Source organism: Microbacterium rhizophilum (assembly GCF_039605615.1).
Classification (GTDB): domain Bacteria; phylum Actinomycetota; class Actinomycetes; order Actinomycetales; family Microbacteriaceae; genus Microbacterium; species Microbacterium rhizophilus.
In genome coordinates this window covers 505,453-559,880 of the sequence record NZ_JBCNUN010000001.1, presented here as the reverse complement: position 1 = coordinate 559,880, position 54,428 = coordinate 505,453, and the positions used below count along the sequence as shown (strand labels likewise).

At 72.9% G+C, this 54,428-nt stretch carries 58 protein-coding genes (2 of these 58 only partly in view); 22 read left to right on the top strand and 36 right to left on the bottom strand.

Annotated features, from left to right (window positions below):
* Window positions 1–492, top strand: the final stretch of a protein-coding gene (locus AAD528_RS02830; protein ID WP_375339580.1) for a class I SAM-dependent methyltransferase. 636 nt of this gene lie to the left of the window's left edge; 492 of the gene's 1,128 nt are visible here — the last part of the coding sequence; the start codon falls outside the window, past its left edge; its stop codon occupies window positions 490–492.
* 163 nt (window positions 493–655) lie between these two features.
* On the opposite strand, the gene AAD528_RS02825 is transcribed toward AAD528_RS02830, so the two are convergent.
* On the bottom strand, window positions 656–1,450 hold the full coding sequence (locus AAD528_RS02825; RefSeq protein WP_345750509.1) for a hypothetical protein: 795 nt from the start codon (window positions 1,448–1,450) through the stop codon (window positions 656–658).
* A 46-nt stretch (window positions 1,451–1,496) separates the two neighbouring features.
* The gene (gene glgA, locus AAD528_RS02820; protein ID WP_345750508.1) at window positions 1,497–2,699 is read right to left on the bottom strand and encodes a glycogen synthase; all 1,203 of its coding nucleotides are present in this window, start codon (window positions 2,697–2,699) and stop codon (window positions 1,497–1,499) included.
* A 92-nt stretch (window positions 2,700–2,791) separates the two neighbouring features.
* On the opposite strand from glgA, the gene glgC reads away from it, so the two are divergent.
* Both glgC and ftsY read left to right on the top strand, forming a co-directional pair.
* Window positions 2,792–4,042: a glucose-1-phosphate adenylyltransferase gene (glgC, locus tag AAD528_RS02815; RefSeq protein WP_345750507.1), complete on the top strand. Its 1,251-nt coding sequence runs from the start codon at window positions 2,792–2,794 to the stop codon at window positions 4,040–4,042.
* Between the two features lie 22 nt (window positions 4,043–4,064).
* A complete protein-coding gene (gene ftsY, locus AAD528_RS02810; protein WP_345750506.1) occupies window positions 4,065–4,946 on the top strand; it encodes a signal recognition particle-docking protein FtsY in 882 nt (293 codons plus the stop codon).
* 42 nt (window positions 4,947–4,988) lie between these two features.
* Here the strand turns inward: ftsY and AAD528_RS02805 are convergent, their stop codons facing one another.
* Complete coding sequence (locus AAD528_RS02805; RefSeq protein WP_345750505.1) at window positions 4,989–6,929, bottom strand: potassium transporter Kup; 1,941 nt, start codon at window positions 6,927–6,929, stop codon at window positions 4,989–4,991.
* 178 nt (window positions 6,930–7,107) lie between these two features.
* Here AAD528_RS02805 and AAD528_RS02800 point away from each other — a divergent pair, with 178 nt between their 5' ends.
* Window positions 7,108–7,608, top strand: a complete 501-nt coding sequence (locus AAD528_RS02800) for a DUF2004 domain-containing protein (protein ID WP_345750504.1) — start codon at window positions 7,108–7,110, stop codon at window positions 7,606–7,608.
* Window positions 7,609–7,624: 16 nt separating this feature from the next.
* Here AAD528_RS02800 and AAD528_RS02795 read toward each other — a convergent pair whose 3' ends face one another.
* The 14 genes from AAD528_RS02795 to paaA all read right to left on the bottom strand — a co-directional run bounded on the left by AAD528_RS02795 (window position 7,625) and on the right by paaA (window position 20,300).
* Entirely contained in the window at window positions 7,625–8,257 is a 633-nt protein-coding gene (locus tag AAD528_RS02795) for an FMN-dependent NADH-azoreductase (RefSeq protein WP_345750503.1), read from the bottom strand.
* Window positions 8,258–8,304: 47 nt separating this feature from the next.
* Window positions 8,305–9,828 (bottom strand): ATP-binding cassette domain-containing protein, encoded by a 1,524-nt coding sequence (locus AAD528_RS02790; RefSeq protein WP_345750502.1) that lies wholly within the window; start codon window positions 9,826–9,828, stop codon window positions 8,305–8,307.
* Window positions 9,825–10,649, bottom strand: coding sequence for an ABC transporter permease (locus AAD528_RS02785; protein ID WP_345750501.1), 825 nt, complete (start codon window positions 10,647–10,649; stop codon window positions 9,825–9,827). Before AAD528_RS02785 ends, AAD528_RS02790 begins: the two co-directional genes overlap by 4 nt.
* The gene (locus AAD528_RS02780; protein WP_345750500.1) at window positions 10,646–11,689 is read right to left on the bottom strand and encodes an ABC transporter permease; all 1,044 of its coding nucleotides are present in this window, start codon (window positions 11,687–11,689) and stop codon (window positions 10,646–10,648) included. Before AAD528_RS02780 ends, AAD528_RS02785 begins: the two co-directional genes overlap by 4 nt.
* The gene (locus tag AAD528_RS02775) at window positions 11,670–13,307 is read right to left on the bottom strand and encodes an ABC transporter substrate-binding protein (RefSeq protein WP_345750499.1); all 1,638 of its coding nucleotides are present in this window, start codon (window positions 13,305–13,307) and stop codon (window positions 11,670–11,672) included. Before AAD528_RS02775 ends, AAD528_RS02780 begins: the two co-directional genes overlap by 20 nt.
* A gap of 99 nt (window positions 13,308–13,406) precedes the next feature.
* Window positions 13,407–14,708, bottom strand: coding sequence for an erythromycin esterase family protein (locus AAD528_RS02770; RefSeq protein WP_345750498.1), 1,302 nt, complete (start codon window positions 14,706–14,708; stop codon window positions 13,407–13,409).
* Window positions 14,709–14,763: 55 nt separating this feature from the next.
* Window positions 14,764–15,249: a hypothetical protein gene (locus tag AAD528_RS02765; protein ID WP_345750497.1), complete on the bottom strand. Its 486-nt coding sequence runs from the start codon at window positions 15,247–15,249 to the stop codon at window positions 14,764–14,766.
* A 28-nt stretch (window positions 15,250–15,277) separates the two neighbouring features.
* Window positions 15,278–15,643, bottom strand: coding sequence for a PaaI family thioesterase (locus AAD528_RS02760; protein WP_345750748.1), 366 nt, complete (start codon window positions 15,641–15,643; stop codon window positions 15,278–15,280).
* Window positions 15,644–15,684: 41 nt separating this feature from the next.
* A complete protein-coding gene (locus AAD528_RS02755) occupies window positions 15,685–16,461 on the bottom strand; it encodes an enoyl-CoA hydratase/isomerase family protein (RefSeq protein ID WP_345750496.1) in 777 nt (258 codons plus the stop codon).
* An 18-nt stretch (window positions 16,462–16,479) separates the two neighbouring features.
* A complete protein-coding gene (gene paaE / locus AAD528_RS02750; protein ID WP_345750495.1) occupies window positions 16,480–17,643 on the bottom strand; it encodes a 1,2-phenylacetyl-CoA epoxidase subunit PaaE in 1,164 nt (387 codons plus the stop codon).
* Window positions 17,643–18,161: a 1,2-phenylacetyl-CoA epoxidase subunit PaaD gene (paaD, locus tag AAD528_RS02745; protein WP_345750494.1), complete on the bottom strand. Its 519-nt coding sequence runs from the start codon at window positions 18,159–18,161 to the stop codon at window positions 17,643–17,645. The genes paaE and paaD overlap by 1 nt, the downstream gene beginning before the upstream one ends.
* Window positions 18,158–18,988, bottom strand: coding sequence for a 1,2-phenylacetyl-CoA epoxidase subunit PaaC (gene paaC / locus AAD528_RS02740; protein ID WP_345750493.1), 831 nt, complete (start codon window positions 18,986–18,988; stop codon window positions 18,158–18,160). Before paaC ends, paaD begins: the two co-directional genes overlap by 4 nt.
* Window positions 18,985–19,290: a 1,2-phenylacetyl-CoA epoxidase subunit PaaB gene (gene paaB / locus AAD528_RS02735; RefSeq protein ID WP_345750492.1), complete on the bottom strand. Its 306-nt coding sequence runs from the start codon at window positions 19,288–19,290 to the stop codon at window positions 18,985–18,987. The genes paaC and paaB overlap by 4 nt, the downstream gene beginning before the upstream one ends.
* Before the next feature lie 29 nt (window positions 19,291–19,319).
* The gene (paaA, locus tag AAD528_RS02730; RefSeq protein WP_345750491.1) at window positions 19,320–20,300 is read right to left on the bottom strand and encodes a 1,2-phenylacetyl-CoA epoxidase subunit PaaA; all 981 of its coding nucleotides are present in this window, start codon (window positions 20,298–20,300) and stop codon (window positions 19,320–19,322) included.
* A 117-nt stretch (window positions 20,301–20,417) separates the two neighbouring features.
* On the opposite strand from paaA, the gene paaI reads away from it, so the two are divergent.
* The 3 genes from paaI to AAD528_RS02715 are packed head-to-tail and all read left to right on the top strand — an operon-like array spanning window position 20,418 to window position 22,895.
* Complete coding sequence (gene paaI, locus AAD528_RS02725) at window positions 20,418–20,909, top strand: hydroxyphenylacetyl-CoA thioesterase PaaI (RefSeq protein WP_345750490.1); 492 nt, start codon at window positions 20,418–20,420, stop codon at window positions 20,907–20,909.
* Window positions 20,906–22,249 carry a phenylacetate--CoA ligase PaaK gene (gene paaK, locus AAD528_RS02720; protein WP_375339568.1) on the top strand — a complete coding sequence of 448 codons (1,344 nt, stop codon included), beginning with the start codon at window positions 20,906–20,908 and terminating at the stop codon, window positions 22,247–22,249. Before paaI ends, paaK begins: the two co-directional genes overlap by 4 nt.
* Before the next feature lie 25 nt (window positions 22,250–22,274).
* On the top strand, window positions 22,275–22,895 hold the full coding sequence (locus tag AAD528_RS02715) for a TetR/AcrR family transcriptional regulator (protein WP_345750489.1): 621 nt from the start codon (window positions 22,275–22,277) through the stop codon (window positions 22,893–22,895).
* Between the two features lie 237 nt (window positions 22,896–23,132).
* Here the strand turns inward: AAD528_RS02715 and paaZ are convergent, their stop codons facing one another.
* From paaZ to AAD528_RS02700, 3 genes are read right to left on the bottom strand one after another with little or no spacing between them, the layout of a single operon-like run.
* Entirely contained in the window at window positions 23,133–25,196 is a 2,064-nt protein-coding gene (paaZ, locus tag AAD528_RS02710; protein WP_345750488.1) for a phenylacetic acid degradation bifunctional protein PaaZ, read from the bottom strand.
* Window positions 25,193–26,053, bottom strand: coding sequence for a 3-hydroxyacyl-CoA dehydrogenase family protein (locus AAD528_RS02705; protein WP_345750487.1), 861 nt, complete (start codon window positions 26,051–26,053; stop codon window positions 25,193–25,195). Before AAD528_RS02705 ends, paaZ begins: the two co-directional genes overlap by 4 nt.
* Window positions 26,050–26,787: an enoyl-CoA hydratase/isomerase family protein gene (locus tag AAD528_RS02700; RefSeq protein WP_345750486.1), complete on the bottom strand. Its 738-nt coding sequence runs from the start codon at window positions 26,785–26,787 to the stop codon at window positions 26,050–26,052. The genes AAD528_RS02705 and AAD528_RS02700 overlap by 4 nt, the downstream gene beginning before the upstream one ends.
* Before the next feature lie 105 nt (window positions 26,788–26,892).
* Between AAD528_RS02700 and AAD528_RS02695 the strand changes: the two genes are divergently transcribed.
* Complete coding sequence (locus tag AAD528_RS02695; RefSeq protein ID WP_345750485.1) at window positions 26,893–27,474, top strand: TetR/AcrR family transcriptional regulator; 582 nt, start codon at window positions 26,893–26,895, stop codon at window positions 27,472–27,474.
* Between the two features lie 86 nt (window positions 27,475–27,560).
* Here AAD528_RS02695 and lipA read toward each other — a convergent pair whose 3' ends face one another.
* Both lipA and lipB read right to left on the bottom strand, forming a co-directional pair.
* On the bottom strand, window positions 27,561–28,550 hold the full coding sequence (gene lipA / locus AAD528_RS02690; RefSeq protein WP_345750484.1) for a lipoyl synthase: 990 nt from the start codon (window positions 28,548–28,550) through the stop codon (window positions 27,561–27,563).
* Window positions 28,547–29,191, bottom strand: a complete 645-nt coding sequence (gene lipB / locus AAD528_RS02685) for a lipoyl(octanoyl) transferase LipB (protein WP_375339567.1) — start codon at window positions 29,189–29,191, stop codon at window positions 28,547–28,549. The genes lipA and lipB overlap by 4 nt, the downstream gene beginning before the upstream one ends.
* Before the next feature lie 105 nt (window positions 29,192–29,296).
* Between lipB and ffh the strand changes: the two genes are divergently transcribed.
* Window positions 29,297–30,850, top strand: a complete 1,554-nt coding sequence (gene ffh / locus AAD528_RS02680) for a signal recognition particle protein (protein ID WP_345750483.1) — start codon at window positions 29,297–29,299, stop codon at window positions 30,848–30,850.
* A gap of 75 nt (window positions 30,851–30,925) precedes the next feature.
* Here ffh and glpK read toward each other — a convergent pair whose 3' ends face one another.
* From glpK to AAD528_RS02665, 3 genes are all read right to left on the bottom strand, one after another.
* Window positions 30,926–32,440: a glycerol kinase GlpK gene (gene glpK / locus AAD528_RS02675; RefSeq protein WP_345750482.1), complete on the bottom strand. Its 1,515-nt coding sequence runs from the start codon at window positions 32,438–32,440 to the stop codon at window positions 30,926–30,928.
* A gap of 20 nt (window positions 32,441–32,460) precedes the next feature.
* Entirely contained in the window at window positions 32,461–33,213 is a 753-nt protein-coding gene (locus AAD528_RS02670; RefSeq protein WP_345750481.1) for an MIP/aquaporin family protein, read from the bottom strand.
* An 83-nt stretch (window positions 33,214–33,296) separates the two neighbouring features.
* The gene (locus AAD528_RS02665; RefSeq protein ID WP_345750480.1) at window positions 33,297–35,018 is read right to left on the bottom strand and encodes a glycerol-3-phosphate dehydrogenase/oxidase; all 1,722 of its coding nucleotides are present in this window, start codon (window positions 35,016–35,018) and stop codon (window positions 33,297–33,299) included.
* 85 nt (window positions 35,019–35,103) lie between these two features.
* On the opposite strand from AAD528_RS02665, the gene AAD528_RS02660 reads away from it, so the two are divergent.
* Entirely contained in the window at window positions 35,104–36,093 is a 990-nt protein-coding gene (locus AAD528_RS02660) for a sugar-binding transcriptional regulator (protein WP_345750479.1), read from the top strand.
* 4 nt (window positions 36,094–36,097) lie between these two features.
* On the opposite strand, the gene AAD528_RS02655 is transcribed toward AAD528_RS02660, so the two are convergent.
* Complete coding sequence (locus AAD528_RS02655) at window positions 36,098–37,279, bottom strand: glutamate--cysteine ligase (protein ID WP_345750478.1); 1,182 nt, start codon at window positions 37,277–37,279, stop codon at window positions 36,098–36,100.
* A gap of 195 nt (window positions 37,280–37,474) precedes the next feature.
* Here AAD528_RS02655 and rpsP point away from each other — a divergent pair, with 195 nt between their 5' ends.
* From rpsP to AAD528_RS02620, 7 genes are all read left to right on the top strand, one after another.
* Window positions 37,475–37,882: a 30S ribosomal protein S16 gene (gene rpsP, locus AAD528_RS02650; protein WP_345750477.1), complete on the top strand. Its 408-nt coding sequence runs from the start codon at window positions 37,475–37,477 to the stop codon at window positions 37,880–37,882.
* A gap of 2 nt (window positions 37,883–37,884) precedes the next feature.
* Window positions 37,885–38,115 carry an RNA-binding protein gene (locus tag AAD528_RS02645; protein WP_345750476.1) on the top strand — a complete coding sequence of 77 codons (231 nt, stop codon included), beginning with the start codon at window positions 37,885–37,887 and terminating at the stop codon, window positions 38,113–38,115.
* A 1-nt stretch (window position 38,116) separates the two neighbouring features.
* A complete protein-coding gene (gene rimM / locus AAD528_RS02640) occupies window positions 38,117–38,728 on the top strand; it encodes a ribosome maturation factor RimM (RefSeq protein WP_345750475.1) in 612 nt (203 codons plus the stop codon).
* 4 nt (window positions 38,729–38,732) lie between these two features.
* Window positions 38,733–39,413 (top strand): tRNA (guanosine(37)-N1)-methyltransferase TrmD, encoded by a 681-nt coding sequence (gene trmD, locus AAD528_RS02635; RefSeq protein WP_345750474.1) that lies wholly within the window; start codon window positions 38,733–38,735, stop codon window positions 39,411–39,413.
* A gap of 491 nt (window positions 39,414–39,904) precedes the next feature.
* Window positions 39,905–40,396, top strand: a complete 492-nt coding sequence (locus AAD528_RS02630) for a MogA/MoaB family molybdenum cofactor biosynthesis protein (RefSeq protein WP_345750473.1) — start codon at window positions 39,905–39,907, stop codon at window positions 40,394–40,396.
* On the top strand, window positions 40,396–40,818 hold the full coding sequence (locus AAD528_RS02625) for a molybdenum cofactor biosynthesis protein MoaE (RefSeq protein ID WP_345750472.1): 423 nt from the start codon (window positions 40,396–40,398) through the stop codon (window positions 40,816–40,818). The genes AAD528_RS02630 and AAD528_RS02625 overlap by 1 nt, the downstream gene beginning before the upstream one ends.
* 143 nt (window positions 40,819–40,961) lie before the next feature.
* On the top strand, window positions 40,962–41,822 hold the full coding sequence (locus AAD528_RS02620; protein ID WP_345750471.1) for an NAD(P)H-binding protein: 861 nt from the start codon (window positions 40,962–40,964) through the stop codon (window positions 41,820–41,822).
* Window positions 41,823–41,833: 11 nt separating this feature from the next.
* Here AAD528_RS02620 and AAD528_RS02615 read toward each other — a convergent pair whose 3' ends face one another.
* Genes AAD528_RS02615 through AAD528_RS02595 form a run of 5 tightly spaced genes read right to left on the bottom strand, consistent with a single transcriptional unit; the run spans window position 41,834 to window position 45,180 of the window.
* Window positions 41,834–42,067, bottom strand: a complete 234-nt coding sequence (locus tag AAD528_RS02615; protein WP_345750470.1) for a MoaD/ThiS family protein — start codon at window positions 42,065–42,067, stop codon at window positions 41,834–41,836.
* Window positions 42,064–42,333: a DUF6457 domain-containing protein gene (locus tag AAD528_RS02610; protein WP_345750469.1), complete on the bottom strand. Its 270-nt coding sequence runs from the start codon at window positions 42,331–42,333 to the stop codon at window positions 42,064–42,066. Before AAD528_RS02610 ends, AAD528_RS02615 begins: the two co-directional genes overlap by 4 nt.
* Complete coding sequence (gene moaC / locus AAD528_RS02605; RefSeq protein WP_345750468.1) at window positions 42,333–42,803, bottom strand: cyclic pyranopterin monophosphate synthase MoaC; 471 nt, start codon at window positions 42,801–42,803, stop codon at window positions 42,333–42,335. Before moaC ends, AAD528_RS02610 begins: the two co-directional genes overlap by 1 nt.
* Window positions 42,800–44,047 (bottom strand): molybdopterin molybdotransferase MoeA, encoded by a 1,248-nt coding sequence (locus tag AAD528_RS02600; RefSeq protein WP_345750467.1) that lies wholly within the window; start codon window positions 44,045–44,047, stop codon window positions 42,800–42,802. The genes moaC and AAD528_RS02600 overlap by 4 nt, the downstream gene beginning before the upstream one ends.
* Window positions 44,044–45,180 (bottom strand): ThiF family adenylyltransferase, encoded by a 1,137-nt coding sequence (locus AAD528_RS02595; protein ID WP_345750466.1) that lies wholly within the window; start codon window positions 45,178–45,180, stop codon window positions 44,044–44,046. The genes AAD528_RS02600 and AAD528_RS02595 overlap by 4 nt, the downstream gene beginning before the upstream one ends.
* Window positions 45,181–45,277: 97 nt before the next feature.
* On the opposite strand from AAD528_RS02595, the gene modA reads away from it, so the two are divergent.
* The 5 genes from modA (at window position 45,278) to deoD (ending at window position 50,099) form a co-directional block, all read left to right on the top strand.
* Complete coding sequence (gene modA / locus AAD528_RS02590) at window positions 45,278–46,036, top strand: molybdate ABC transporter substrate-binding protein (protein ID WP_345750465.1); 759 nt, start codon at window positions 45,278–45,280, stop codon at window positions 46,034–46,036.
* 115 nt (window positions 46,037–46,151) lie between these two features.
* Window positions 46,152–46,970 (top strand): ABC transporter permease, encoded by an 819-nt coding sequence (locus tag AAD528_RS02585; protein WP_345750464.1) that lies wholly within the window; start codon window positions 46,152–46,154, stop codon window positions 46,968–46,970.
* Window positions 46,967–48,145 carry a sulfate/molybdate ABC transporter ATP-binding protein gene (locus AAD528_RS02580; RefSeq protein ID WP_345750463.1) on the top strand — a complete coding sequence of 393 codons (1,179 nt, stop codon included), beginning with the start codon at window positions 46,967–46,969 and terminating at the stop codon, window positions 48,143–48,145. Before AAD528_RS02585 ends, AAD528_RS02580 begins: the two co-directional genes overlap by 4 nt.
* 152 nt (window positions 48,146–48,297) lie before the next feature.
* Complete coding sequence (gene moaA, locus AAD528_RS02575) at window positions 48,298–49,362, top strand: GTP 3',8-cyclase MoaA (RefSeq protein ID WP_375339566.1); 1,065 nt, start codon at window positions 48,298–48,300, stop codon at window positions 49,360–49,362.
* Window positions 49,363–49,388: 26 nt separating this feature from the next.
* A complete protein-coding gene (gene deoD, locus AAD528_RS02570; protein ID WP_345750462.1) occupies window positions 49,389–50,099 on the top strand; it encodes a purine-nucleoside phosphorylase in 711 nt (236 codons plus the stop codon).
* 21 nt (window positions 50,100–50,120) lie between these two features.
* Here the strand turns inward: deoD and AAD528_RS02565 are convergent, their stop codons facing one another.
* The 5 genes in view from AAD528_RS02565 to nirB are tightly spaced (at most 34 nt apart) and all read right to left on the bottom strand, a layout consistent with a single transcriptional unit that may run on beyond the window.
* Entirely contained in the window at window positions 50,121–50,813 is a 693-nt protein-coding gene (locus AAD528_RS02565) for a sirohydrochlorin chelatase (RefSeq protein WP_345750461.1), read from the bottom strand.
* Window positions 50,810–51,961 carry a uroporphyrinogen-III synthase gene (locus tag AAD528_RS02560; RefSeq protein WP_345750460.1) on the bottom strand — a complete coding sequence of 384 codons (1,152 nt, stop codon included), beginning with the start codon at window positions 51,959–51,961 and terminating at the stop codon, window positions 50,810–50,812. Before AAD528_RS02560 ends, AAD528_RS02565 begins: the two co-directional genes overlap by 4 nt.
* 34 nt (window positions 51,962–51,995) lie before the next feature.
* Window positions 51,996–53,228: a uroporphyrinogen-III C-methyltransferase gene (gene cobA, locus AAD528_RS02555; protein ID WP_345750459.1), complete on the bottom strand. Its 1,233-nt coding sequence runs from the start codon at window positions 53,226–53,228 to the stop codon at window positions 51,996–51,998.
* A complete protein-coding gene (locus AAD528_RS02550; protein WP_345750458.1) occupies window positions 53,225–53,686 on the bottom strand; it encodes a nitrite reductase (NAD(P)H) small subunit in 462 nt (153 codons plus the stop codon). Before AAD528_RS02550 ends, cobA begins: the two co-directional genes overlap by 4 nt.
* Window positions 53,683–54,428, bottom strand: partial view of a nitrite reductase large subunit NirB gene (nirB, locus tag AAD528_RS02545; RefSeq protein WP_345750457.1) — the final stretch only. The gene runs 1,825 nt beyond the window's last position; only the last 746 of its 2,571 coding nucleotides appear in the window; the start codon falls outside the window, past its right edge; the stop codon is at window positions 53,683–53,685. The genes AAD528_RS02550 and nirB overlap by 4 nt, the downstream gene beginning before the upstream one ends.

The following is a 54,428-nucleotide window of genomic DNA, read 5'->3' as shown; positions in this document are numbered from 1 at the left end:
GCGTCGATCGACATCGGCACGCGGTTCCTGCTCGAGTTCCTCCCGGAGATGCGCGAGGCGGACGCGGCCATCGACCTCGCCTGCGGCACCGGCGTGCTCGCGACCGCCCTCGCGAAGGCGCGGCCCGCGATCCGGATCGTCGCGACGGACCAGTCGGCCGCGGCCGTGGCGTCCGCGCGGGCGACGGTCGAGGCGAACGGGGTCGAGGATCGCGTCGCCGTGGTGCGCGACGACGGGCTGGCCGCTCGGCCGGACGCGTCCGCGGACCTGATCCTGCTCAATCCGCCGTTCCACTCCGGCGCGGCGGTCACCGACGCGATCGCGCCGAAGCTGTTTGCGGACGCCGCGCGCGTGCTGCGCCCCGGGGGCGAGCTGTGGTGCGTGTTCAACTCGCACCTCGGCTACCGCCCGATCCTCGAGCGCATCGTCGGACCGACGCGGCAGGCGGGCCGCAACCCGAAGTTCACGGTGACGGTGAGTATGCGGCGCTGAGGTCGCCCGACCGCCGCCGCCCCGTCGTCGGATCCCGCGCTCGGTCGTCGGAGCGGTGGTGCTGAAGAGGAGCTTGAGGCCCAGGAGGCTTCCGCCGCCCCACGGGGCCGACGACTGAGCGGTCACCCCGACGACTGAGCCACACGGCAGGCGTGCGCGGACGTCAGAGCGCGTCGAGGATCGCGCGGACGACGTCCGTGCCGAGACGGAAGACGACCGCGAGCAGCACGTTCGAGGTCAGCGCCGTCAGCACCAAGGTCGCGGACGGATGCAGCGCCCGGCACCTGCGCGCGACGGCCGGGATCGCCAGGACGACCAGGATCAGCGCCGAGAGCGCGCTGACGAGCACGAACGGTGCGCTGGTGTCGGCGGTGCCGATCCAGCCGGGGGCGGTCCCCGCGGCGACGGCGTTCGAGACCAGATCCGGCAGGTAGGCGAGGGCGGGTGCGGCGCAGACGCCCAGCCACAGCCCGATCGCCACGGCGTTCGCGCGGCCCCTCGGCCGCGGGATCGCGTGGGCCAGCGCGCCGACGACGGCGCCGCCCGCGGCCGTGCCGACGAGCCACACGATGGCCACCAGCAGGAAGCGCAGGCCGGCGGGGGAGTTCCACGGCTCGGACGCCGGATCGGGCGAGCCCATCCGCCACGGCTCGAGCGCGCCCCAGCGCAGCGCGTAGTACGCCGTGGTCGCCGCGGCCATGAACAGCGCCGCGCGGAGCGGCGCGGAGCGCCGCGTCGAGGCGAGGAAGCCCACGACGCTCGTGCCCAGCAGCCAGCTCGACGCGGAGCTCACGACCCCCATCGCCACCGCGCCGACCGGGCCCTGGAAGCCGTCGGCGAGGAACGCCAGCACCCCGAGCGCCGCGCCGGCCGCCGCGACGAGCGCCGTCGCCCGTGCGGTCCGACGGGCTGGAGGCGCGGGGGTGCGCGTGTCAGGCTCGGCGGCCGACGCGGGCACCGCCGACCTGTCGGACGAGACGCCGCCCAGGGTCGCCGACCGGCGCTCAGCCGGCCAGCACGTCGGCGTAGAGGGCCCGCGTGCGGTCGGCGATCTGGAGCCACGAGAACTCGCGCTCGGCGCGCTGCCGGCCGGCCTCGCCCAGCGCGCGGGCGCGATCCGGATCCGACGCCATCTCCGTGAGCGCCGCCGCGAGGTCGGAGACGAACCGCTCGGGATCCGTCGGGGTGCCCGTGCCGTCCTGCAGCTGGTCGAGCGGGACGATCGTGCCGGTCTCGCCGTGCGCGACGACCTCGGGGATGCCGCCCGTGCCCGTGCCGACCACGGGGGCGCCGCACGCCATGGCCTCGAGGTTCACGATGCCGAGCGGCTCGTACACCGAGGGGCACACGAACGTGGTGGCGGCGCTCAGCACGGCGCACAGCTCGTGGCGCGGCAGGTGCCGATCGATCCAGACGATGTCCTCGGCCGCCGGGCCCTCGTGCGCCTCGCGCAGCTCGGCGACGAGGCCCTCGACCTCGGCCATGATCTCCGGTGTGTCGGGCGCGCCCGCGCACAGTACGAGCTGCACTCCGGGAGGCAGCCGCCGCGCCGCCCTCAGAAGGTACGGCAGGCCCTTCTGCCGCGTGATGCGCCCGACGAAGACGATCGACGGGCGATCCGGATCCATCCCGAGCGCCCGCACCGCATCCGGATCGTCCACGCGCTTCCACGCCTCCAGGTCGATGCCGTTGTAGACGACCTTGACGCGCTGCGGATCCAGATCGGGGTACACGCGCAGCAGGTCGCGGCGCATGCCCTCGCTGACGGCGACCACGGCGTCGGCGGAGGTCAGCGCGTCGCGTTCGATCCAGCTCGAGACGCGGTAGCCGCCGCCGAGCTGCTCGGCCTTCCAGGGGCGCAGCGGCTCGAGGCTGTGCGCGGTCGCGACGTGCGGGATGCCGTGGAGCAGCTTCGCGACGTGGCCCGCGAAGTTCGCGTACCAGGTGTGCGAGTGCACGAGGTCGGCGCCCTCGACGTCGCGCGCGATCGCGAGGTCCACGCCCATGGTCTGCAGCGCGCCGTTGGCGCCCGAGAGCTCGGCGGGCACCGCGTACGCGTGCACGCCGTGCTCGTCGCGCGGCGCGCCGAAGCAGCGCACGGCGACCTCGATGTCGCGCCGCAGCGCCTTCACGAGCTCGGCGACGTGCACGCCGGCTCCTCCGTAGATCTCGGGCGGGTATTCGCGGGTGAGCAGGTCGACGCGCATGGTGTCAACCTACCGCCGAAGGCGCTAGCAGACGCGACCGCTTCTGGCGACCATCTGCCCGGAAGAGTGGGAATGACACTAGTGTCGGCCGTATGGCGTCGACGACGAAGAAGGTGCTGGGAATCGTCCTCGCGGGCGGTGAGGGAAAGCGACTCATGCCGCTCACTCTGGACCGCGCGAAGCCCGCGGTGCCGTTCGGCGGCCATTACCGACTGATCGACTTCGCCCTGTCGAATCTGATGAACTCGGGGCTGCGGCAGGTGATCGTCCTGACGCAGTACAAGTCGCACAGCCTCGACCGGCACATCTCGCAGCTGTGGCGCATGAGCGGCCTGTTCAACTCGTACGTCACATCGGTGCCCGCGCAGCAGCGCCTCGGCAAGCGCTGGTATCTGGGCTCGGCCGACGCCATCCTGCAGAGCCTCAACCTCGTGTTCGACGAGCAGCCCGACTACATCGCCGTGGTCGGCGCCGACCACGTGTACCGGATGGACTTCGGCCAGATGATCGACGCGCACATCGCGTCTGGGGCGGAGTGCACGGTCGCCGCGATCCGTCAGCCGATCGCGCTGGCGAACCAGTTCGGCGTGATCGACGTCGATCCGGAGAGCCCGGCGGACATCCGCGACTTCCTCGAGAAGCCGGCGTCGCCGCAGGGGCTGCCCGACTCGCCCGGCGAGGTGCTCGCGTCGATGGGCAATTACGTCTTCACCACCGAGGCGCTCGTCGAGGCCGTGCGCGCCGACGGCGAGCGCACGGACTCGAACCACGACATGGGCGGCGACATCGTGCCGTACTTCGTGAAGAAGGGGACCGCCGGCGTCTACGACATGAAGAACAACGACGTGCCGGGCAGCACGTCGCGCGACCGGTACTACTGGCGCGACGTGGGCACGATCGAGTCGTACTTCGACGCGCACCAGGACCTGATCTCCGTGCTGCCGGTCTTCAACCTCTACAACAACGAGTGGCCGATCTTCAGCCGGCAGGACAACATGCCGCCGGCGAAGTTCACGCGCGACGCGCGCGGCACGCTCAGCACCGTGATCGACTCGATCGTGTCGCTGGGTTCGGTCATCTCGGGGGCGCACATCGAGCGCAGCGTGCTCGGCGCGCGCACGTCCATCGAGTCGGGGGCGATGCTCACCGACTCGATCGTGTTCGACCAGACGCGCATCGCCGCCGGCGCGACCGTGCGCCGCGCGATCGTCGACAAGGCGGCCGTGGTCGATCCCGGCGCCACGGTCGGCGTGGACGCAGCACTGGACCGCTCGCGCGGCTTCACCGTGACGGACACCGGGATCACGGTGGTCGGCAAGGGCGTCCGCGTCACCCGCGACTGAGCGCTCGCCTAGGCTGGGAGCCATGGCGGAGAAGTGGTCCCTGGGTCGCGCGCTGCGCGGAGTGTTCGTCAAGCCGACCATCGACGAGGACACGTGGGACACCCTCGAGACCGCGCTGATCCAGGCCGACTTCGGGCCGGACATCACCGAGCGGATCGTCGATCAGCTGCGTGACGACGTCGAGCGCTACCGCACGACGGATCCGCGCGACCTGCACCGCATGCTGCGCGAGACGCTCGAGGAGCGCTTCGCGAAGTACGACACGACGCTGAAGCTCACCGAGCGCCCCGCGGTCGTGCTCGTGGTCGGCGTGAACGGCGTCGGCAAGACCACCACGATCGGCAAGTTCGCGCACTTCCTGCGCCGCTACGGCCGCTCCGTCGTCGTGGGAGCCGCGGATACGTTCCGCGCCGCGGCGGTCGAGCAGCTGGCGACGTGGGCCGAGCGCGGGGGCGCGACCATCGTGCGTCCCGATCGCGAGGGCCAGGATCCGGCGTCCGTCGCGTTCCAGACGATCGACCACGCCAAGCAGACCGGCACCGAGATCGTGCTCGTCGACACCGCCGGCCGCCTGCACACCAAGGGCGGTCTCATGGACGAGCTCACGAAGATCCGGCGCGTGATCGAGAAGCAGGCGCCGATCAGCGAGGTGCTGCTCGTGCTCGACGCGACCACCGGGCAGAACGGCGTGATGCAGGCGGAGGCGTTCCTGCAGCACGCGGGCGTCACGGGCCTCGTGATCTCCAAGCTCGACGGCTCGGCCAAGGGCGGCTTCGTGCTGGCCGTGCAGGAGCGCACCGGCATCCCCGTCAAGCTCCTCGGCCAGGGCGAGGGCATCGGCGACCTCACGGGCTTCACACCGCACGTGTTCGTGCAGGCGCTGGTCGAGGGCGCCGTCGACTGACCGCGGCGCCGGCGTCTCGCAGGCCGGCAGCCGTGGGACGGCTCAGATCTCGACGACCTCGCCCAGCACCACGGTGCGGTTCAGCGGCAGGTTGAAGTGCTCGGCGGCGTCCACGGTGATCCGGGAGGTCGCCAGGAAGAGCTTCTTGCGCCATGCGGGCATGCGCGGCTTGCGGCCCGCGCGCAGCTCGATCTTCGAGAGGTAGTACACCGCCTCGGCGAGGTTCAGGCGACCGCACGCGGCCTTGGGGGACACCAGGCCGAGCGCGCGGGGCACATCGGTCACCTCCGCGTAGCCGAAGTTCACGGTGACGTGGGTGATGCCGTCGGTGGGGTCGCCGAGATCGTCCACGACGATCCGGTGCGTCGACGGCACGCGCGGGCTGGTCGCGATGTCGACCGAGACGATCACGATGCTCTCGTGGCGCACGTGGTTGTGGCGGATGTTGTCGCGCAGCGCGAGCGGCACGGTGGTCTTGCCGCGGTTCAGGAAGATCGCCGTGCCGGGCACCGTCGCGATGTCCTGCGGCCGGTCGTGCACCTCGGCGAGGAAGTCCTCCAGCGACCCCTCGATCTTGGTGCGCTTCTGCGTGACGAGCTGCCGGCCCCGCTGCCACGTCGTCATGATCAGGAACGACGTGAGCGCGATCGCCAGCGGCAGCCACGCGCCGTGCAGGATCTTCGTCAGGTTGGCGCCCAGGATGAGCAGCTCGAACGCGAGGATCAGGGTGGCCCCGCCCCACAGCACCCAGCGCGGCACGCGCCACGAGCGGGAGGCGACGAAGAAGAACAGGATCGTCGTGATCGTGATCGTGCCGATCGCGGTCATGCCGTACGCGTACGCGAGCGCGGTCGACGTCTGGAACGTGAAGACGAGCACGAGAACGGCGCCCATCAGGATCGCATTGACCCACGGCACGTACACCTGGCCGTACGTGTCGTGCGAGGTGTGCAGGATGCGCAGGCGCGGCAGGTAGCCGAGCTCGGCGGCCTGCGACGCGACCGAGAACGCGCCGCTGATGACGGCCTGCGAGGCGATCACGGTGGCGGCGGTCGCGAGCAGGATCATCGGCACGAGCGCCCACTCGGGGATGAGGACGAAGAACGGCGAGGCGAGCGCCGCCGGGTCGTGGAGCACGTTCGCGCCCTGGCCGAAGTAGTTGAGCGTGACGGCGGGCAGGACGATGAAGATCCAGCCGCGGCTGATCGGCCGGCGCCCGAAATGGCCCATGTCGGCGTAGAGTGCCTCGGCGCCCGTGACGCACAGGACGATCGCGGCGAGGGCGAAGAACGCGTACTGGAAGTGCCCGATGAGGAACGAGAGCGCGTAGGTCGGCGACAGTGCGGCGAGGATGCCGGGCTCGAGCATGATCCCGCCGATGCCGCACGCCGCGAGGGCCGCGAACCACAGCAGCATGATGGGCCCGAACAGGCGGCCGACGACGTGCGTGCCGAACTTCTGCGCGAGGAACAGGATCACGAGGACGACGGTGGCGATCGGGATGATCCACGACTCGAGCTCGGGGTTCACGATCTTCAGGCCCTCGACCGCGGAGAGCACCGAGATGGCCGGGGTGATGACGCCGTCGCCGAGGAACAGCGACGCGCCGAAGATGCCGAGCGCGGCGAGCAGGGCCATGGCACCAGGCCTGCGCTTGGCCGCCCAGGAGCGGATCAGCGTGATGAGCGCCATGATGCCGCCCTCGCCGTGGTTGTCCACGCGCATCGCGAGCGACACGTATGTGAGCGTGACGATGATCATCATCGACCAGAAGATCAGCGAGACGACGCCGTACACGTTGGCCGTGTCGACGGGCACGGGGTGCGGGTCGCCGGGGTTGAAGATCGTCTGCAGCGTGTAGATCGGGCTCGTGCCGATGTCGCCGAACACGACGCCGAGCGCGCCGAGGACCAGGGCGAAGCGGACGCGGTCGCGCACGGCCGGCGCGGGGGCCGTCACGGTGCGCTCGAGCAGTTCTGTCACGGATCAGGACCGTACGCCGCGGATCGGCCGTCCCGGCCCGGTCGCACGGAATCCACACGGGCCGCGCGGGCATCCTCACGGAATCCTCACGCTCCCGCGCCCTGGTCCGCGCGACACGCGCGACCCGCCCGCGAGCGCGCGACTACCGTGGGGCACGCCCTGCTGGTTTCATAGGGACATGGCGATCGAACACGACTTCTTCGGGCTGCTGGAGTCCGGCCCCGACGGCTCGATCTTCTGGTCCGAGAACGTCGACCTGGGCGACCAGAACGTGACGGTCGACCTGACCGCGCCCGATCAGGACGACGTGTCGCCCGCGGCCCTCGATGCGGCCGCCGCCATGGTGTCCGCGCTGGAGGAGCTCGACCGTCGCGCCCGCGAGGCGATGCTCGCCGAGGTGGACGACCGCGCGAGCGAGGTGACCGAGTACATCCTGATGCAGCAGGAGACGCTCGGGGACGAGCTCGAGGACTTCCTCGTGGACATCAGCGGCGATCCGGCCGTCGACATCATCCGGTCGATGCAGCTCATGAGCATGACGATCCTCGCCGACGAGCACGGTGGGGAGGATCCCTTCGCGGTGCTGGAGTACGCGCTCGATCCGGATGCCGCCGACGACGTGCTGCTCGTGAACCTCGGATCGGACGGCACCGTCCTCACGGTCACGAGCGCGGACTGACCGCCGTCGCCCGGCGTCAGCCCAGGTCGCGGGCGAGGGCGGCCAGCTGCGCTCGCGCCGCCTCCGCCTCGGCGCGATGCGCATCGGCTTCGCCGTGCAGCAGCGGCAGCAGATCGGACAGCGTGCGGGAGACCGCGACGACGTGCACGTCCATGCCGAGCGCATCCCCGAGGATCTGCCGCAGCGGCGGGACCGCGTGATCGGCATCGGCCATGGGGGTGCCGGGGTCGTAGATCGCGCCCCGCGCGACGACCAGCACGACGGGCCGGCCCGCGAGTGGCGGCGCCCCGGTGCTCGAGGTGGTGCGGCCGGGGACGTGGATGTGATCGATCCACGCCTTGAGCGTCGACGGCATCGAGTAGTTGTACAGCGGGACGCCGATCACGAGCGCGTCGGCCGCCAGGAGCTCGTCGACGAGCGTCGACTGGAGAGCCTCCGCGGCGGGGTCCACGGAGCCCCGGCGCAGCTCCGACGGCCAATGCAGGTCGGCCTGCGGCAGGTGCGGCGGCGGATCGGCCTGGAGGTCGCGGCGCACGACCTCGCGGCCGGGGCCGGCGGCGAGCCACGCGTCCGCGAACTCGGCCGTGAGGGCGCGGGAGACGGAGCGGGCGCCGCCCGCGGAGGAGTCCAGGTGCAGGAGCGTGGGCATGCCCGGATGCTATCGGCGCCGCGGACCCCGCGGGGCGATCGCTCCCGTCAGCCGCCGGATCGGCGGGTCGTGGACGCCGCCGCGATCAGCTCCCGCGTGAAGGCGTGCGCGGGGTCGGCGAACACCGTCTCCGTGTCGCCCTGCTCGACGATCGCGCCGCGCCGCATCACCGCGACGCGGTCGCTGACCCGGCGGACGACCGCGAGGTCGTGCGAGATGAAGACGATCGTGAGACCCTCGTGGCGCTGCAGGTCGAGCAGCAGGTCGAGGATGCCGGCCTGCGTCGTCACGTCGAGCGCCGAGACCGGCTCGTCGCACACCAGCACGTCGGGGCGGGCGGCGAGGGCACGGGCGATCGCGACGCGCTGCCGCTGACCGCCCGAGAGCGACACGGGGCGTCGGCGCAGCAGCGCGGCGTCGAGGCCGACGCGCGCCAGCAGGTCGGCCGGCGGCGGGGCGCCGTCGCGGCGGGCGTGGCGCAGGATGCGCTCGACCGTGTGGCGCGGGTCGAACGCGCCCAGCGGATCCTGCGGCACGAGCCGCACGCGCACATCCTCGGCGCGGGCGACGTCGCCCTCGTCGGGCCGCTCGATCCCGATCAGCAGGCGGGCGAGCGTGGACTTGCCCGATCCCGACTCGCCGACGACCCCGAGCACCTCGCCGCGGCGGACGGCCACGTCGACCCCGTCGACCGCGTGGACCCCGCCGCCGGGGCCCGGGTAGCGGCGCACCGCGCCGCGGGCCTCGAGCACGGCCTCGGCCCCGCGCGCCGGCGCCTCCTTCGGCCCGCGGGGCACCGCGGCGAGCAGCGCGCGCGTGACGGGATGCGCCGGTGCGGCGAGGATCCGCGGCGCCGGTCCCTGCTCCACGACGCGTCCCTCGTGGAGCACCGCGATCCGGTCGGCGACGCGGGCGACCGCCGCGAGGTCGTGGCTGATCAGGATGAGCCCGGTCCCCTCGTCCCGCAGCCGGGCGAGCAGGTCGAGGACCCGCACGGCCGTGGTGGCATCCAGGGCGGTGGTGGGCTCGTCCGCCACGACGAGCGGCGCGCCGGCGACGATCGCCGAGGCGATCAGCGCGCGCTGCCGCATGCCGCCCGACAGCTCGCCGGGGCGCTGTCGCAGCCGCGCGACCGCCTCGCTCCGCTGCGGACCGCCGAGGGGGAGGCCCGCGGCCTCGAGGGCGTCGAGCACCCGCGCGCGGCGCTGGGCACGCGGCACGCGGCGCACGGCCAGGGGCTCGCCGACCTCGGCGCCGATCGTTCGCAGGGGGTCGAGCGACTGCAGCGCATCCTGCAGCACGAGCGACACCTCGCCTCCGCGCACCGTGCGCCAGGCGCGCTCCGGGAGGCGAAGGGCGTCGCGGCCACCCAGCTCGAACGCCTCGGCGGTCACGCGCGCGCGGTCGCGCCGCGACAGCCCGAGGATCGTGCGGGCCAGCACCGACTTGCCCGCGCCGGATTCGCCGACGATCGCGAGGCACTCGCCGGGCGCGACCTCGAGGTCGATGCCCCGCAGCACGTCGGTGTCGCCGAGCGCGACGCGCAGGCCCCGGATCCGCAGCAGGCTCACCGGGCCTCCGCTCCCGCGCCCGAGGCCCGGCGGCCCAGCACCGTGAGGACGGTCGCCGTCGCGACGATCGCGAGCCCCGGCAGCACGGTCATCCACCACGCGGTCGTGATGTAGACACGGCCGGCGTTGAGCATCGCACCCCACTCCGGCGACGGGGGCAGCGCCCCGAGCCCCAGGAAGCTCAGCGCGGACACCCACACGATCGCCTGGCCGACGCCGAGCGTGGCGGTGGCGACGAGGGGCCACAGCGTGTTGGGGGCGATGTGGCGCACGAACACGGTCAGGGGGCCCGCGCCCTCGTGACGGGCGTAGCCGACGTAGTCGCTGCGCGCGACGCCCCGCACGCGCGAGCGCAGGATGCGCGCGTAGCCCGGCGCGGTCGCGACGCCGATCGCCAGGATCGACGCCTGCGTGCCCGGTCCCAGCACCGCGACGAGCAGCAGCGCGAGCACGAGCGTCGGCAGCGCGAACAGCACCTCCACCACGCGCGCGATCGCGGCGTCGAGCGGGCGGGGCCCGAGGGCGCCCGCGAACCCGAGCACGAGGCCCGCGGCGATGCCGATGCCGGTCGCGGCGAGGCCGATCCCGGCCGACGCCGCGGCGCCGTGCACCACGCGCGCGAACAGATCGCGGCCCGATTCGTCCGTGCCGAAAGGGTGGCCCCACGACGGCGGCGAGAACGCCTCGGCCGGGGCGATCGCGAGCGGATCGCGCGGCGCGAGCAGCCCCGGCGCGAACACCGCGATCAGGATCGCCACCAGGCCCAGCCCGGCGATGACGCCGCCCGGCCCGAGCCGGCGCCACACGCGCTGCGCGGTCACGAGCCCACCGCCAGCTCGGGCGTCCGCTCGACGGCGTGCGCCGTGCGGGGGCTGCGCAGGCGCGGATCGACCAGCAGCTCGACGGCGTCGACGACCGTGACGACCACGACGTACAGCACCGCCACGACCACCACCGCGCCGATCACGACCGGCACGTCGCGGCTCAGGGCCGCGTCGAGCAGCAGCCGGCCGAGACCGGGCCGGGCGAACAGCGACTCGACCACGACCGCGCCGCTCAGCAGGTGGCCGAACGCCCAGCCCGACAGCGACAGCGCCGGCAGGCTCGCGTGCCGGAGCGTGTGGTGCAGCAGCACACGCGGCTCGCCGAGCCCGCGCGAGCGCGCGGTCGTGGCGAACGGCGCGGCGTCGGCCTCCAGCAGCGCATCGCGCGACAGCTGCGCGAGGAAGCCCGCGATCGGGATCGCCAGCGTCACGACCGGCAGCACCAGCCCCGCGGGATCGGTCCCCGAGCTCGTGGCGGGCAGGACCCGCAGCGATGCGGCGAACACCAGGATCAGCACCGCCCCGAGCCAGAACTGCGGCATGACGGTCGCGACGAGCTCGACCGCGCGCAGGACGGCGACCGCGGCGCGGCCGACGGGGCCCCTCCAACCGGTTCGAGACTGCGCCGTGGCGGCGATCGTGGAGCCCGCGAGCGCCAGCGCCCATGCGAGCAGCAGGGCGAGCGCCGCCAGCAGCAGCGTGCCCGGCAGCTGGGCGCCGATCAGGTCGGCCACCGGCTGGTGGCGCGCGTACGAGTCGCCGAGCTGGAACGTCGCGACGCGCCACAGCTGCATCAGGTACTGGAGGACGAGCGGCTGATCCAGGCCGTACGTCTCCCGCGCCCGCGCCACGGCGTCGGGCCCCGCCTGCGAGCCGGGACCGCCCAGGATCGCCTCGAGCGGATCGCCCGACGCGCGCAGCGCGAAGAAGACGACGGTCGCGACGATCCAGACGACGAGCAGCGCGGATCCGATCCGCCCCGCGATCCAGCGGAGGACGGACCGGATCCGCCGTGCGTCAGCCCGCGATCCGGGCATCGACGAACGTCGGCGTGGCCACGGTGCCGAGCGTCTTCACGCCCGTCACGCCGCGCGTCAGGAAGTGGTTCTGCTGGTCGTAGAGCGGAAGCACCGTGAAGCTCTCCAGGACGCGCTGCTGCGCCTGCGCGTACAGGTCGGCGCGGGCGGCCTCGTCCTGCGTCGCGGAGGCCTCGTCGAGCAGCGCGTCGAGGTCGGGGTCGGACAGCTGCGCGTGGTTCGCGAAGTAGCCCGACGGCGCGGGCACGATCGCGTCGGAGTGGTACAGCACGCGCAGCACCTCGGCGCCGACGCGCGTGTAGGGGGCGCTCACGGCCTCGTACTCGTTCGCGCCGAGCGCGCCGTACCAGGTCGACAGGTCGACGGGGGAGAGCTGCACGTCGAAGCCGACCGCGGCGACGTTCGCCTGGATCTGCTCGAACAGCGACTGCTCGGCCGCGACGGACTGGTTAGTGCTCACGGGGAAGCGGACGGTCAGTCGCTTGCCGTCCTTCGTGCGGATGCCGTCGGAGTCCTTCTCGGTCCAGCCGGCCTCGTCCAGCAGCGCGTCGGCCTCATCCGGATCCGTGCCGAACAGCGATTCGTCCGAGACGCCCATCGGCTCGGTGCTGCCGAGCGGGGAGTACGACCGGGTCACGGTGCCGAGGTACAGCGACTCGATGCCGGGGTTCGGGTCGGCGGCACGGATGAAGGCCTCCCGGACGCGGATGTCGTCGAACGGCGCCTGACCCGCGTTGAGCTCGATGCGGTTGACGGAGCCGGGGCGCGGGGCGTCGATGTGCGCGATGTCCTCGCCCTGCTCGGCGGAGACGATCGCGTCGGGCTGCGGGTTGTCGATCACGTTCACCTCGCCCGACGTGAGCGCGGCCTGACGCGTCGCGGCGTCGGGGATGAAGCGCCACACCAGCTCGTCGAGGTGCGCGGGGCCGTCGTGCTCGGCCTCGGGGCCGGGCGTGGCGTAGTCGTCGTTGCGCACGAGGGTGATCTGCTGCTGCGGCACCCACTCGTCCACGATGAACGGGCCCGTGCCGATGGGGGCGGCGCAGTTCTCCTCCATGCCGCGGGCGATGCCCGCGGGCGACTGGATGGCGGTCCACTGCATGCTGAGCGACTCGAGCAGCGCCGAGTCGGGCTCGGACAGGTGGAACCGCGCGTGGGTCTCGTCGACGATCTCGACCTCGTCGACCTTCGACACCGCGAGGTAGCCGGTCGACGACGCGGTCTCGGGGTCCTGCAGGTGCTCGACGTTGACCTTCACGGCCTCGGCGTCGAGAGGGGTGCCGTCGGTGAAGGTCACGTCGCTCTTCAGCGTGAAGTCCCACGTGAGGCCGTCGGGCGAGACCTTCCAGTCCTCGGCGAGCCACGGCATGATCGTGCCATCGGCGTCGCGGCCGACGAGCGGCTCGAGGTACTGCGTGCTGATGAGCGCCTGCGGGTAGTTGCCGCCCACGTGCGGGTCGAGGCAGGTGGGCTCGGCGTCGCCGGTCGCGTAGACGAGGGTGCCGCCGTCCTGGGGCGCGGCGCTGGGGGCCGCCTCTCCCGTGCCGGGAGCGCACGCGGTCGCGATCAGGGCGACCGAGGAGGCGAGGACGAGGGCAGGCAGGGCGCGACGGAGCATGGGGACCTTCGTGAGGGAGTCTGCTGTGACGGATCCGGAGAAACCGGACCGCGTCCAAGAATACCGCCGCGCGCGGTCGCGGGCGCCGGTCTCGTGGCGTCAGCCCCCGTCGGCGAGCCAGGTGCGCCAGGGGGTGACGTGATCGACGTGGATCGCGCCGTCGAACGCCGTGCGCGGGGCCGAGAGGATCTCGCCGTCGCCGTTCATGGTCGAGCCGGTGGCGTCCAGCAGCCCGGCGAGCGGGGCGTCGTCCGGGAGCCCGCGCCAGCCGAGTATGCCGACCGGGATCGCCGGCGCCGCGAGAAGGGCATCCAGGCTCCGCGGCGTGGCGGCGTCGATCCAGTCCGTGAACGGCACCGAGTGCCCCGGACGGCTGTCCGGCCCGGGGCGGTGCAGCCAGACCTCGCCGCTGCCGAACGTCGTGGCGACCGGCACGTAGTCCGCGCCGAGCGAGGCGGCCAGGTGGGCGCCCATCGTCGGGAACGGCTCGGTGACGAAGGGCGGCGCGAGCATGGGGGAGCGCTGGATGTGCCCGTTCGCCGCGACGACGAGCACGCGCTCGTGGCGCTCCAGCAGCGCCTCGACGGTGCGCGCCATGAGCGCGTCGCGCGTGCTCGACGGCGTGACGCCGCCGGCCTGGCGTTCGATCATCGCGGTCAGGAATCCGTCGCCCAGGCGCGCGGTGTCGGCGAGACGCCGCAGCGTCCAGGCGGCCTCGTCGCCCGCGCTCTCGGCGTACTGCGGCCAGAGCGCGTCGATCCGCGAGGCGATCCGGGCGATGGCGGCGGTGAGCGCGTGGCGGTGCTCTTCGGGCAGCGCGAGGTACGCGTGCAGGGCGGGTGCGGCCCACGCGATCCCGCCGTCGTCCGGCGGCAGATAGTCGTAGAGCGGCAGCACGCGCCCGCGCACGACGGCCGCGTACCCCGGATCGACGATGTCGAGCAGGCGCAGGATCTCGCGGATGATCCGCGTGCCGCCCGCCCCGCCCGCGCCCACGTCGAGACCGTGGAACCGGGATCCGGATCCGGATCCCCGCATGGTCTCGACGAGCAGCGCCGACTCCTCGCATGCGCCGAAGTGGTAGGTCATGCCGTGACGCAGCACGTCCTCGAACGGCTCCTCGTCGTCGCCGTCGATCCAGCGCTGCACGACCAGGCCCTCGGCGAAGCCGGACTCGATCGCGATCGCCGTGACGCCGTGCTCGCGCGAGAGGAAGCGGAAGACCCGGTCCCGCAGCGCGAGGAACTCGTGCACGCGGTGCATGCTCTCGCCGAGCGCGACGACGCGCGCGCCCCCGATCAGGTCGCCGAGGGGCGCGAGGTCGGAGAAGTCGTCGTCGACGGGATCCGTCGTGCGGATACGGTGCATGGCGGAGCCGACGATGCGGCGCTGGTCGTCCATCGCGTCGAGGCTATCCGTCGGCCTCCCCGCGGCACGGGGCCGTTCGCTGTGGGCGTCAGCCCTCCGAGCCGTGGATCGTCGCGCGCCACGCGGTCGGGATGTCGGCGCCGTAGACGTCGACGCGGACCTTCGACACCGTCGCCGCATCGCCCTGGAACGGACTCTCCAGGACGAACACGCCCTCCGCGCAGCGGACCCCCTCGGCGCCGACGCCCTGGGTCGTGGCGCGGCCGGTGATGTCCGCCTCGACCGAGATCGTCGCCTCGCCGAAGCACGTGACCTCGATGCGGTCCAGGCGGACGGGCGCGTCGAACTCCATCGTCGTGCCGAACGGCTCGTCGCCCTCGGCGGCGACCGCGTCTCCGGGACCGGCGCCGGCGGCGGCCGATGCCAGCAGGTCCGGGGCATCCGTCTCGGGCTCGTCGACGAGCCAGGCCTGCAGGGCGTCGGGGTCGGGCGCGGCCGGGGTCGCGACGCAGCCCGCGAGGGCGAGGGACGCTACCACGAGGGCGAGCGCGGCCATCCGGAGACGGGGCTTCATGACCGCACCCTACCGGCGCGGGTCGGTGTCACGCGGTGGAGGCGTGCCCCGGCATGTCCTTGACGTGGTTCGTGATGCGCACGGTCGAGCAGCGGCGGCCCTCGTCGTCCGTGATGACGATCTCGTGCACCGTCACCGTGCGGCCGAGATGCAGGGGAGTGCACACCGCGGTGACGTGCCCGGAGGTCGCGGATCGCGTGTGCGTCGCGTTCACGTCCACGCCGACCGCGAGCCGGCCGGGTCCGGCGTGGAGGTTCGCGGCGACCGAGCCGAGCGACTCGCCGAGCACGACGTACGCGCCGCCGTGCACGAAGCCCACGGACTGACGGTTGCCGGCCACGGGCATGCGGGCGACCGCGCGCTCGACCGTGAGCTCGAGGAACTCGATGCCCATCTTCTCGGCCAGCTCGCCCGGCCCCTGCTGCGCGACGAAGTTCACGGACGGTCTCCCGCGAACACGGGCATGCGCTTCTGCTGGAACGCCGCGAAGCCCTCGCGGTAGTCGTCCGTGTCGCACAGCGCGGCCTGCGCGCGGTTCTCGTCGGACATCGAGCGCCACAGCCCGACGCGCTCGTCGCGCAGCGAGGCGACCAGCCGCTTCGACGCCACGAACGCCTGCGTCGGGCCGGATGCCGCCTGCGCGGCGGCGGCGCGCGCGGCCTCGAGCGCCGCGTCATCCGCGAAGACCCGCGAGAACAGGCCGAGCGAGACGGCCTCGGCGCCCGTCAGCAGCCGGCCCGAGTAGATCAGGTCGAGCGTGCGGTGCGCGCCCAGCCGCTCGAGGAACAGCGCGTGGCCGCCGGAGTCGAGCGTCGCCCCGAGGTTCTTGAACGGGCTGCCGATCTTCGCCGACTCCGCGACGTACACGACGTCCGTCGCGATCAGCAGGCCCAGCCCGACACCCAGGCACGCGCCGTGCGCGGCCGCGAAGGTCGGCGCCGGGAAGTCCGCGATCCGGCGCATCACGGGCTCGACCCGGCCCTCGAGGTAGCCGAGCACGTTATCCGCGCGCGGGTCGACGCCCGAGATGTCGCGACCGGCGCAGAACGCGCGCCCCGCGCCACGCAGCACGAGCGCGCGCACGCCCGCGCGCTCGGCCTCGGCGTACGCGTCGCCGAGCGCGTCGAGATCGGCCGGCCCGAGGGCGTTCAGCCGCTCGGGCGCGTTCAGCACGACCTCCGCGACGTCGCCCTGGATCGTCAGCTCGATCATCCGATGCTCCATCCGGGGTCAGACGTCGTAGTCCACGACGACGCGGTCGGACGTGGGATGCGACTGGCACGTGAGCACGTAGCCGCGGTCGATCTCGTCGGGCTCGAGCGCGTAGTTCTCGCGCATCGAGACGCTGCCCTCGGTCACGCGCGCGCGGCACGTGCCGCACACGCCGCCCGCGCACGCGAACGGCACGTCCGAGCGCACGCGCAGCGCGGCGTTCAGGATCGACTCGTTCGCGCTGACGGGGCTCTCCACGGTCGCCGACGTGCCGTCCAGCGTGAAGTCGATCCGGTGGGTCCTCTCGCCGGCCTCGACCCGCACGGGCCGGCCGCGCGGCGGGGCGGTCTCGCCCGGCTCGCCGGTCGTGAACAGCTCGTACCGGATGTGCGCGGGGTCCACGCCGAGCTCCTCGAGCAGGTCGCGGCACAGCTGCACGAGCTCGAACGGGCCGCACAGCGTCCACTCGTGCACCGTGCGCGGCGGGATCAGCGCGCTCAGGATCGTCCGCAGCTTCGCCTCGTCGAGGCGGCCCGAGAGCAGGGGGGCCGTGCGCTGCTCGCGCGAGAGCACGTGGTGCAGCGCGAGCCGGTCCGGGTAGCGGTCCTTCAGATCCGCCAGCTCCTCCACGAACATCACGTCGAGCGAGGACCGGTTCGTGTACAGCAGCGTGAAGCGGCCGGTGGTGCTGCCCTCCAGCACACGGTGCGCCATCGTGATGACGGGCGTGATGCCCGACCCCGCCGCGATGCCGACGACGTGGCGGCCCTCGAGGTCGTCGAGGTTCGACGTGAACGTGCCCTGGGGGCTCATCACGTCGAGCTCGTCGCCGGGCCGGATCGTCGTGTGCACCCAGGAGGAGAAGACGCCGTGCTCGTCGCGCTTGACCGCGACCGAGATCCGGCCGGGCGACGGCGGGCGGCAGATCGAGTACGAGCGGCGCACCTCCTCGCCGTCGATGTGCGCACGCAGCGCCAGGTACTGGCCGGGCAGATAGCGGTAGTCGTCGTCGAGCTCGGGCGGCACCTCGAACGTGACCTCCACGCTCGTGGGCGTGAGCGGGCGCACGTCGTGCACGCGGAGCCGGTGGAAGACGGCGCGCTTCCTGGCGGGCGGGTCGAGGTTCGTGGCCGGCTCGACAGCGGGACCTGCCGTGGTCTCGGGGGCTGCTGCGCGATCCATCAGTGGACCTTGAAGAAGTCGAACGGCTCCTGGCAGTCGAGGCACTCGTACAGCGCCTTGCAGGAGGTCGAGCCGTACCGCGACACCTCGCGCGTGTGCAGCGACTGGCAGCGCGGGCACTTCACGCCCAGCATCACGGGCAGCGGCCCGCGGCGGACGGGGGCGCGGCCGTTCGGCGGCGCGATGCCGTACCGCTCGAGCTTGGCCCTGCCGGCCTCGCTCATCCAGTCGGTGGTCCACGCGGGCGAGAGCGTGAACGACACGTCGACGCGCTCGTAGCCGGCGGCCGTGAGCTGCAGGATCACGTCGTCGCGCATCTGCTCGATCGCGGGGCACCCCGAGTACGTCGGCGTGAGCACGACGTCCGCGCGGCGTCCGTCGGAGCGCACCGAGCGCAGGACGCCGAGGTCCTCGATCGTGAGCACGGGCACCTCGGGGTCGGCGACCCGCGCGGCGAGATCCCACGCGGCGGCCGAGTCCGCGTCGGTCGGGCGCTGCGGCGATGCGACGGCGCTCACCACGTCGCCCCCGGGTGACGGCGGGCCAGCCACTGCAGCTCGGCGAGGATGTAGCCGAGGTGCATGGAGTGGCGACCGAGGCGGCCCCGCGCGAGGGCGGGCTTCACCGCGGGCCGCTGCAGCTCGGCCTCCGCGAACACCGCGTCGATCGCCGCGTCGAACCCGCCGCGCAGCGACGACGGGCGCGGGGCGGCGTCGCCCAGCCGATCGAACAGCTCGTCGTCGGTGAACAGCTCCTCGACGTAGGGCCACAGATCGGTGAGCGCCCGGATCAGCCGCGCGCGCGAATCGTCCGTGCCGCCCGCGAGCCGCAGCGTCCAGTGCACCGCGTGGTCCCGGTGGTAGCTCACCTCGCGCACCGCCTTCTCGGCGACGGCGCGCAGGCTCGCGTCCGCGCTGCCGGTGAGCGCGTCGTAGAGCTCGACCTGATAGGCCGAGAACACCAGCTGGCGCGCGATCGTGTCGGCGAAGTCGCCGTTCGGCTGCTGCACGACCCAGCTGCAGCGGAACTCGGGCTCGTCGCGCGTGTAGGCGAGGTCGTCCTCGGTGCGACCCGATGCGGTGCCCGCGAGCCGCAGGAGCGCGCGGGCGTGGCCGAGCAGGTCCAGCGCGATGTTGCCGAGCGCGAGGTCCTCCTCGAGCTCGGGCGCGCGAGAGATCCACCAGCCCAGCTGCTGCGACAGGATCAGCGCGTCGTCGCCCAGGCGCAGCGCGTACTCCGCGACGTCCGGCGAGGCGGTCCCGCCGGTGCCGGGCAGCTCGTCCACGAGGTCGACGGCGTCGACCTCGACGTCGCCGTGGTGGTCGACCCCGGTGTCGGCGGTCACAGGTGCTTCACCCCCTCGGCGCGCGTGTAGTACACGGCGTGGCGGTAGTTCTTGCCGGCGGGCGACTCGAAGAACGCGCCCTTGGCCGCTGGGTCGCTCGTCGTGATGGCCGAGGCCGGCACCACCCAGATCGACACGCCCTCGCCCCGGCGCGTGTAGAGGTCGCGCGCGTTGCGCAGCGCCATCTCCTCGTCGGGAGCGTGCAGGGATCCGACGTGCACGTGGCTCAGGCCGCGGCCTGCGCGCACGAACGCCTCCCACAGCGGCCAGGTCTCGGCGGGGGACTCTCCGGGGGTCGACATCTTCGTCTCCAGGGGGATCGGATCGGAGGTCAGGCGGCGAAGCGCGCCTTCTCCTGCTGCTTGCGGGCGTACACGGCGGCGGCCTCGCGCACCCACGCGCCGTCGGCGTGCGCCTCCCGGCGGTGGCGGATGCGGTGGCTGTTCAGGGGGCCGCGGCCGTCGAGCACGGCCTGGAACTCGTCCCAGTCGATCGGCCCGGTGACCCAGCGACCGCTCTCCTCGTCGAAGCGCAGGTCCCTGTCGGGGCACTCGAGCCCGAGCGCCTCGAACTGGGGCACGAGCATGCCGACGAACCGCGAGCGCAGCTCGTCGTTCGAGAACCGCTTGATCTTCCATGCCATCGACTGCGCCGAGTTGGGGGAGTCGTCGTCGGGCGGACCGAACATCATGATCGACGGCCAGTACCAGCGGTCCACGGCATCCTGCGCCATCCGCTTCTGCTCGGGCGTGCCCTGAGCGAGCTCGAGCAGGATCTCGAAGCCCTGGCGCTGGTGGAACGACTCCTCCTTGCAGATGCGCACCATCGCGCGGCCGTACGGGCCGTACGACGCGCGGCACAGCGGCACCTGGTTCACGATCGCCGCGCCGTCCACGAGCCAGCCGATCGCGCCCATGTCGGCCCACGTCGGGGTGGGGTAGTTGAAGATCGACGAGTAGCGGGCCTTGCCGGCGATCAGCTGCTGCGTCATCTCGTCGCGCGTGATCCCGAGCGTCTGCGCGGCGGAGTAGAGATACAGCCCGTGGCCGGCCTCATCCTGCACCTTCGCCATCAGGATCGCCTTGCGGCGCAGGCTCGGGGCGCGCGTGATCCAGTTCGCCTCGGGCTGCATGCCGATGATCTCCGAGTGCGCGTGCTGCGAGATCTGCCGGATCAGCGTGCGCCGGTACGCCTCGGGCATCCAGTCGCGCGGCTCGATGCGCTGGTCGGCGTCGATGAGCGCGTCGAACTGCTCCTGTGCCTCGAGCTCGGGCGCCTCGACCTCGTCTGGCGTGTCCGTCGTCGTCGACATCGCGGGCCTCCTCGCCGTGAGCCTGGATCCTGGAATTACTGACCGAACATTCAGTGAGTATACTCGGCTCACGTCGGCCCGCAATGCGAGCGGGATCCGCGACGCGAGGGAGCGTGCATGGACCAGCAGGTGGAGACGTTCGAGGACTCGATCGCGCCCGATGCCCGGTGGCGCGCCACGACGATGGCGCCCACCGACTTCACCAAGCAGCACTTCGGCATCGAGATCCGCGAGCTCGAGCCCGGTCGCGCCGTGCTGACCATGACCGTGCGCGACTGGATGGCGAACGGCTTCGGCATCACGCACGGCGGCATGGTGTTCACGCTCGCCGACACCGCGTTCGCGTACGCGTGCAACGAGGGCGAGGACATGGTCGTCGCACAGGCCGCCGACATCGCGTTCCTGCGCGCCACGCACGTGGGCGACGTCCTCACCGCCACGGCCGTCCGCCGATGGCTCGGCGGCCGCAACGGCATCTACGACATCGCCGTGACCGACGAGGGCGGCACGGCCGTGGCGGAGTTCCGCGGCCGGTCTCGCGCCATCCCCGCCCCGCCGTCCGCCTCCGCCGACACGCCGCACCCCGCAGACAAGAAGGAGCCCCGATGACCGACACCCTGCTCTCCGGCAAGGGCCCCTTCCGCAGCGACCACTCGGTCCCGCCGGCCGATCCCGGCGCGCCCGAGACGATGGCCCGGGCCGCGCTTGAGGCGCTGCAGCTCGAGCGGTTGCGGTGGACCGTGCGGCACGCGTACGAGAACGTGCCGATGTACCGCGCGAAGTTCGAGGCCGCGGGCATCGCGCCCGACGACATCCGGACGCTCGCCGACGTCGAGCGGCTGCCGTTCACGACCAAGGAGGACCTCCGCCGCGCCTATCCGTTCGGGATGTTCGCGGTGCCGATGTCCGAGGTGCGCCGCATCCACGCGTCGTCGGGCACGACCGGACGGCCGACCGTGGTCGGCTACACGGAGGGCGACCTCGACCGGTGGGCGGACCTCATCGCGCGGTCGCTGCGCGCGGCCGGAGTGCAGCCCGGCTGGAAGGTGCACAACGCGTACGGCTACGGCCTGTTCACGGGCGGCCTCGGCGCGCACGCGGGCATCGAGCGCGCCGGATGCGTGGTGATCCCGGTGTCGGGCGGGCAGACCGCGCGCCAGGTGCAGCTGATCCGCGACTTCGAGCCCGACGCGATCATGTGCACGCCGAGCTACCTGCTGACGATCGCCGACGCGTTCGAGGAGCAGGGACTGGACCCGCGCGAGACCAGCCTCAAGGTCGCGATCTGCGGTGCCGAGCCGTGGACGAACGAGATGCGCCACGAGCTCGAGCGGCGAATGGACCTCAAGGCGGTGGACATCTACGGCCTGTCCGAGGTGATGGGCCCGGGCGTGGGGCAGGAGAGCATCGAGACGCAGGACGGCCCGCACGTGTGGGAGGACCACTTCCTGCCCGAGATCATCGGCGAGGACCTGCAGCGCGTGGCCGACGGCGAGCGCGGCGAGCTCGTCTTCACGACGCTCACGAAGGAGGCGTTCCCGGTCATCCGGTACCGGACGCGCGACCTGACGCGGCTCATGCCCGGATCGGCGTATCCGGCGATGCGGCGCATCGAGAAGATCACGGGCCGCAACGACGACATGATCATCCTGCGTGGCGTGAACCTGTTCCCGACGCAGATCGAGGAGATCGCGCTCGAGATCGAGCACCTCACGCCGCACTTCATCCTCGAGCTGACCAAGCGCGGCCGGATGGACGAGCTGACCGTCAAGATCGAGTGCACGCCCGGCGTCTCGCGCGAGACGAGCGAGTCGGCCGCGCTCATCCTGCAGCTGCGCGTGAAGGAGCGGATCGGCACCACGGTCGACGTCGAGATCGTGCCGACCGGATCCCTGCCGCGCTCGGAGGGCAAGTACAAGCGCCTCTACGACCTGCGCGACCAGGGATGAGCGCCGGCTGCGGCAGGATGGACCCGTGACGACCACCACGGATGCCCCACGGCGCGGGCGACCCGGATATGACCGCGACGGCATGCTCGCGGTGATCGTCGACGCGTTCAACGACCACGGCTACGACGCCACGTCGCTCGGGATCATCGCGCAGCGGCTCGGGCTGTCGAAGTCGGCCGTGTACCACCACTTCTCCTCGAAGGAGGAGATGCTCGAGCTCGCGGTGGGCAAGGCGCTCGGCGCGCTCGAGGCGGTGTTCGAGTCGCCCGAGGCGACGTCCGGTGCGGTGGACCTGCGCATCCGCCACGTGCTGCGCGGCGCGGTGCGGGTGGCGTGCGAGCAGCAGCCCTACCTCACGCTGCTGCTGCGGCTGCGGGGGAACACCGACGCGCAGCGGCACGCCATGGAGCGCCGCCGCGAGTTCGACCAGAGGCTGCGCCGCCTGTTCGAGCTCGGACGCGAGCAGGACTCGCTGCGCGACGACGTCGATCCGGGCGTCGCGGAGCGCCTGACATTCGGACTCGTCAACTCGATCGTCGAGTGGTACCGCCCCGACGGCCCCCTGACCCCGGACCAGATCGCCGACGCCGTCGTCGCCTTCGTCCGCAGCGGCCTCCGCGTCAGCGAGACCCGCGACTACCGGTGAGTTTCGGCCGCGTGACCTGCCTCGAATGGCCCCTATCCGCGAGGAACAGGGGCCATCTGAAGCGAGTGATCACACCGGGTGCGGACATGTTCCCCCGTGCGAGCGAAGCGAGCGTTGAGCGAAGCGAATGCCGACTATCTCGAAAACGCGACGTACAAGGGATGGAGCGAAGCGACAGCCTTCGATCGTGAGCGCCGGCGCGAAGCGTCGGTCGAGCGATCGATCACGCTCGGTGCACTACCCCGCGGAGCGGGAAGAGGAATGCGACTTCGAGACGAGGGTGAGGACGTCGTAGGTCGCGACCGTCTCGTCCCTCTGGTTCGTCAGGACCACGTCCCAGTGCACCTCGCCGTACTCGTCGGTCTCGCGCGGGATGATCTGCTTCGCCGTGAGCGCGACGCGGATCCGGTCGCCGGGGGAGACGGGCGTGAGGAAGCGCAGGTTCTCCAGGCCGTAGTTGGCCAGCACCGGGCCGGGCTCGGGCGAGACGAACAGCCCCGCCGCGAACGACACCAGCAGGTACCCGTGCGCGACGCGTCCGGGGAAGAAGGGGTTGGCGGCCGCGGCGTCCTCGTCCATGTGCGCGTAGAACGTGTCGCCCGTGAACTCCGCGAAGTGCTCGATGTCGGCCAGCGTGACCTCGCGCTCCTCGGACACGACCCGGTCGCCGATCCGCAGCTCCTCGAGCGGCTTGCGGAACGGGTGCACGCCGTCCGACACCACGCGGGCGCCCGTGTGCCACACGCCCGTGACGGCCGTGAGCATCTCGGGGGAGCCCTGGATCGCCGTGCGCTGCATGTAGTGGAACACGCTCCGGATGCCGCCCAGCTCCTCGCCGCCGCCCGCGCGGCCGGGGCCGCCGTGCACGAGCATCGGCAGGGGCGATCCGTGGCCCGTGGACGAGCGGGCGTCGTCGCGGTCGAGCAGCAGCATGCGCCCGTTCGCGGAGGCGACGCGGCGCGTGAGCCCCGCGACGAACGCCGGATCGCCGGACGCCACGCTGGTCACGAGCGACCCGCCGCCGCGGACGACCAGGTCGGCGGCCTGCGCGGGCGTCTCGTACGTCAGCAGCGACGACACCGGGCCGAACGCCTCGGTGTCGTGCGCGCGCGCGGCGGTCGCGTCCGCGAAGCGGAGCAGGATCGGCGACAGGAACGCGCCGTCGCCCTCGGGTGCGTCGAGCGACCCGAGGACGACCGAGCCGCCGCCGTCGACCAGCGCGCGCACCTGGCGCAGCACCTCGTCGCGCTGCTCGAGGGAGGCGAGGGCGCCCATCGTGACGCCCTCCGAGCGCGGATCGCCCACGACGACCTTCTCGGCGATCCGGTTCCGGACGGCCTCGACCAGCTCGTCCGCGGCGGCCGCGGGCACGATCGCGCGGCGGATCGCCGTGCACTTCTGGCCGGCCTTGGATGTCATCTCGGTCACGAGCTGGCGCACGTACGCGTCGAACTCCGGCGTGCCGGGCGTCGCGTCGGGGCCGAGCACGGAGGCGTTGATCGAGTCGGTCTCGGCGTTGAAGATCACACCTCCCCGCTGGACGGCGTCGTGGCGGCGCAGCCCGTCGGCGGTCGACGCGGATCCGGTGAACGAGACGACGTCGCCCAGGCGGGCGTGGTCGAACAGCTCGCGGACGGATCCGGAGACGAGCTGGACGGATCCGGCCGGCAGCAGCCCGGATTCCACCAGGATGCGCACGAGGTGCTCGGTCACGTACGCCGTGGGCGTGGCGGGCTTGATGACGCTCGGCATGCCCGCGAGGAACGCGGGCGCGAGCTTCTCGAGCGGGCCCCACACGGGGAAGTTGAACGCGTTGATCTGCACCGCGACCCCGGGCAGGGTCGTGCGGATGTGACGGCCGAGGAACGAGCCGTCCTTCGCGAGCACCTCGAGCGGCCCGTCCAGCTGCACGTTCGTATGCGGATACGGCGCGTTGGGAAGCTCGCGCCGGCCCTTGCCGGAGTACGCGAACAGCACGCCGATGCCGCCCTCGATGTCGACCCACGAGTCGTTCCTCGTGGCACCCGTGCGGTACGACAGCTCGTACAGCTCCTCCTTGCGCTCCAGCAGCGCGAGCGCCATCTGCTTCAGCAGCACCGCGCGCTTGTGGAAGGTCAGCGCGCCGAGGCTCGCCTGACCCACGGTGCGGCCGTGCTCGAGCGCCGCGCCGAGGTCGAGGCCCTCGCTCGACACGGTCGCCACGATCTCGCCCGTCGAGGCGTCGCGCACCTCCGCGCCGCTCGTGCCCTCGGCGGGCTGCCACCAGGCGTCCTGCACGTGGCTCTGCAGCATGCGGGTCATGTCTCCTCGTTCCATTCGTAGAAGCCGCGGCCGGCCTTCCGGCCGATGCGCCCCTCGGCGACCATGTCGCGCAGCAGCTGCGGCGGGGCGAAGCGCGGGCCGAGATCGCGCTCGAGCTGCTCGGCGATGCCGAGCCGCACGTCGAGCCCGACGATGTCGGTGGTCTTGAGCGGCCCGGAGGGGTGCTTGTACCCGAGCTCCATCGCGAGGTCGATGTCCGCGGCGCTCGCGACGCGGTCCTCGACCATGCGGATCGCCTCGAGCGCGATCGCGACGCCGAGCCGGCTCGACGCGAAGCCGGGGGAGTCCCGCACCGTGATGGGCGTCTTGCCGAGCGCGCGCACCCAGCCGCGGGCCGTCTCGGGCAGCTCCGCGGCGGTCTCCGCGCCCACGACGATCTCCACGAGCGTCGAGGCGGGCACGGGGTTGAAGAAGTGCAGGCCCAGCAGCCGCTCGGGACGCTCGAGCGTCTCGGTCAGGTGCGCGAGCGGGATGGAGGACGTGTTCGAGGCGAGCACGGCGTCGGCGGCGAGCTGCGCCTCGACCCGCGCGAGCGCCTCGAGCTTGAGGTCGAGGTCCTCGGGCACGGCCTCGATCACGAGTCCGTGCAGACCGAACGCGGCCGCGTCGGTCGCGACCGTGAGGCGGCTGCGCAGCTCGGCCGCGCTGGCGTCGACGCCGCGCGCGATCGACCGGTCGATGCTGTGCGCGATCCGCGCCCGGGCCGCGTCCGCTGCGTCCTGGTCGCGCTCCACCACGGTGACGTCGGAGCCCGCGAGGAGGAACGCGTGGGCGATCCCGCCGCCCATGCGTCCGCCGCCGAGCACGCCGACGCGGGCGGGTGTCGTGTCGCTCACTTCCTCTTCCTCTCGAGGAAGGCGGTCATCCGGCGCTCCTTCTCGGGGCTCTCGAACAGCACGGCCTGCTCCTCGAGGTCGATCGCGGGGTGGGCGTCGCGCGGCGCGAGCAGCGCGCGCTTGGTCGCCTGGGTCGCGGCGGGATCGAGCGCGGCGATCCGCGTCGCGATCCGCTCGGCCTCGACGAGGGCGTCGTCCGGCTCGAGCACGCGCGTCACCAGACCGGCCGCGAGCGCCTCGTCCGCGTCCAGCACGCGACCGGTGAGCAGGAGCTCCGCGGCCAGCGGCTCGCCGACGATCTCGCGCAGGCGCCACGTCGCGCCCGCGGCCGCGATGATCCCGAGCCCCGTCTCCGGGTTGCCGATCTTCAGGGCCGGGGTGCCGATCCGGATGTCCGCGGCGTACGCGAGCTCCGCGCCGCCGCCGAGCGCGTAGCCGTCGATCACCGCGATGACGGGCATGGGCAGGTTCCGGATGCGCTCGAAGCAGCGCGTGTTGATGCCCGCGAGCGCGTCGGACGCGCGGCGCTCGCGCAGCTGCGCGATGTCGGCGCCCGCGGCGAACGTGCCGCCCGCGCCGGTCAGGACGAGCGTGCGCGGCTCGCGTTCGAGATCCGCGCAGAGGTCGTGCAGGGCGTCGACGAGCTCCCGGTCGATCGCGTTCCGCTTCTCGGGGCGGTCGAGCGTCGCCCGCACGTGCGTGTCTCGCGCGTCGAGGCGCAGGGACTGGCTCATCCGGGTGACCTCCTCGTCGCCGATGTTCTGACCGCTTGGTCAGTATGAGCCAGGATAGGCGGACGTCGCGGGGTGGCGCAAACGCCGCGGCCCTACGCTGGATCCATGCGGCGTACTGAGCGCGACGAAGTGACCTCCCGCGCCGGGCGGCCCAGGGCGTCGTCGCGCGAGGTGCTCGCCGAGGCGGCGAGCGAGCTGTTCCTCGAGCAGGGCTACGAGGCGACCTCGATCGCCGAGATCGCGGCGCGCGCGGGAGTGAGCCGCTCGAGCTTCTTCAACTACGCCGCTTCCAAGGGCGCGCTGCTGTGGGGCGGCCTCGACGAGCGGATCGACGCGCTCGAGGACGCACTCGAGCGCGCGACCCCCGCCGCGGCGGTGCGCGCGCTCGCCCACGACTTCGCGCCCGACGCCCTCGCCCTGGCCCTCGCGAACGCCGAGGCCATGGGCCTCGTCGCCGAGCTCGAGCGCGAGGCGGCGCTGCGTCGCGCGCGCATCGGCCGTGTCGTCGCCCGGGCGCTGCGCCGCCGCGGCGCCGACCCGCTCGCGGCGGAGGTCGGCGGTGCGGCCTACGGCGGCGCGGTGCTCGCGGCGGTGGAGCGCTGGTCCCTCGCGGGCCCGGGCCGCAGCGACCTCGCCGCGACCCTCGACGCCGCGCTCGACGCGATCCGCGCGATCCCGCTCGACTGATCCGCCGGCTTCTCCGGAGATGCCGCGTTCTCAGGTCCCGAACCCGCGGATCCGGTCCTGAGAAGCCGTGATCTCCGGAGAACGCGTCACACGGCCTGAAGGAACCCCGCCTCCGCGCCCTCGGCGATGTGCGCCAGGTGGGGCGGGATCTCCCGGCCCTTGGACAGCATCGACTGCGCCCACAGGCGGCCCGCCCGGTACGACGAGCGGACGAGCGGCCCCGCGAGCACGCCCAGGAAGCCGATGCGCTCGGCCTCGACCTTGAACTCCACGAACTCCTGCGGCTTGACGTAGCGCGCGACGGGGAGGTGACGCGGCGTCGGGCGCAGATACTGCGTGATCGTGATGATGTCGCAGCCGGCGTCGTGCAGATCCCGCAGCGCCGAGACGACCTCCTCCGGCTCCTCTCCCATGCCGAGGATCAGGTTCGACTTGGTGATCAGGCCCGCCTCGTGCCCCTGCGTGATCACGTCCAGCGAGCGCTCGTACCGGAACGCGGGGCGGATGCGCTTGAAGATGCGCGGCACGGTCTCGACGTTGTGCGCGAACACCTCCGGGCGCGCGTCGAAGATCTGGCCGAGGAACGCGGGATCCGCGTTGTGCTCGTTCGCCAGCAGCTCGACGCCCGTGTTCGGGTTCAGCTCATGGATCCTCCGCACCGTCTCGGCGTTCAGCCACGCGCCCGTGTCGGGGAGATCGTCGCGGGCCACCGAGGTCACGGTCGCGTACCGCAGGCCCATGGTGCGCACCGACTCGGCGACGCGACGCGGCTCGTCCGTGTCGTAGTCGGCCGGCTTGCCCGTGTCGATCTGGCAGAAGTCGCACCGGCGCGTGCACTGCGAGCCGCCGATCAGGAACGTCGCCTCCCGGTCCTCCCAGCACTCGTAGATGTTGGGGCAGCCCGCCTCCTGGCACACCGTGTGCAGGTCCTCGCCCTTCACGAGCGACTTGAGCGCCTGGTACTCGGGCCCCTGCTTCGCGACCGTCTTGATCCACTCGGGCTTGCGCTCGATCGGGGTCTGGGCGTTCCGCACCTCGAGGCGCAGCAGCTTCCGGCCGTCCGGAGCCGCGGTCATGCCGCCACCGCCGGCTCGAACGCCGCCGTCAGCGCGGCGGACACCGGATCCAGGACGTCGCGCGGCGAGATCCGCTCGCCCTGCACCGCGCTGATCGTCGTGACGCCCGCGTCCCGGATGCCGCACGGCACGATCGCGGCGAAGCCGTCGAGCGCGTTGTCGCAGTTGATCGCGAACCCGTGCATGGTGACGCCGCCGGCGACGCGCACGCCGATCGCGGCGATCTTCGCGGGGGAGGCGTCGGGGCGTTCGACCCAGACGCCGCTGCGCCCCTCGACCTGCACCCCGGCCACCCCGACCGCGGCCAGCGCGGCGATCAGGGCGCGCTCCAGCCGGCGCACGTGCCCCACGACGTCGTTCGGCTCCGGCAGCTTCACGATCGGGTATCCGACGAGCTGTCCCGGGCCGTGCCAGGTGATCCGGCCTCCGCGATCGACCTCGATCACCGGTGTGCCGTCCGTCGGCCGGTCCTCCGGCTGCGTGCGCACGCCCGCCGTGTAGACGGCCTCGTGCTCGAGCAGCAGCAGCGTGTCGGGGCGCTCGCCCGCGCGCACGTCTGAGTGCACGCGGCGCTGCAGCTCCCACGCCTCGAGGTAGGGGACGTACGCCGGCGCCAGGCCGACCCGGACGATGTCGAGCATGCGGATCCCTTCGCGGAGATTTCTGGACCACGTCCAACAATACGGCGAGCGAGAGTTCGCGCGCGCAGAAGGCGTGCGGATCCGCGCCGGTAGAATCGGAGGATCATGGCTACCTTCGGCACGCTCTCCGACCGCCTCACCGAGACCTTCCGCAACCTCCGCACCAAGGGCAAGCTCTCGCCGGCGGACGTCGACGGCACCGTCCGCGAGATCCGTCGCGCCCTGCTCGACGCGGACGTCGCGCTGACCGTCGTGAAGGAGTTCACCGCGAAGGTGCGCGAGCGCGCGCTCGGCGACGAGGTCAGCCGCGCGCTGAACCCCGCGCAGCAGGTCGTGCAGATCGTCAACGAGGAGCTCGTGGGCATCCTCGGCGGCGAGCAGCGCCGACTGCAGTTCGCGAAGAACCCGCCCACGGTCATCATGCTCGCGGGCCTGCAGGGCTCGGGAAAGACGACGTTCGCCGGCAAGCTCGCGCGCCAGCTCGAGAAGGACGGCCACACGCCGCTGCTGGTCGCCGCCGACCTGCAGCGTCCCAACGCCGTGAACCAGCTGCAGGTGGTCGCGGAGCGCGCCGGCGCCGCCATCTACGCGCCCGAGCCCGGCAACGGCGTCGGCGACCCCGTGAAGGTGTCGCGCGCGGGCGTGGAGTTCGCGAAGCAGAAGCAGCACGACGTGGTCATCATCGACACCGCCGGACGCCTCGGCGTGGACGCCGAGCTGATGAAGCAGGCCGCCGACATCCGGAAGGCGACGGATCCGGACGAGGTCCTGTTCGTGATCGACGCGATGATCGGTCAGGACGCGGTCAACACGGCCAAGGCGTTCCAGGACGGCGTCGACTTCACCGGCGTGGTGCTCTCGAAGCTCGACGGCGACGCGCGCGGCGGCGCCGCGCTGTCGGTCGCCTCGGTCACCGGGCGCCCGATCATCTTCGCCTCCACCGGCGAGGGACTCGAGGACCTCGAGCCCTTCCACCCCGACCGCATGGCGAGCCGGATCCTCGACCTCGGCGACATCCTGACCCTCATCGAGCAGGCCCAGCAGGCCTTCGACGAGGAGGAGGCGGCCAAGGTCGCCGAGAAGTTCGCGAAGGACCAGTTCACGCTCGAGGACTTCCTCGAGCAGATGCAGCAGCTCAAGAAGATGGGCTCCATGAAGAAGATGCTCGGCATGCTGCCGGGCATGGGCCAGATGAAGCAGCAGCTGGACGACTTCGACGAGCGCGAGATCGACCGCACCGAGGCGATCATCCGCTCGATGACGCCCGGCGAGCGGCAGAACACCAAGCTGCTGAACGGATCGCGCCGCGCCCGCATCGCGCGGGGATCGGGCATGACCGTCACCGACGTCAACCAGCTCGTGAACCGCTTCGAGCAGGCCGCGAAGATGATGAAGACCGTCGCGCGCGGCGGCACCCCCAACATCCCCGGCATGGGTCCCGTGCCCGGCATGGGGCGCCCCGGCGGATCGTCCAAGCGCGGCAAGCAGGCCAAGAAGAGCGGATCGCGCTCGGGCAACCCCGCCAAGCGCGCCGCGGAGAACGCGGGCCTCGCCGCCCCGCAGCAGCCCACCGGCTCGGGCTTCGGCCTCGGCGGCCAGAAGGCGCCGAGCGAGGCCGACCTGGCGGAGATCCAGAAGCTCTTCGGCGGGGGTCGCTGACGCCGAGTTGACCGCCCGCACAGCGGAAGGCGGCCCCGGGATCCGATTTCCGGGGCCGCCTTCGTGTTCAGCTGGTCACTTCACGTCGTCGTCGACCCAGTCCATCGACTTCGTGACGGCCTTGCGCCACAGGCGCAGCTGACGGTCGCGCTCGGCCTCGTCCATGCTCGACTCCCAGCGCTTGTCCTCCTGCCAGTTGGCCGACAGGTCCTCCAGGCCCGACCAGAAGCCGACCGCGAGGCCCGCGGCGTAGGCGGCGCCGAGCGCCGTCGTCTCCGCGACCACGGGACGGACGACCGGCACGCCGAGCACGTCGGCCTGGAACTGCATGAGCGCGTCGTTCGCGACCATGCCGCCGTCGACCTTGAGCTCGGTGAGGTCCACGCCCGCGTCCGCGTTGACCGCGTCGATCACGTCGCGCGTCTGGTACGCGACCGCCTCGAGCGCGGCCCGCGCGATGTGGCCCTTGTTCGCGTAGCGGGTGAGGCCCACGATCGCCCCGCGCGCGTCCGGGCGCCAGTACGGCGCGTACAGACCCGAGAACGCCGGCACGAAGTACACGCCGCCGTTGTCCTCGACCGTGGTCGCGAGCTTCTCGACCTCGGGCGCCGACGAGATGATCCCGAGCTGATCGCGCAGCCACTGGATCAGCGATCCGGTCACGGCGATCGATCCCTCGAGCGCATAGTGCGTCGGCCCGTCGCCGAGCTTGTACCCGACGGTGGTGAGCAGCCCGTTCTTCGAGTGGACGATCTCCTCGCCCGTGTTGAAGATCAGGAAGTTGCCCGTGCCGTAGGTGTTCTTGCTCTCGCCCGTCTCGAACGCGGCCTGACCGAACGTCGCCGCCTGCTGGTCGCCGAGGATGCCCGCGATGGGCGTCTCGCGCAGCAGCGAGGAGCTCTCCGCCGCCCCGTAGACCTCGGAGGACGAGCGGATCTCCGGCATCATCGAGCGCGGCACGCCGAACGTCTCGAGGATGTCGTCGCGCCACTCGAGCGTCTCGAGGTCCATGAACAGCGTGCGCGAGGCGTTCGTCACGTCCGTGGCGTGGACGCCGCCGTCCGTGCCGCCCGTGAGGTTCCACAGCACCCACGAGTCGGTCGTGCCGAACATCAGGTCGCCGGCCTCGGCCTTCTCGCGCGCGCCCTCGACGTTCTCGAGGATCCACACGATCTTGGTGCCCGAGAAGTACGTCGCGAGCGGCAGGCCCACCGTGGGCTTGAAGCGCTCGACGCCGCCGTCCTGCGCGAGGCGGTCCACGATGCTCTGCGTGCGGGTGTCCTGCCACACGATCGCGTTGTAGACGGGCTTGCCGGTCGTCCGGTCCCACACCACCGCGGTCTCGCGCTGGTTCGTGATGCCGACGGCGGCGATGTCGTGCCGCGTCAGGTCGGCCTTCGCGAGCGCGACGCCGATGACCTCCTGCACGTTGCGCCAGATCTCGAGCGGGTCGTGCTCAACCCAGCCCGGCTTGGGGAAGATCTGCTCGTGCTCCTTCTGTCCGGTGGAGACGATCGAACCCTTCTTGTCGAACACGATGGCGCGACTCGACGTCGTGCCCTGGTCGATCGCGATGATGTAGTCAGCCATGGGATTCTCCTTCGAATGGGTCAGGCGAGGCTCAGGAGCAGGGGCGCGGCGAGAGCGGCGAGCGCACCGCCGATGAGGGGACCGACGACCGGGACCCACGCGTAGGACCAGTCGCTCGAGCCCTTGCCCTTGATCGGCAGGATCGCGTGCGCGATGCGGGGGCCGAGGTCGCGGGCGGGGTTGATCGCGTAGCCGGTCGGACCGCCGAGGGACGCGCCGATGCCGACGACGAGCAGGGCGACGGGCAGCGCGGTGAGCGGGCCGAGACCGCCGGGGACGCCGACCTCCACGTCGCCGTAGTCCGCGAACGCGAAGATGACGAACACCAGCACGAACGTGCCGATGATCTCCGTGACGAGGTTCCATCCGTACGAGCGGATGGCGGGGCCGGTCGAGAAGACGCCGAGCTTGGCGCCCGGATCCTCCTCCTCGTCGAGGTGCTGCTTGTAGGCGGCCCACGCCAGCACGGCGCCGACGATCGCGCCGACGAGCTCCGCGAGCGTGGCCACGAAGAACTGCGGGGCGTCGATCGTGCCGCGCAGCAGCAGGCCGAGACCGACGGCCGGGTTCAGGATGGCGCCGGAGTACGCGGACACCAGCACGCCGGTGAACACCGCCAGGCCCCATCCCCAGTTGATCATGAGGAATCCGCCGCCGAAGCCCTTGGCCTTGACCAGGATCGCGTTGGCCACGACGCCGGCGCCCATCAGGATCAGCATCGCGGTGCCCACGAGCTCGGACAGGAAGTAGAGCCCGAGATTCACATCTTGCATGTCTTCATCGACCTTTCAGATCGTCACGCGACAGCCATGTCGCGTGCGGGGGATCCGGGACGGCGGGCACCGTCCCGGAGGTTTCAGGAGGAGGCCTCGGGCACGGCCACGCCGTGTCGATCGGCGAGCAGGGCCCGCGTGGAGGCGATCTCGTCCCGGCGGCGCGCGTCGTCCCAGCCCAGCAGGGGGGCCAGCGCCGTCGCGATCTCGTCCAGCGCCTCCGCCGTCGCGCCGCCCGTGAACGCGACCGCGGTGCGCCGCAGCACGACGTCCGACAGATGCACCACGTGCTCGCGCTCGACCATCCAGCTCAGCTCTCGTGCCGAGAGCGGGCTATGCGCGAACAGCTGCTCCTCGCCGCCGCCCTCCATGTCCACGATGTGCGTCCACACGTCCGCGGCGCGCGTGCCGTAGCGCTGCATCAGGCCGATCGCGCGCTTCAGCTCGACGCCGGGCAGGTGAAGGCGCATCCACGCGTCGCGATCCGCCACGGTGCGGGGGTAGTCGCGGCCGCCGCCGATCGTGCGGCCCGCGGTGCGCACGCGCCGCCGCCGCCCGAGCAGGTCGAGCACGGTGTCGGTGAGCGACTCGCCCAGCGCGCGGAACGTCGTCCACTTGCCTCCCACCAGGCTCACGAGCGGAGTCGACGTCGAGCGGTCGACCTCCACGCGGTAGTCGCGCGAGACGAAGCCGGGAGCCGTGTCCTCGTGACGGGGGAGCGGGCGGATGCCCGAGAAGCGGAACACGATCTGGCTGCGGTCGACCGCGATCGACGGGAAGACGTGGTGGATGAGATCGAAGAAGTAGTCGACCTCCTCCTCCGTGCACACGACCGGCTGGGCGGGATCCGCGTCGATGTCCGTCGTCCCGACCAGCACACGTCCCTTGAGCGGGTAGATCAGCACGATGCGGCCGTCCGAGTGCTCGAAGAAGATCTCCCGGCCGTCCGTCGCCTTCAGCAGCTCGGGGTGGTCGAGCACGATGTGCGAGCCCTTGGTCCCGCCCATGAAGCGGGTGGACGTGCCGAGCGCGGCGTTCGTGAGGTCGGTCCACGGGCCCGAGGCGTTCACGACGACGTCGGCGACGATCGTGAACTCGGTGCCGGTCTCGAGGTCGCGCAGCACGACGCCGTCGTCCGTTCGGCCGATCGCCTCGACGTAGTTCAGGGCGTGCGCGCCCTCGTGGGAGTCCAGGCCGTCCTGCAGCACGTCGAGCGCGAGCCGCTCGGGGTCGTGCATCGAGGCGTCGAAGTACGTGGCGGTGTACTTGATCCGCGGGTCGAGCTGGGGCAGCTCCTGCAGCGAGCGCTTGCGGCGCAGGAATCGGTGCCGGGGGACCGTGCCGCCCGCGCGCGAGAACGTGTCGTAGATCGTCAGGCCGACCTTGATGAGGAACGCGCCGCGCTCCTGGGGCTTGCCGCTGCGGTGCGTCAGGAAGCGCAGCGGGGCCGACAGGATGCCCGAGAACGTGGAGTAGATCGGGATCGTCGTGCGCAGCGGCTTGACGTAGTGCGGGGCGATCTTCAGCAGGCCGTTGCGCTCCTGCACCGACTCCTTCACGAGGCGGAACTCGCCGTTCTCGAGGTAGCGGATGCCGCCGTGGATCATGTGGCTCGAGGCCGCCGAGGCGCCCGAGGCGAAGTCTCCGCGCTCCACCAGCAGGGCGTCCACGCCCTGCAGGGCCAGGTCGCGGAAGGTCGAGATGCCGTTGATCCCGCCGCCGATGACAAGGACCGAGGTGCGCCCGCTCTCTCGGGCGGCGGTCACGTCGGGCCTCTCGGCCGGCTGGGGCAGATGATCCGTCATCGGCGCGTCCTCTCGTGTCGACTCCCAGAGTGGTCCGTCGGGCACATCGTCGCAATCGCAGTGCACGAACGTGCACAATGGCCTCATGGCCGACCTCGCGGAAGTCCCGAGCGCCCCGCGCGGGGGCCGCCGCGGGCGGGCGGCCGCCGCCCTCGCGGCATCGCAGAAGTACTACATGCAGGACATGACGATGGAGGCGATCGCGAGCGAGCTCGGGGTGTCGCGCTCGTCCGTCTCCCGGCTGCTCGCGTACGCGCGCGAGAGCGGGATCGTGGACATCCGGATCACGTCCCCCGTGGAGGGCGGCAGCGCGCTGGAGCGCGAGATCCGGGACCGCTTCCTCGTGTCCGCGCACGTCGTGCCGATGCCGAGCACGGTGAGCGAGGTCGACCGCCTGGAGCGGGTCGCGATGACTGCGGCGCGGCTGCTGCCGCAGTTCGTCGACTCGCACATGACGGTCGGCGTGGCGTGGGGATCCACGCTCAGCGCGCTGAGCCGGCATCTGCCCTCGAAGGAGCTGCACAACGTCACGGTCGTGCAGCTGAACGGGGCCGGCAACATGCAGACCACCGGCATCGAGTACGCGAGCGAGATCCTGCAGCGCTTCGGCGAGGCGTTCGGCGCGCGCGTGCAGCAGTTCCCCGTGCCGGCGTTCTTCGACGATCCCGCCACCCGCGCCGCGATGTGGCGCGAGCGCAGCACGCGCCGCGTGCTCGAGATCCAGGCGCGCATGGACCTCGCGGTCTTCGGCGTCGGCTCTCCCGCGGCCGACGTGCCGAGCCGCGTGTACGCGGGCGGCTACCTCGATCGCGACGACTTCCGCAGCCTCGCCGAGGACCACGCGATCGGCGACGTCGCGACCGTGTTTTACCGCGCGGACGGCACGTGGCGCGACATCCGCGTGAACGCCCGCGCGACGGGCCCCGACCTCGAGCGACTGCGCCGCGTGCCGCGTCGCGTGTGCGTCGCGGCGGGCGTGCACAAGGCCGCGAGCCTGCGCAGCGCCATGGCGGCGCGCCTCGTCACCGACGTGGTCGTCGACGAGGCGCTCGCGCGCGACCTCGTCGCGACCTGATCCGTCAGGCCTCCGACACCGGATCTATGCGGCCCAGCCCGACGCGCTCGCGCAGGGTCGGACCGTTGCGGAACTCGCGGATGAGGGAGCGCGCCACCTCGCGGAGGTCGCCGTCCGCGGCATCCGCGACCGCGATCTGGCGCTGGTAGCTGGCGCCGCGGTCCAGGATCGACCCGATCTCGGCGAACTCGTTCGCGCACTTCAGCTCCGTCGCGATCGGCTGGAGGCGGTCCAGGGTCTCGCGGATGTGCTCGCGCACGGGCACCTGCGCGCCGTCGCGGTCGACGATCACGTCGGCGTCCAGGCCATAGCGCGCCGCGCGCCACTTGTTCTCGCGCGTGAACCAGGGCTGCAGCGCCGGCAGCTCGCGCCCCTCGTCGAGGTCGCGCGAGAACGACTCGACGAGCGTCTGCACGAGCGCGGCCATGGCGGCGAGCTCGGGGAGGGTCGACAAGCCGTCGCACGCGCGCACCTCGATCGTGCCCCAGTGGGCCGCGGGGCGGATGTCCCAGCGGATCTCGGTCGCGTCCGCGATGACCCCGGTGCGGGTCATGTCGTCGATGTACGCCTCGTACTCGGCCCAGTTCTCCAGCTGCCACGGCAGGCCGGTGGTGGGCAGCTGCTGGAACACGAGCGCGCGGTTGGACGCGTACCCGGTGCGCTCGCCCGCCCAGAACGGGCTCGAGGCGGACAGCGCCTGCAGGTGCGGGATGTAGCCCGTGAGCGCGTGGATGGTCGGGAACACCTTCTGCACGTCGTCGACGCCGACGTGCACGTGGATGCCCCAGATCATCATGTTGCGACCCCACCACTGGGTGCGCTCGATGAGCTTCTCGTAGCGCGTCTTCTCGGTCACCTGCTGGTCGAACCAGCGCGCGAAGGGGTGACTGCCCGCGCACAGCAGCTCGATGCCGAGGGGATCCGTCTGCCGCCGCACCGCATCGATCGCGTCGGAGATGTCGTCCACCGCGGCCGCGACGGTGTCTCCCACGCCGCTCGTGACCTCGATCGTGTTGGTCAGCAGCTCCGCCGTCACGGTGTGGCGCTCGAGCGCCGTGTCCTCCTCGAGGGCGGGCATGATCTCGGGGGCGCGGCCGACGAGATCCCCGGTCTCCTCGTCGGCGAGCATGAGCTCCCACTCGATGCCGACGGTGGAGCGGGCGGACTTGGCGAATGCGATCGTCATCCGCTCAGTGTGCTGGCCGCGACACCGGGCGGCAAGCTGTTCGCGACCCCCGGTTCGATCTGGCAGAATGGAGGGTCGGACCGGGTGCTCGACCCTCTATCCAGCACTCGATGTCCTCCTCTTGAGCTTCCGCCGGAGTGCACCCCACTACCTGGCGACTGGTTCGTCTCGCTTTACACACCACACAGGAGAATCGTGGCTGTCAAGATCCGTCTGAAGCGCCTGGGCAAGATCCGTGCGCCGTACTACCGCATCGTCGTGGCCGACTCGCGCACCAAGCGCGACGGCCGCGTGATCGAGGAGATCGGCAAGTACCACCCGACCGAGGAGCCCTCGTTCATCGAGGTCGACTCGGAGCGTGCGCAGTACTGGCTGTCCGTCGGCGCCCAGCCGACCGAGCAGGTGCGCGCCATCCTCAAGATCACGGGCGACTGGGGCACCTTCAAGGGTGAGAAGGGTGCCAAGAGCACCCTGAAGACCGCCGAGGAGAAGTCGGGCTACGTCGCCGACTCCTCGAAGAAGTCGGTCGTCAAGCCCAAGGTCGAGAAGAAGGCCGAGGCTCCCGCCGAGGCACCGGCCGCCGAGGCCGAGGCCGCCGAGTAATCGTGCTGGCCGCCGCGCTCGAGCACGTCGTCAAGGGGATCGTGGATCACCCGGACGATGTGCGCATCGACTCGTCCACCTCGTCTCGCGGGGATGTGCTGGAAGTGCACGTCCACGCCGACGACCGTGGCCGGGTGATCGGGCGCGGCGGCCGTACCGCGAAGGCCCTGCGCACGCTCGTCTCCGCCCTGGCGGACGGCAGGCGCGTGCGCGTCGACGTCGCGGACGACTGACGTGACCGCCGCGAAGCCCGCGAAGAACCAGCTGCGCGTCGGCCGCCTCGTCAAGGCCCACGGGCTCAAGGGCGCCCTCAAGCTCGAGCTGTACACCGACGACCCCGACGGCCGCTTCGTGCCCGGGGCCGCGTTCACGCTGCAGGTGCCCGAGCACTCGCAGTGGCACGGTGAGACCATCACCGTCCGCGAATTCCGCTGGATGAACCAGCAGCCCGTGGTCTTCTTCGAGGGCGTGGACGACCGCAACGCGGCCGACACGCTCGTGCGGGCGATCCTGTGGGTCGACGAGGACGAGGACGCCGCGGCCGAGCCCGACGCGTGGTACGACCACCAGCTGGTCGGTCTCGACGTCGTGCGCGCCTTCCCGTCGGGGGATCGCGTGGTCGTGGGCGAGGTCGCCCGCGTCGAGCACTTCCCGGCGCAGGACCTGCTGGTCGTGAAGACCGGCGAGGACGAGGTGCTCGTCCCCTTCGTCGCGGCCATCGTGCCCGAGGTCGACATCGAGGGCGGCCGCGTCGTCGTGACGCCGCCGGCCGGCCTGTTCGAGGAGCTGCCGGAGGCCGAGCCGACCGCTCCCGCCGAGGCGGAGACGCCCGAAGCCGAGGACTGATCCGATGCGGATCGACATCGTCACGATCTTCCCCGCGTTCTTCGACGTGCTGGACGTGTCGCTGATCGGCAAGGCCCGCGAGAAGGGCCTGCTCGACCTGCGCGTGCACGACCTGCGCGACTGGACCCGCGACCGTCACCGCACGGTCGACGACACCCCGTACGGCGGCGGCGCCGGCATGGTCATGAAGCCCGAGCCATGGGGCGAGGCGCTCGACGAGATCCTCGGCGAGGACGCCGTGCTCGTGATCCCGACGCCGTCCGGCGAGGTGTTCCGCCAGCCGCTCGCCCGCGAGCTCGCGCAGGAGAGCCAGCTCGTCTTCGCGTGCGGCCGGTACGAGGGCATCGACCAGCGCGTGATCGACCACTATGCGTCGCTCGGCCGCGTGCGCCTGGTGAGCATCGGCGACTACGTGCTCAACGGCGGCGAGGTCGCGTCGATGGCGATGATCGAGGCCGTGACCCGGCTCATCCCGGGCTTCATGGGCAACCCCGAGAGCCTGCTCGAGGAGTCGCACGAGGACGGCCTGCTCGAGTACCCGATCTACACCAAGCCCGCCGTCTGGCGCGGGCTCGAGGTGCCCCCGGTGCTGCTGAGCGGCAACCACGGCGCCGTCGCGGCGTGGCGGCGCGAGCAGAGCGTCGAGCGCACGCGCGAGCGCCGCCCGGACCTGCTGTCCGACTGACCTCGGACGGCCCTCCGCGCCGCGCAGGCCTCGTGGAGTGAGCCCTACTCGACCCGCTCCGCGGTGACGACGGCGTGCGTGAACTCCGGCATCGAGGCGATCGGGTCCCGGCGATCACGTTGCCCATCCCCGCCGCGACGAGCTGCCGAACGGCAGGGTCAGGATGAGCGGGAGCGTCGCGAGGCTCGGGATCCTGCACCGCGAAGCCGAGCAGCGTCGCCGGGATCAGCAGCAGCCCGGCGGACACGATCGTCCAGTTGCGCCCGCCGAACAGCCGAATCCCGGCCCGCCGATCCAGCGGACGCGCCGCAGGACGATCGACGTCGCGGGCGGGGCTGTCTCGGGGGGGGGGGGCGTCGGGGTGCTCGTGGGGGAGGTGCTCAGGGCGGTGGCCATGGCGACTCCTCGGACGGGCGGCGGGTGTCGATCCGACGCTGAGGGCTCGTCACACGCGCGGAACATGAATCGGGCGCGCTCCCTAGACTCGAGGCATGGACGATCCACGCATCCCCCTGCGCGCGGCGGTCATCACGGTCAGCGACCGGTCGGCGCGCGGCGAACGCGAGGACCTCTCCGGCCCCGAGGCGGTGGCGGCGCTGCGGGTCGGCGGCTTCGACTGCGACGACGCGGTCGTGGTGCCGGACGGCGCCGAGAGCGTCGAGCGGGCCCTGGTGGCGATGGTCGCGGCGGGCGCGACCGTGATCGTCACGACGGGCGGCACGGGGCTCGGCCCGCGCGACGAGACGCCCGAGGGCACGCGCGCGGTGCTCGACCGCGAGATCCCGGGCATCGCGGAGGAGCTGCGGCGCATCGGCACGGCCGAGAAGCCCGCCGGCATGCTGTCGCGCGGCCTCGCGGGCGTCGCGCGCGGCGCGCTCATCGTGAACCTGCCGGGCTCTCCCGCGGCGGTGCGCAGCGGCATGCCCGTGATCCTCTCGATCGCGAAGCACGCGGCCGCGCAGCTCGCGGGGGAGGACCACTGATGGTGCCGATCGCGCGGATCTCGGCGGACCCGATCCGGCTCGCCGAACACGTCGCCGCGATCGACGACGCGCGCATGGGCGCCGAGACGTCGTTCGTGGGGCGCGTGCGCGACCACGATCCGGATGCGCGGGGCGCCGTGACCGCGCTGGAGTACACCGCGCACCCCGACGCGGAGCCGGCCCTGCGCGCGATCGCGGAACGTGCGGCCGCCGCGCACGGCGCGGTCGTCGCGGTCAGCCACCGCATCGGCCGGCTCGACGTCGGCGAGCCCGCGGTCGTGATCGCCGTCGCCGCACCGCATCGCGCGGAGGCCTTCGCCGCGTGCCGCGACGTGATCGAGGACATCAAGCGCGACCTGCCGGTCTGGAAGCGGCAGCTGGAGGCCGACGGCACGGCCGAGTGGAAGGGCCTGGGCGGCTGATCCTCCGAGAGTGCGGAACTCATCGAAACCGTAAGAAGTGCCGATTCTTGCCGGGATCGCGGTTGCCCCCGCGGGCCCTCGGCGCGCATGCTCGGTAGGACAGCCGGCCCTCACGGGCGAGGGTCGACGGACGGGAGGCCACCATGTCCATCGCAGTCACGGGAGCCAGTGGACGGCTCGGTTCCTTCGTCATCGACGCCCTCGTGGAGCGCGGCGTCTCGCCGACGGATATCGTCGCGATCACCAGGACGCCCGAAGGGGTGAAGTTCCGCGACCGCGCCGTGACGGTGCGGCGGGCCGACTATGACGACCCTGCGTCGCTGGACCTCGCGTTCCGAGGAGTCGAGCGGCTCCTGATCGTTCCCGGCACGGAGGTCGGCCGGCGCGTCGTCCAGCACGAGAACGTGATCGCCGCGGCGAAGCGCGCGTGGGTCGGCTGCATCGTGTACACCAGCAGGCTCGGTGCCCAGCTGTCGGATCTGAGGATCGCGGAGGAGCACCGACAGACGGAACTCGCGCTCGTGCGATCGGGGATCCCCAGCACGATTCTCCGCAACGGCCTTCACCTCGACACGTACATGGAGCGCGCCCCGCAGCATGTCGAGCGGGGAGAGGTGGTCGGCGGCGTCGGTCGGGTCACGGCGGCACACCGGCGCGATCACGCCGAGGCCGCGGCCGCGGCGATCATGACCCCGTGGGCGGGACGTGTCTACGAGCTGGGCGGGCCCACCTTCACGCTCGCCGAGTACGCCGAGGAGCTGTCTCGCATCTCGGGCGAGCCGGTGGTGTTCCGCCGGCTCGAGGGCGACGCGCTGCGCGAGGAGCTGATCGCGAGGGGCGTGCCGGGGGCGCAGGCCGCTCACGAGGCCGAGCTGGACGCGGCCATCTCGCGCGGCGTGCTCGAGACGGACTCGGCGGAGTTCGTGCAGCTCATCGGCCACCAGCCGATGTCGCTGCGGGAGGCCCTGCGCGAGGCGCTCGCCCCGAAGGCGACCGCCGCCTGACGCCGCGCCCCTCAGCCGCCCGCGAACGGCGGCAGCACGTCGATGGTCTGCGCATCGGCGAGCGGGGCGTCGTCCTCGCGGCGTTCGCCGTCGACGAGCACGGCGCAGCGGGGCAGGATGCCGCCCAGCCCGGGGTACTCGGCCGCCAGCGCGGCGCGCAGCTCGCCCAGCGTCGCCTCGGCGCGCTGCTCCTCGGGACGGCCGGCGGCCTCCTCGGCGGCGGCGAAGTAGCGGACGCGGGTCACGACCGCCACGTCTTCGCAAGGGCGACGACGTCGGCGACGGCCTTCTCGACGTCCTCCGGGGATCCGCCCGCGCGCCCCGCCGCGAGACCGGCCAGGAACGCCGTCAGCGGTGCGGCGGGGCGCGCGACGCCGTGGGCGACGTCTCGCGCGAGATCGAGGATCAGCGCGACCGGCACCCGGTCCCGGTCCAGGCCCAGCCTCTCGGCGGCGGCGCGCGCCCAGTCGTCCAGCGCCTCCGGCGGCAGCGTGCGGTCGTTGTCGGCCATCAGTCCTCCCGGGTCCAGGATCCGCTGCGCCCGCCCGTCTTCGCGACGATCCGGGCGCTCTCGATCGCGGCGGAGCGATCCATGCCCTTGACCATGTCGACGACCGACAGCGCGGCGATCGTCACGGCCGTGAGGGCCTCCATCTCGACGCCCGTGCGGTCGGCGGTGCGGACGGTCGCCTCGATCGCGACGCCCTCGTCCTCGACGGCGAGGTCGACCGCGGCGCCGTGCACGCCGATCACGTGTGCGAGCGGCAGCAGCTCGGCGCACCTCTTGGCGCCCTGGATCCCCGCGATGCGCGCCACCGCGAGCACGTCGCCCTTCGGGACGGAGCCGTCGCGCAGCGCCGCGACCGTCTCGGCGGCAACGCGGACGAAGCCGCGCGCGGTGGCCGAGCGCACGGTCGGCTGCTTCTCGGTCACGTCGACCATGCGCGCGTGACCGGAGGAGTCGAGGTGGGTGAAACTCATGTCAACAGCATGACATCGACGAGATCGCCCTCGGCGACGGCCTCTGTCTCGGCGGGCACGACCGCATACGACTCCGCCTGGGCGAGGCCCGCGGCGAGGTGGGATCCGGATCCGCCCGGCGTCGCGGGGCGCACGGTCCAGCGCGCGGGGTCCGAGCGGTCGATCGACGCCGGCAGGTACTGGCGGCGCCCGACGGGCGTGCGCCATCCCGCCGCGGCAGGCAGCCGCAGCGTGTGACGGTGCAGGCGCGTGCGGCCCTGCATCGCGAGCAGGGCCGGGCGCACGAACGTCTCGAACGACACCGCGACGCTGACCGGGTTGCCGGGCAGGCCGAACAGCAGCGAGCCGTTCGAGAGGCGCCCGAAGGCCTGCGGCTTGCCGGGCTGCATCGCGACCTGCGTGAACGTGATCTCGCCCTGCTCCTCGGGGGAGCCCAGCACCTGCTTGACGACCTCGTATGCGCCCGCGCTGACGCCGCCCGAGGTGATGACGAGATCCGCCTCCGTGTTGTCCGCGAGCAGGGCCCGCAGCTCGTCCGGATCGTCGGACACGCACGTCGCGCGCATCAGCTCGGCGCCGGTGCCGCGCACGAGCCCCGCGAGGAGAGTGGAGTTGGACTCGGGGATCTGGCCGCGCTCGAGCTCGGCGCCCGGTTCCACGAGCTCGTCGCCCGTCGAGACGACGATGACCCGCGGCGGGCGCGCGACCGTGACGCGGTCGACCCCGGTCGCGGCGGCGGCGGCGAGCTGATGCGCCCGCAGCTCGGTGCCGGCGGCGAGCACGACGTCGCCCGACCGCAGGTCCTCGCCGCGACGCCGGATGTGCGCGCCGCCGCCGCGCGGCGCCCGTCGCACGGCGATGACGCCGAGCGAGTCGGCGAGGCCGCCCGCGGTGTCCTCGAACGGGACGATCGCGTCGGCGTCGCCGGGGACGGGCGAACCGGTCATGATGCGCGCGGCCTCGCCCGGGCCGACCGCGGGATCCCACGCGGTTCCCGCGGGCAGGTCGGCCACGACCCGCAGCTCGACCGGCGCCTCCGGCGAGGCGTCCGCCACGTCGGCGAACCGCACGGCGAAGCCGTCCATGGCGGAGTTGTCGAACACGGGCACGTCCACGCGCGCCCGCACGGGCTCGGTCAGGGTCAGCCCCGCGGCGGCGGCGAGCGACAGCGTGATCGTGCCGGTCGGCACCACGGCGGCGAGCACGTCGTCGAGGTGCTCCTCGACCGTGCGCAGCGCGCTCACGCCGTCACCCGCCGGGCGATCGGGCCCGTCCAGGCGAGCATCCCGCCCTCGACCGACGCGGCATCCAGACCGCGGGCGGTGAGCAGCCCCGCGGCCTCGACCGAGCGGACCCCGCCGCGGCACACCACCGCGATCCGGCGCGTGCCGGCGGTCTCTCGCAACCGGGCGGCTGCGCCGTCCGGATCCGCGCGGATCTGTCCCAGGGGCACGTGCAGGGCGCCCGGGATCACGCCCTCGCGCACCTCGTCGTCCTCGCGCACGTCGACCACGAGGGGAGCGCCGGAGGTCGCGAGCGCGGCCGCGAGCTCCGCCGCGCGGAAGCGCTCGGGCGCCGCCGGGGCGCGCACGGCGGGCGCGTCGCCCGGGCGCCCGCGCAGCGGCACCTCGTGCTGCCGCGCGCGCAGGCCGTCGATCACCAGGATCCGGCCGAGCAGCGGCTCGCCGATCCCTGCGATGAGCTGGATCGCCTGCGTCGCCATCAGCGCGCCGACCTGCAGGCACAGCGAGCCGAGCACGCCGACCTCGGCGCACGTCGGCACGTCCCCGGCGCTGCCGGCGGGGTAGAGGTCGGACAGGCGCACGGCCGGAGCGCCCGCGGGCGGGTCGGACCAGAACACGGTCACCTGCGCGTCGAAGGCCTGCACGGTGCCCCATACGAGCGGAATGCCGAGGCGCTCGCACGCGGCCGCGACCGCTTCTCGCGTGTCGAACGTGTCGCTGCCGTCGAGCACGACATCCGCGCCGGCGAGCAGCCGCTGGGCGTTCGCCGGCGCCAGCCGCTCGCGCACCGCGTTCACGCGCACCTCGGGGGCCAGATCCGCCGCGGCCCGCGCGGCGCTGAGGGCCTTGGGCTCGCCGACATCGCGCGTGCGGTGCATCAGCTGGCGCTGCAGGTTGGACAGCTCCACCACGTCGTCGTCGATCACCGTGAGCGTGCCGACGCCCGCCGCCGCGAGGGCCAGGACGGTCGGTGAGCCCAGCCCGCCCGCGCCCACGATCGCGACGTGGGCGGCCGCGAGCCGCCGCTGGCCGAGCTCGCCCAGCGGCGCCAGCACGTGATGGCGGGCGGTGCGCTCGCGCTCGGCCGGGGTGAGCGCGGCGACGGGGGCGACGAGCGGGGGGAGCGCGGACATGCGCACAGCCTACGGCGGCCGGTGCGCCCCGGCACGGGCCCCTTCCCGCTCATCCACGTCTGGCGCGCCCGAGGCCGGGCCGTGTCAGGATCGGTGAATGCGAGTCGTCCGCGCCACCGCCATCCCGGGAGCCGTGCTCGCCCTCGCGCTCGGCACGGGCGGATGCGCCGCCGCGGAGCCGGGCGACGGCCTCGACGGCGAGCTCACGGTGTACGCGGCCGCCTCCCTCGGGCCGGCGTTCGAGGAGATCGCCGCGGCGTTCGAGGACGCGCATCCCGGCGTGGACGTGCGCCCGCTCGTGCTGGACGGCTCGCAGGTGCTCGCGACGCAGCTGGCCGAGGGTGCCCCGGCGGACGTGTTCGCGAGCGCCGACGAGCAGACCATGGCGCGCGTGGCGGAGCTCGTGACGGATCCGGTCGTGTTCGCGACGAACACGCTCGCGATCGCCGTCCCGCCCGGCAATCCGGCGGGCATCGCCGGCCTGGCGGATCTCGCGGATCCCGGCGCGACGGTCGTCCTGTGCGCGCCCGAGGTGCCCTGCGGTGCCGCGAGCACCACGCTGCTCGCGCGCGCGGGCGTCGAGGTCGACGCCGCGAGCCTGGAGCAGAACGTCGGGGCGGTGCTGGCGAAGGTCGCCGCCGGCGAGGCGGATGCCGGGCTCGTCTACCGCACGGACATCGCGCGCGCGGACGTGGAATCGGTCGAGGCCGAGGGGGCCGGCGACGTCGTGAACCGCTATCCCGTCGCGGCGCTGCGGGATGCCCGCAACCCTGAGGCCGCCGCCTCATTCGTCGCGCTCGTGCGCGGCGCGATCGGCCAGGACATCCTCGCGGAGCACGGCTTCGGCGCTCCGTGAGGATCCGTCGGAGCAGCGCCGCAGGGGGACAGAACTGCCCGGATGCGCGCCGGGAGGTGCGGATCCGGACGGATCCGGGCCAAGATCGAGGGGTGCCGCTCCAAGGGACCCGACCTTGACCGCGCGGGAGGACCGTGACGCCTCCGCGGGCAATCTGCCGCGGATCCTCGCGCTGCCCGCGATCCTGGCGCTCGCGCTGCTGGTCGTGCCGCTCGCGGGGCTCGTCGCGCGCGCCGAGTGGGGCTCGCTGTGGGCCGACGTCACATCGCCCGAGGCGCTCAGCGCGCTCGTGCTGTCGCTCGTGACGGGCCTGATCGCGACCGCGGTCTGCCTGATCCTCGGCCTGCCCCTGGCGATCCTGATCGCGCGCTCCCGGCCGGGGCTCGCGGCGATCCTGCGCGTCCTCGTGACGGTGCCGCTCGTGCTCCCGCCGATGGTCGGCGGCGTCGCGCTGCTGTACCTGTTCGGCCGCTCGGCGCCCGTGGGCGCGTGGCTCGAGGGCTGGGGCCTCGGCCTGCCGTTCACGACGGCGGCGGTCGTGGTCGCGCAGGTGTTCGTCGCGCTGCCGTTCCTCGTCCTGGCGGTGGAGGGCTCGGTGCGCTCCGTGGGCGTGGAGTACGAGCGCACCGCCGCGTCGCTCGGCGCCGGGCGCTGGGCCACGCTGTGGCGCATCACGCTGCCGCTCGCGGCTCCCGGCCTCGTCGCGGGACTCGTGCTGTGCTTCGCCCGCGCGATCGGCGAGTTCGGCGCGACCGCGCTGTTCGCCGGCAACAACCCGGGCGTGACGCAGACCATGCCGCTCGCGATCTACACCGCCTTCAACGGATCCGGCGTGGGACAGGGGCCGGCCGTCGCGCTGTCGCTGCTGCTGCTCGTGACCGCGATCGCCGTGCTGTTGCTCGTGCGCGCCTGGCGTCCCGGGAGCGTGCGATGAGCGGCGGGCGGGCGGCCCTGCGGGCGCCGCGGCGCCGCGCCGAGGCGGCCGAGACCCCGCTGCCGCAGGGCGTCGCGCTCGCGGCCGACCTCGCCGTGCAGCGCGGCGCCTTCCGGCTCGAGACGAAGCTCAGCGTGCCGCAGGGCGAGGTCACCGCGATCATGGGCCCGAGCGGCGCGGGCAAGTCGACGCTGCTCGCGGCGATCGCCGGCGGAGTGCGCCTGACCTCGGGCCGGATCCAGCTCGCCGATGGCGCCGTGATCACGCGGCGCCGTCATCTGCCCGCCGCCAGGCGCGGCGTCGTGATGCTCGGCCAGGACGCGCGCCTGTTCCCGCACCTGTCGGTGCGCGACAACGTGGCCTTCGGGCTCGTGGTGCGCGGGCTCGCTCGGGACCGCGCGCGGCAGGTCGCGGACGAGTGGCTGTGGCGCGTGGGCCTGTCGGGCTCCGGCCCGCACCGCGCGCGCGAGCTCTCCGGCGGCCAGCAGCAGCGCGTCGCGCTCGCGCGGGCCCTCGCGGTGTCGCCGCGACTGCTGCTGCTGGACGAGCCGCTCACGGGCCTCGACGCCGAGACCGCCGCCGACACCCGCGCCGTGCTGCACGAGCAGCTCTCGTCCACCCGCACCACGACGCTGGTCGTGACGCACGACGCGTTCGACGCCGCGGCCCTCGCCCGGCAGGTGGTCGTGATCGAGGGCGGCCGTGTGATGCAGCGCGGCCCCGTGCGCCAGGTGCTGGAGGCGCCCGCCACGAGGTTCGTCGCGGCGGTCGCCGGGCTCAACCGCGTGCGGGGGACCGCGGACGGCGGGGTGTGGACCGCCCCCGGCGTCGACGGCGACGTGCGGATCGCGGGGGAGACCCCGGCGACGGAGGCGGATCGCGCCCCGCTGGTGGCCGTTTTCCGTCCGGCCGACGTGCGCCTGAGCCGCGCGGGGGAGACCACGTGGACCGGTGCCCTGCGCGTCGCGCGGGACGAGCCCCATCCGATCGGCGAGTGGCTCGGCCGCGTCGTGCGGCTCGAGCCGACGCCCGGCGGAGCGCGCGTGCACACCACGAAGCCCGACGTGGTGGTGGAGGTGCCCGCGGCGCAGCTCGCGGCGCTCGCCCTCGCCCCCGGCGACCCCGTGCGCCTCGCGCTCGACGGCGCCGACGTGCGGCTGATGCCCGACCCCTGAGCCCGAGAACACGTGCTCTCAGCGACGACACGTCGTTTTCGCGCGAAAAGGGCGTGTCCTCGTGCAGAGCACGTGTTGTGAAGGGTGGGCCGGTGCGGCCCCGGGACGTGGTCGCGCCCGTAGGCTGGGCGGATGATGCAGGGGCGCGAGTCGTGACCGCGGTGCCGGTCGCGCTCGGCGTGCGCCCGCCCGCGGCGCGCGTCGCGGACGGCGTCGGCGGTCCGCTCGTCGACACGTTCGGGAGGATCCACCGCGATCTGCGCGTCTCGCTGACCGACCGCTGCTCGCTGCGCTGCACCTACTGCATGCCGGAGCAGGGCAACGAGTGGCTCGCGCGGACGAGCATCCTGACGCTCGACGAGATCGAGCGCGTGGCGCGCGTGGCCGCGGCCGCGGGCATCACGACGTTCCGGCTCACGGGCGGCGAGCCGCTGCTGCGCACGGACATCGTCGACGTCGTGCGCCGGCTGGCGCGGATCGAAGGGCCGGACGGCCCGGTGCAGATCGCGATGACGACCAACGGCATCCGGCTGCGCGAGCTCCTCCCGGGATTGATCGACGCCGGCCTGAGCCGCCTGAACATCTCGATCGACACGCTGCGGCGCGACCGGTTCCGCGACCTCACGCGGCGCGACCGCCTCGACGACGTGCTCGACGGGATCGCCGCGGCGGCCGAGTCGGCACTGACGCCCCTGAAGCTCAACACCGTCGCGATGCGGGACGTGAACGAGGACGAGCTGATCGAGCTCGTGGAGTTCGCCGTCGCGCACGACGCCCAGTTGCGCTTCATCGAGCAGATGCCGCTCGATGCGGGACACACGTGGTCGCGCGAGCGCATGGTGACGCGCGAGGAGATCCTCGCCGCGCTCTCCGAGCGCTGGCGCCTCACGCCCGTGCCCGGCCGCGGCGGCGCGCCCGCCGAGACCTGGGTGCTGGACGAGGGGCCGCACCGTGTGGGGGTGATCGCGTCGGTCACCGCGCCGTTCTGCGGCGACTGCGACCGCCTGCGCCTGACCGCCGACGGCCAGCTGCGCAACTGCCTCTTCTCGACCACCGAGTTCGACCTGCTGCCGATCCTGCGCGGCGGCTCGGATGATCCGGATCGCGAACTCGACGCCATGATGCGCGGGTGCATCCTGCGAAAGCTCCCCGGCCACGCGATCGACGACCCGTCGTTCCTCCAGCCGGAACGCGGCATGAACGCCATCGGAGGCTGAACGCGCCGCGACCATAGGCTGGGCGCATGAGCACGCACATCGCCGCCGAGCCCGGTCAGATCGCGGCCACCGTCCTGTTCCCCGGCGACCCGCTGCGCGCGAAGTGGATCGCCGAGAACTTCCTCGACGACGCCGAGCTGTACTCCGAGACCCGCGGCATGCTCGGCTTCACCGGCACCTGGCAGGGGCACCGGATCTCCGTGCAGGGCTCCGGCATGGGGCAGCCCTCGATGGCGATCTACGCCAACGAGCTCTTCGATTCGTACGACGTCCAGACCGTCGTCCGGGTCGGATCCTGCGGCGCCCTCACCGACCGCATCGGGCTGCGTGACATCATCATCGCCAACGGCGCGTGCACGGATTCCGGCATCAACCGCGTGCGCTTCCATGGCCAGGACTACGCCCCGGTCGCCGACTTCTCACTGCTGCGCGCAGCCGTCGAGGCGAGCGAGCGGATGACGCTGGACAGCGCGGTCCACGTCGGTCTCCTCTTCTCGAGCGACCAGTTCTACAGCACCCGCCCGGAGCTCACCGAGCCCTTCGTGGACCACGGTGCCCTCGCGGTCGAGATGGAGACCAGCGGGCTCTACACTCTCGCCGCCTACCGCCGGCGCCGGGCGCTGAGCATCTGCACCGTCTCCGACCACCTCGTCACGCACGAGGAGACGACGGCGCTCGAACGCGAGCAGACCTTCGGCGACATGATCGAGCTCGCGCTGCGGGCGGCGACGGCGTAGCGCCGCGCACGTGCCGGCGGATCAGCGCGGGGCGAGGGTCGCGACCGCGGCGACGCCCGCGCGGTAGCGGGCGGCGATGATCTCGGCGATGCGCTCATCCGCTCCCAGCGGCGCGGTGGTGATGTCCGCACCGGCCGCGGCGACCTCGTTCGCGAAGAAGCCCGGCGCCAGGACATAGCTCGCCGCGATCACGCGTTCGGCGCCCGCGGCGCGCGCCGCCTCGACCGCGACGGCGATGCGCGGATCGGCGCCGGCCGCGTAGCCGACGGTCACGGGCTGCCGGATCAGCGCGGCGAGCAGGTCGCGCATCCGCCGCACGTGCACCGCGGCCTCGGGCCGGGAGGAACCCGCCGCGGCCAGCACGACGTGGTCGCCGTCGCGCAGGCCGATCTCCTCCAGCCGGGTCAGCAGCGTCTCGGCGAGCAGCGGATGCGGGCCGAGAGGCTCGGTCGCCACGACGTCCTCGCGGGTGCGGGCGGCGCGCGCGATGTCGATCCCGGTGTGGAAGCCGGCCGAGAGCAGCAGCGGCACGATCACGGCGGGCCCCTCGACGGCCGCCACGACGTCGTCGATGGAGGGATCCTGCACGTCCACGAAGGCCTCGGCGATCGCGACGCCGGGCAGCAGCTCCGCCGCCCGCGCGATGAGCGCGTGGATCGCGGCGCGCCCCTCCGCGAAGCGGGTGCCGTGCGAGCAGGCGATCAGCGTCGTCATGCCGGATCCTCCACGTTCAGGCGGTAGCCGCGCTTGACCACCGTCTTGATCACGTCCGCGCCGCCCAGCGACTCCCGCAGGCGCGCGATGGCCATCTCGACCGCGTGGGGGCTCTGGCCCGAGCGCGGCAGCACGCGCTGGAGCTCCGCGCGCGAGACCACGCCGCCGCCGGCCTGGAACAGAGCCGCCAGCACGTCGGCGCCCGTGGGCGAGAGCGGGATGAAGCGGCCGTCCAGCACGGTCCCGGCGCTGCGCAGCTCGAGCCGGCCCGCGGACGTCGCCCGGGCCGGCGCATGGCCGCCGCCGAAGTACGTCACGACGGCGCGGACGAGCGAGCCCAGCCGGCCGCGCTCGGCGATCAGGGTCTCGATGCCCGCCTCGACCAGCGGCTCGGCGGTCACGGGCCCCACCGCGGTCATCAGCAGGCGCCGCTGCACGGCCCGGGCGCGGATGGCGTCCAGCGCGTCCGCGCGGCCGGCCTCGGCGAGCCACCCGGCCGCGCCCGGGGCGGACGTGAACAGCACGGCGTCGTACTCGCCGCGCGCGGCGGCGAGCACGGAGCGGCGCACGACGGCCGGGTCGGGCGGAGGACCCCAGCGGTACACCGTGAGGCTCACGACGTCGGCGCCGTGGGAGGCGAACAGCTCGTCGAGCCCGTCGGCCCCCGAGCCGTGGTGCTGCACGGCGATCCGCTTGCCCGCCACGCCTTCCGCCACGAGGTACGCGCCGAGCTCCGCGGCCGTCTCCGACTCGGCGACCCAGTCGGCCGTCAGCCCCGCCTGCTGGATCGCGCCGCGCGCCTTCGGCCCCCGCGCGACGATCTGCGCGCACCGGAAGGCGTCCGCGAGGTCGTCGGCCAGCCCGGCCTCGTCCGCGGCCTCCATCCAGCCCCGGAACCCGACCCCCGTGGTCGCCACGACGATGTCGGGCGGGGCGTCGATCAGCTCGCGCGTGCGGGAGATCAGCGTCGCGTCGTCGATGTGCGACTCGATCGTGAGCGCGGCCGCCTGCTGCACGACGGCGCCGTGACGCTCGAGGGCGGCGGTCAGCTCGCTCGAGCGGCGGTCGACGGCGATCAGGATGGCGCATCCGGCGAGCGCGGAGGAGAGCAGGCGCGGTGCGGGGTCGGTGTCGGGCGCGTGGGTCATGGCTTCCGATGCGTGCGGGTGCGTGAAGGACGGCTCAGCGCGCGTGCGCGCGCTCGGCGGCAGGCGCGGGCAGCAGCAGGTCGGGACGGGCCACCTCGCCGATCACGATCACGGCGGGGTTGCGCACCCCCGCGGCGCGCGCGTCGGCCACGGCCGCGCCCAGGGTCGTGCGGGTCGTGCGCTGCTGTGGCGTGTGGCCGCTCTCGACGATCGCGACCGGCCGGGAGAGCGGCGCCCCGGCGGCGAGCGCGCCTTCGGCGATCCGCTCGAGTGCCGCCACGCCCATCAGCACCACGGTCGTCACGGCGTCGTCCGCGAGCGCGGCGAGCGTGCCTGCCGTGAGCTCGCCCTGGCCGTTCACGACGTGCATCGCCCCCGACACGCCGCGGTGGGTGACGGGGATGCCGGCGGCCTGCGGCACGGCGACGGCGGAGGACGGCGCGGGCACGACCTCGACCGGCACGCCGGCCTCGAGACACGCCGCGACCTCCTCGCCGCCGCGCCCGAACACGAACGGGTCGCCGCCCTTGAGCCGCACCACGCGGTGCCCGGCCCGCGCGCGCGCCACGATCATGGCGTTGATCTCGTCCTGCGGCACGGGGTGGTGGCCCGGGCGCTTGCCGACGTCGATCACCTCGACCTCGGGATCCAGCTCGGTCAGCACGTCGACGGGTCCCAGGCGGTCGGCGATCACGACGTCGGCCTCCGCGAGCAGGCGCCGTGCCCGCACGGTCATCAGGTCGACGGGACCCGGGCCGCCGCCCACGAGGGCGACGCGGCCTCGGGCGCTCGCGCGCACCCGGCGCACGGGCAGGGCGCCGCGCTCGAGCAGCGACGCGATCGCGTCGCGCACGCGTGCCGCGCGGCGCGGATCGACCCCCGCGTCCGAGGCCACGGCCACGATCACGTCGCCCGAGCGCGTCTCGGCGGTCAGGCGGGCCGAGCCGTGCGCGCCGTCGGATGCGTTCACGCAGAACGTCCGGGAGCGCTCGCACCAGGCCGCGACGTCGGCGTCCACCCGGGCGCTGCCGGTGGCGGTGTGCACGAACCAGGCGTCGGCGACGTCGGCCTCGCGCACCTCGCGGGCGGTCCAGGCGATCCCGTGGCTCTCCACGATCTCCGCCGTCTCGGCGGACAGCGCGGGCGCGACGATCCGGATCCGGGCGCCCTCCTCGAGCAGCCGGGGCAGGCGGCGCGCGGCGACCGATCCGCCCCCCGCGAACAGCACGTCGCGTCCGGCGAGCGACACCCCCAGCATGGTGGTCATCGCGGCTCCTCCCACTTCACCAGGACCTCGCCGTCGCGCACCGCGACCGGCCAGACGGGGATGTCGCGCGCATCCCTGCCCTGGGTCTCCACCACCATCCCGGTGCGGAGGTCCCACGCCTGCTTGTGCAAAGGGGAGGCGATCGTGGGCACGTCCTCGCGCGTCTCGTCCTGAGGCGAGTGTGGCAGGGCCGTGTTTCCGGACGGTTGTGGCGTGTTTCCGAGTGATTTCGTCCCGACGATCCCCCGCGAGAGCACGTGCGCGCCGCCGTAGGGATCGTAGTTCGACACGGCGCGCACGGTGCCGTCGGCCAGCAGGAACAGCGCGATCTGGGTGGCGCCGCCGAGCAGCGCGGCCCGCCCGCGCTCGACCTCGAGGTCGCTCACGCGGCACACCCGCACCCACCCGCGCGCGGCGTCGCCCGCCCGGGCCTCGGTGGGCTGCTCGAGCGTGGTCATCGGCGCACCTCCAGCGTGGTTCCGGCGATCAGGACGGATCCCGCCGCGCGCTCCTCGGCGGACGCGGGGCGCACCTGGCCGCGCTCCGGCACGTACGCGAGCGACGGATCCGGCGTGTCGGGCGCGTTCACGAACGACGCGAAGCGCTTCAGCTTCTCCGGGTCGCGCAGCGTGGCGGCCCACTCGTCCTCGTAGTTCGCGATGTGGCGGGCCATCTGCGCGTCGAGGTCGGCGCAGATCCCGAGGCTGTCCTCGAAGATGACGCGGCGGAGCTCCTCGATGCCGCCCTCGAGCTCCTGGAACCACGGCGCGGTGCGCTGCAGGCGGTCGGCCGTGCGGATGTAGTACATGAAGAACCGGTCGATCGCCGTGAGCAGCGCGTCGTCGGACAGGCCCTCGGCCAGCAGCTCGGCGTGGCGGGGCGTGAAGCCGCCGTTGCCGCCGACGTACATGTTCCAGCCGTTCTCGGTCGCGATGACGCCGACGTCCTTGCCTCGTGCCTCGGCGCACTCGCGGGCGCAGCCCGAGACACCGAGCTTGAACTTGTGCGGGGCGCGCAGACCCCGGTACCGCAGCTCGAGCCGCACCGCCATGCCGACCGAGTCGAGCACACCGTAGCGACACCACGTCGACCCGACGCAGGACTTCACGGTGCGCAGCGACTTGCCGTAGGCATGGCCCGACTCGAAGCCCGCGTCCACCAGGCGCCGCCAGATGAGGGGCAGCTGCTCGAGGCGCGCGC

What these genes read in the sequence shown, in the direction of transcription:
- AAD528_RS02665 (WP_345750480.1), bottom strand. Translation starts at nt 35,018, where the DNA reads ATGACGGATCATCTGCCCCAGCCGGCCGAGAGGCCCGACGTGACCGCC.
- AAD528_RS02755 (WP_345750496.1), bottom strand. Translation starts at nt 16,461, where the DNA reads ATGATCGAGCTGACGATCCAGGGCGACGTCGCGGAGGTCGTGCTGAAC.
- paaE (WP_345750495.1), bottom strand. Translation starts at nt 17,643, where the DNA reads ATGGATCGCGCAGCAGCCCCCGAGACCACGGCAGGTCCCGCTGTCGAG.
- cobA (WP_345750459.1), bottom strand. Translation starts at nt 53,228, where the DNA reads ATGACCACCATGCTGGGGGTGTCGCTCGCCGGACGCGACGTGCTGTTC.
- deoD (WP_345750462.1), top strand. Translation starts at nt 49,389, where the DNA reads ATGAGCACGCACATCGCCGCCGAGCCCGGTCAGATCGCGGCCACCGTC.
- ffh (WP_345750483.1), top strand. Translation starts at nt 29,297, where the DNA reads ATGGCTACCTTCGGCACGCTCTCCGACCGCCTCACCGAGACCTTCCGC.
- AAD528_RS02610 (WP_345750469.1), bottom strand. Translation starts at nt 42,333, where the DNA reads ATGGCCGACAACGACCGCACGCTGCCGCCGGAGGCGCTGGACGACTGG.
- glpK (WP_345750482.1), bottom strand. Translation starts at nt 32,440, where the DNA reads ATGGCTGACTACATCATCGCGATCGACCAGGGCACGACGTCGAGTCGC.
- paaK (WP_375339568.1), top strand. Translation starts at nt 20,906, where the DNA reads ATGACCGACACCCTGCTCTCCGGCAAGGGCCCCTTCCGCAGCGACCAC.
- AAD528_RS02760 (WP_345750748.1), bottom strand. Translation starts at nt 15,643, where the DNA reads ATGGGCATCGAGTTCCTCGAGCTCACGGTCGAGCGCGCGGTCGCCCGC.
- AAD528_RS02670 (WP_345750481.1), bottom strand. Translation starts at nt 33,213, where the DNA reads ATGCAAGATGTGAATCTCGGGCTCTACTTCCTGTCCGAGCTCGTGGGC.
- AAD528_RS02560 (WP_345750460.1), bottom strand. Translation starts at nt 51,961, where the DNA reads ATGACCCACGCGCCCGACACCGACCCCGCACCGCGCCTGCTCTCCTCC.
- AAD528_RS02655 (WP_345750478.1), bottom strand. Translation starts at nt 37,279, where the DNA reads ATGACGATCGCATTCGCCAAGTCCGCCCGCTCCACCGTCGGCATCGAG.
- glgA (WP_345750508.1), bottom strand. Translation starts at nt 2,699, where the DNA reads ATGCGCGTCGACCTGCTCACCCGCGAATACCCGCCCGAGATCTACGGA.
- moaC (WP_345750468.1), bottom strand. Translation starts at nt 42,803, where the DNA reads ATGAGTTTCACCCACCTCGACTCCTCCGGTCACGCGCGCATGGTCGAC.
- paaI (WP_345750490.1), top strand. Translation starts at nt 20,418, where the DNA reads ATGGACCAGCAGGTGGAGACGTTCGAGGACTCGATCGCGCCCGATGCC.
- lipB (WP_375339567.1), bottom strand. Translation starts at nt 29,191, where the DNA reads ATGCTCGACATCGTCCGGGTCGGCCTGGCGCCGGCGTACGTCCCCTAC.
- modA (WP_345750465.1), top strand. Translation starts at nt 45,278, where the DNA reads ATGCGAGTCGTCCGCGCCACCGCCATCCCGGGAGCCGTGCTCGCCCTC.
- AAD528_RS02700 (WP_345750486.1), bottom strand. Translation starts at nt 26,787, where the DNA reads ATGAGCCAGTCCCTGCGCCTCGACGCGCGAGACACGCACGTGCGGGCG.
- ftsY (WP_345750506.1), top strand. Translation starts at nt 4,065, where the DNA reads ATGGCGGAGAAGTGGTCCCTGGGTCGCGCGCTGCGCGGAGTGTTCGTC.
- AAD528_RS02800 (WP_345750504.1), top strand. Translation starts at nt 7,108, where the DNA reads ATGGCGATCGAACACGACTTCTTCGGGCTGCTGGAGTCCGGCCCCGAC.
- AAD528_RS02660 (WP_345750479.1), top strand. Translation starts at nt 35,104, where the DNA reads ATGGCCGACCTCGCGGAAGTCCCGAGCGCCCCGCGCGGGGGCCGCCGC.
- AAD528_RS02595 (WP_345750466.1), bottom strand. Translation starts at nt 45,180, where the DNA reads ATGTCCGCGCTCCCCCCGCTCGTCGCCCCCGTCGCCGCGCTCACCCCG.
- AAD528_RS02780 (WP_345750500.1), bottom strand. Translation starts at nt 11,689, where the DNA reads ATGCCCGGATCGCGGGCTGACGCACGGCGGATCCGGTCCGTCCTCCGC.
- AAD528_RS02765 (WP_345750497.1), bottom strand. Translation starts at nt 15,249, where the DNA reads ATGAAGCCCCGTCTCCGGATGGCCGCGCTCGCCCTCGTGGTAGCGTCC.
- paaZ (WP_345750488.1), bottom strand. Translation starts at nt 25,196, where the DNA reads ATGACCCGCATGCTGCAGAGCCACGTGCAGGACGCCTGGTGGCAGCCC.
- AAD528_RS02620 (WP_345750471.1), top strand. Translation starts at nt 40,962, where the DNA reads ATGTCCATCGCAGTCACGGGAGCCAGTGGACGGCTCGGTTCCTTCGTC.
- AAD528_RS02625 (WP_345750472.1), top strand. Translation starts at nt 40,396, where the DNA reads ATGGTGCCGATCGCGCGGATCTCGGCGGACCCGATCCGGCTCGCCGAA.
- AAD528_RS02580 (WP_345750463.1), top strand. Translation starts at nt 46,967, where the DNA reads ATGAGCGGCGGGCGGGCGGCCCTGCGGGCGCCGCGGCGCCGCGCCGAG.
- AAD528_RS02550 (WP_345750458.1), bottom strand. Translation starts at nt 53,686, where the DNA reads ATGACCACGCTCGAGCAGCCCACCGAGGCCCGGGCGGGCGACGCCGCG.
- AAD528_RS02630 (WP_345750473.1), top strand. Translation starts at nt 39,905, where the DNA reads ATGGACGATCCACGCATCCCCCTGCGCGCGGCGGTCATCACGGTCAGC.
- trmD (WP_345750474.1), top strand. Translation starts at nt 38,733, where the DNA reads ATGCGGATCGACATCGTCACGATCTTCCCCGCGTTCTTCGACGTGCTG.
- AAD528_RS02795 (WP_345750503.1), bottom strand. Translation starts at nt 8,257, where the DNA reads ATGCCCACGCTCCTGCACCTGGACTCCTCCGCGGGCGGCGCCCGCTCC.
- AAD528_RS02695 (WP_345750485.1), top strand. Translation starts at nt 26,893, where the DNA reads ATGCGGCGTACTGAGCGCGACGAAGTGACCTCCCGCGCCGGGCGGCCC.
- lipA (WP_345750484.1), bottom strand. Translation starts at nt 28,550, where the DNA reads ATGACCGCGGCTCCGGACGGCCGGAAGCTGCTGCGCCTCGAGGTGCGG.
- glgC (WP_345750507.1), top strand. Translation starts at nt 2,792, where the DNA reads ATGGCGTCGACGACGAAGAAGGTGCTGGGAATCGTCCTCGCGGGCGGT.
- paaA (WP_345750491.1), bottom strand. Translation starts at nt 20,300, where the DNA reads ATGTCGACGACGACGGACACGCCAGACGAGGTCGAGGCGCCCGAGCTC.
- AAD528_RS02565 (WP_345750461.1), bottom strand. Translation starts at nt 50,813, where the DNA reads ATGACGACGCTGATCGCCTGCTCGCACGGCACCCGCTTCGCGGAGGGG.
- AAD528_RS02775 (WP_345750499.1), bottom strand. Translation starts at nt 13,307, where the DNA reads ATGCTCCGTCGCGCCCTGCCTGCCCTCGTCCTCGCCTCCTCGGTCGCC.
- paaB (WP_345750492.1), bottom strand. Translation starts at nt 19,290, where the DNA reads ATGTCGACCCCCGGAGAGTCCCCCGCCGAGACCTGGCCGCTGTGGGAG.
- AAD528_RS02770 (WP_345750498.1), bottom strand. Translation starts at nt 14,708, where the DNA reads ATGGACGACCAGCGCCGCATCGTCGGCTCCGCCATGCACCGTATCCGC.